Raw genomic sequence first — 57,671 nt, 5'->3', positions numbered from 1 at the left:
CCCGGCAGCCGGCCGCTTGGCGTCGGATTCGCGGCGGGCGGCTGGGTGGACCGGGACTCGGGCACCGTCGTGGAGCATCCGCTGCTGGGCTGGCGCGAGGTGCCGGTGCGGGAGGTGCTCGGCGCGCGCACCGGTCTGCCGGTCCATGTGGACGGACACGCACGGTCGTTGGTCAACGCGGAGCGGCTGTTCGGGCAGGCACGGGGCAGTCGCAGCCTGCTGCACCTGTTCGCGGGCAACGTGGTCGACGCGGCGTTCAGCACCAACGACGTGGTGCACCACGGGCCGCGCTCCCAGGCCGGGGCCATCGCCCATCTGCCGGTGCCGGGCGGCACGGAACCCTGCGACTGCGGCCGCGTCGGCTGCCTCCAGGCCGAGTTGAGCGAGCTGACCCTGTGCCGGCGGGCCCGCGAGGCGGGGATCACCGACGGGACGAACCCGATGCACGTGGTCGGTGCCGCCGCGGCCGGTGACCCGGTCGCGGTACGGCTGCTGCGGGAGCGGTCGCGCCGGGTGGGGCGTGCGGTGGGGCTGCTGCTCGACGTGCTCAACCCCGAGCAGGTGGTCGTGACGGAGGTCGGAATCAGGCACCGCGCGGACTGTCTGGCCGCGCTGCGGGAAGAGGTCGGGCCGGGCCGCGCGGAGACCGTCTCACCGATCAGTTTCCCGGATTCCGTACTGGCCGTAGCGGCGGGTTCGGTGGCACTGGACGTTGTCTATCGGGATCCACTGGCCGCGTCACCTGAGGCGATTTAATTCAGAAACTCGGAATGTTGACAGGTCGGGCAGCCGGCCAGGAACATCCTGTTCATGAGCCCGCTCACGAGCTGTCGCACCCTCTGTTGCTGACCCGTTGACGCGCCCCCGGCGCCCCGGTCACGGAGCGCTTTCTCCTTCCTTTGTGAAATTCGCGTGAATTCCCTGCCCGGCTTTCTCCGGGCCGGAATTCCGTGTGCTGTGCCCTCTTCCATACCCAGGGAGTCCTCCCATGCCCTCGCCCCCCGTTTCCGGTTTCGACCGGCGTCTGTTCCTGACCTCACTGCTCGGCGTGACGGCCGCGGCAGCCGGGCTGAGCGGCTGCGCGGACAGCAGCGCCGCGGCCGGCGAGACGGCCTCCGACGCCCCCCTGGCCACCAAGGTGCCCGCCGGTACGAGCCTGAAGATCGCCTCGTACCAGGGCGCGCAGGAACTCCAGTTCAAGCTGGCCGGCTTCCGCGACCTGCCGTTCAAGGTGTCCAACTGGCTGAACATCGGCGCGGGCCCCGATGTCATCAACGCCTTCCGCGCCAAGTCGCTGGAGGTCGCCAACAACGCGGGCATCCCGCCGATCCAGGCGTACTACCAGGGCTTCGACGCGAAGATCGTCGCGATCAACATCACCCGCAAGCCCAACTACCTCTTCGCCACCAAGCCCGGCAGCGACATCCGCGCGGTCGCCGACTTCAAGGGCAGGCGGCTGGCCTTCTCCCAGGGCCAGGCCCAGGGCGTCGTCCTGCTCCGGGCCCTGAAGAAGGCCGGGCTGGCCTACGACGACGTGGAGCTGGTGCCGCTGACCAGCAACCAGTTCCTCACCGCCCTGCAGTCCGGGCAGGTGGACATCGCGCCGCTCGCCAACACCCAGGCACCCGCCTACCTGACGAAGTACCAGTCCGCCCGCACCATCAGGACGGACGTGGTGGACCTGCTCAACCTGCTGTGGGCGCCGGTCTCGGTGCTGAACGACGAGGCGAAGGCCGCCGCCGTCGCCGCGTACATCCCGTACTGGGCGAAGAGCCAGGTGTGGACGTACGAGCACCCCGACGAGTGGAACGAGCGGTTCTACGTCGGGACGCAGAACCTGACCCTCGCCCAGGCGAAGGCGGTCACCGCGCTGGCCAACAAGCCGCTGTTCCCGCCGCGCTGGGACGAGGCGATCGAGTGGGAGCAGGAGACCGCCGATCTGCTCGCGGAGGGCGGCTTCGTGAAGAAGTTCGACGTGTCCGAGCTCTTCGACCACCGATTCGAGTCCCTCGCGGCGAAGGCCGTACCAGCGGAGTACCGGAGGTGACCGCCGTGACCACGACCACGACCACCACCGCGAACACGACCCCCGCCGCACCCCTCGCACCGGTGGAGGAGGCACCTCAGGTGCGCAGGCGCCGGCGGCTGGCCCCCGGCCGGCGGCTGCCCGCCACCCGGCTCATCGGGCCCGCCGTCGTCCTCGCGCTGTGGGTCGTCGCCTCCGCCGCCGGACTGCTCGACACGGGCGCGATCCCGGCCCCCTGGACGGTGCTGGAGACGGGCACCCGCCTGTGGACCGAGGGCACGCTGCCGGACGACATCCTGACCTCGTTGCAGCGTGCGGCCGGCGGCTTCGCGATCGGCCTGACCGTGGGCATCCTGCTGGCGCTGGCGTCCGGGCTCACCCGGACCGGCGAGGCGCTGATCGACGGGACGGTCAACCTCAACCGGGCCATCCCCACCCTGGGTCTGATCCCGCTGTTCATCCTCTGGCTGGGCATCGGCGAGACCTTCAAGATCGCCATCATCGCGATCGTCGTCTACATCCCGGTCTACCTCAACACGCACGCCGCGCTGTCCGGCATCGACAGCCGTTTCGTCGAACTGGCCGAGGTGCAGGGACTGTCGAAGTTCCGGTTCATCCGGCAGGTCGTCGTCCCCGGTGCCCTGCCCGGCTTCTTCGTCGGGCTGCGGCTCGGCGTGACCGGGTCCTGGCTGGGCCTGGTGGTGCTGGAGCAGATCAACGCCACCAGCGGGCTCGGCTACATGATGTTCCAGGCGCAGAACTACGGCCAGACGGACGTCATCCTCGTCGGCCTGGTCGTCTACGGCATCTTCGGCCTGATCTCCGACAGCACGGTCCGTCTGATCGAACGGAGGGTGCTGTCATGGCGCCGCACACTGAGCAGCTGACCCGCCCCGCCGTCCAGCTGCGAGGCCTGACCCGGTCGTTCGAGGGGCGCACGGTCCTCGACGGCATCGACCTCGACCTGCCCGCCGGGCAGCTCACGGCCCTGCTCGGGCACAGCGGCTCCGGCAAGAGCACGCTGCTGCGGGCCATCGCCGGACTCGACCACGGCGTGAGCGGCAGCGGGCAGCTCTCCGCGCCCGAGCGGGTGTCGGTGGTCTTCCAGGACTCCCGGCTGCTGCCCTGGCGGCGGGTGCTCGACAACGTGCTCCTCGGCGCGGAGGGCAAGGACGCCGGACGCAAGGGCCGTGAGGCGCTCGAGGAGGTGGGGCTGAAGGGCCGTGAGCGGGCCTGGCCGGGCCAGCTGTCCGGCGGGGAGGCCCAGCGCGCCGCCCTGGCCCGGTCCCTCGTACAGGAGCCGGAACTGCTGCTCGCCGACGAGCCGTTCGGGGCGCTGGACGCGCTCACCCGGATCCGGATGCACGGCCTGCTGCGGGAGCTGTGGGAGCGCCACCGGCCCTCGGTGCTGCTGGTCACCCACGACGTGGACGAGGCGATCGTGCTCGCCGACCGGGTGCTCGTCCTCGACCAGGGCCGGATCGGCCTCGACCTCACCATCGACCGCGCGCACCCGCGGTCGTACCGCGACCCCCTGCTCGGCGAGTACCGGGAGCGGCTGCTGGCCGCGCTCGGTGTCACGGAGGACCATCGATGACCCGCGGACAGCTGCATCTCAACGCGTTCCTGATGAACACCGGCCACCACGAGGCATCCTGGCGGCTGCCGGAGAGCGACCCCTACGCGCACGTGGACCTGGCGCACTACGTGCGGCTCGCGCGGATCGCCGAGCGCGGCACCTTCGACTCGCTGTTCCTCGCCGACGGCCCGCAGCTGTGGAGCAGTGTGGCGCAGCGGCCCGCCGGGGCGCTGGAACCGATCACGCTGCTGACCGCGCTGGCGACGGCCACCGAGCACATCGGCCTGATCGCCACGGCCTCCACCTCGTACAACTCGCCGTACAACCTGGCCCGCAAGTTCGCCACGCTGGACCACATCAGCGGTGGCCGGGCGGGCTGGAACATCGTCACCACCGCCGGTGCCGAGGCCGCCCGCAACTTCGGTCTGGACGCGGAGCCGGCGCACGCCGAACGGTACGCGCGGGCCGCCGAGTTCCTCGACGTGGCGCTGAAGCTGTGGGACAGCTGGGAGGACGACACGATCGTCGCCGACAAGGCGGCGGGCGTGTGGGGCGACGACGCGAAGATCCACCCGCCGCGGCACCGGGGGCGTTTCTTCAGCGTCGAAGGGGCGCTCAACGTGCCCCGTACACCACAGGGTTACCCCCTGCTGGTGCAGGCGGGCTCCTCGGAGGACGGCAAGCGGTTCGCCGCCCGGTACGCGGAGGCGGTGTTCACGGCCCAGCAGACCGTCGAGGACGCGCGGGCCTTCTACGCCGACCTCAAGTCCCGGACGGTCGCCGCCGGCCGCGACGCCGACCACATCAAGGTACTGCCCGGCATCGTCCCGGTGATCGGCTCGACCGAGGCCGAGGCGCTCGCGAACGAGCGGGTCCTGGAGGAACACATCGTGCACACGCACGGCGTGGACCGCCTGGAGCGGCTCCTGCAGCTCGCCCCCGGCAGCCTGGACCTGGACGGCCCGCTCCCCTCCGACCTGCCGCCGGAGAGCGCCATCGAGGGCGCCAAGAGCCGCTACACGCTCGTCGTCGAGCTGGCCCGGCGCGAGCGGCTCACCGTGCGGCAGCTCATCGGGCGGCTCGGCGGCGGGCGCGGGCACCTCACCTTCGCCGGGACGCCCGAGCAGGTCGCCGACACGATCCAGCTCTGGTTCGAGTCGGGCGCCGCCGACGGCTTCAACATCATGCCCGCGGTGCTGCCCTCCGGCCTGGAGGCCTTCGTCGACCACGTCGTCCCGGTCCTGCGCGCCCGCGGCCTGCTCCGCACCGAGTACGGCGGTCCCCGCCGCACCCTGCGGGAGCGGTACGGCCTCCCCCGCCCCGCCAACCAGCACGTCATCGCCCCCGCGCTCGTCTGATCCGGAAGGAACCCCGCCATGACCATCGAGATCCACAAGATCACCGCGAACATCGGCGCCCGCGTCGAGGGCGTCGACATCACCCGGCCCCTCGACGAGGAGACCTACGCCGCCCTGCGGGAGGCGCTCAACGCCCACAAGGCCCTCGTCTTCGACGCGGCGGGCCTGGACGACGCGGGTCAGCAGGCCTTCGTCCGCCACTTCGGCGACATCACGACCGCCCACCCCACGGTGTCCGCCGTCGACGGCGCCCCGAACGTGCTGCCCGTCGACAGCGAGGGCGGCCGGGCCGCCAACCACTGGCACACCGACGTCACCTTCGTCCTCAACCCGCCGCAGGCCACCAGCCTGCGCAGCATCACGGTCCCGCCCTACGGCGGCGAGACGCTGATCGCCAGCTCGGCCGCCGCCTACCGGAACCTGCCCGACTCGCTGCGGAATCTCGCCGACACGCTGTGGGCCGAGCACACCAATGACTACGACTACGCCGTTCCGGAGGAGGCCGTCGACGAGGAACAGGCCGCCCGGCGCGCCCAGTTCACGTCGATCAAGTACCGCACGGTCCACCCGGTGGTCCGCGTCCACCCGCTGACCGAAGAACGCGGGCTGTTCATCGGCGGCTTCGCCCAGCGGATCGTGGGCCTGTCGGCGGGCGAGTCCCGCAAGGTCCTCGACCTGCTCCAGGCGTACGTCACCCGGCCGGAGAACGTCCTGCGCCACCGCTGGTCGCCGAACCAGCTCGTGCTGTTCGACAACCGCATCACCCAGCACTACGCCGTCGACAACTACGACGGCCGGCCGCGCCGCCTGCACCGGGTCACGGTCGCCGGGGACATCCCCGTCGGGATCGAGGGCAAGGAGAGCTACGTCATCGAGGGCGACGCCTCGCACTACACACCGGTCGCCGCGTAGCCACACAGAGCGACGCGAGCGTCCGGATGCTGGGATGCCTCGCCGCCGCGGCAGGGAGGCATCCCACACTGGCGGCGTTTTTGCCCTCGCACACCCTCACGCATTTGGACGAGCCGCGCCCATGCCCAGCAGCACCACCACGGAGACGCCGACCGGCACGGACGGCGTCTCCCTCTCCCATGGCCTGAAGCAGCGCCATCTGTCGATGATCGCCCTCGGCGGCGTGATCGGTGCCGGTCTGTTCGTCGGCTCCGGTGCCGGCATCGCCGCCGCCGGCCCGTCGATCGTGGTCGCCTACGCCCTCTCCGGTCTCCTCGTGATGCTGGTGATGCGGATGCTCGGCGAGATGTCCGCCGCGTATCCGTCGTCGGGTTCGTTCTCGGCGCACGCCGAGCGGGCGATCGGCCCCTGGGCCGGCTTCACCGCCGGCTGGGCCTTCTGGGTCCTGCTCTGCACGGCCGTCGGCCTGGAGGGCATCGGCGCCGCGGAGATCGTCAGCGACTGGCTGCCGGGCACCCCGGAGTGGCTGTGGGTGGCGTTGTTCATGGTCGTGTTCTGCGGCACGAACCTCGCGGCCGTGAAGAACTTCGGCGAGTTCGAGTTCTGGTTCGCGGCCCTGAAGGTCGGCGCGATCACCCTGTTCCTGGTGCTCGGCGTCCTGGCGATCCTCGGGATCCTGCCGGGCACGGATTCCCCCGGCGCCTCGCACCTCACCGACTTCCTCCCCAACGGCGGCGAGGGCCTGGTCATCGGCCTGCTCGCGTCGGTCTTCGCCTACGGCGGCCTGGAGACGGTCACCATCGCGGCGGCCGAGTCGGAGAACCCGGTCAAGGGCGTGGCGAGCGCGGTCCGTACGGCGATGTGGCGCATCGCGCTGTTCTACGTCGGCTCGATGGCGGTCATCGTCACGCTGGTGCCGTGGGACTCCAAGGAGGTCGTCGAGAAGGGTCCGTACGTCGCCGCCCTGGACGAGCTCGGCATCCCGGGTGCCGGCCAGCTGATGAACGTGGTCGTGCTGGTGGCGCTGCTGTCCGCGATGAACGCCAACATCTACGGCGCCTCCCGGATCGCCTACTCGCTGGTGGAGCGCGGCCAGGGCCCGAAGGGGCTGGGCCGGATCTCGGGCGGGGTGCCGCGGATCGCCGTCCTGGCGTCCTCGGTGTTCGGGTTCCTGTGCGTGCTGCTGAGCTACTGGCGGCCGAACGACGTCTTCGCCTGGCTGCTGAACATGATCGGCGCGGTGATCCTGGTCGTCTGGATCTTCATCGCCGTCTCGCAGCTGCGGCTGCGGCGTCGGCTGGAGCGTGAGGCGCCGGAGAAGCTGGTCGTGCGGATGTGGCTGTTCCCGTGGCTGACGTGGGTCGCGCTGGCCGGCATGGCCGCCGTCTTCGTCCTGATGGCCCGGGAGCCGGACACCCGGGTGCAGTTGTACTCGACCGGTGGGATGACCGTGTTCCTGGCCCTGGTGGGGTACGGGTGGCAGCGGGTGCGGGCGCCCCGGGGCTGATCAGTCACCGGCTTCGGCCTGCCAGTCGGCGAGCCAGACACGGTCCTCGATGACGAACGGGTGCTCGGCTCCGAGCACCCGTTCGCTTCGCTCGATGACGTCCTTGAGGATCGCGACGGCTTCGGCGATCCGCCCCGACCCCTTGGCGATCAGGGCTTGGAGGGTCAGGGCGGACAGCGCCTGGGGGTGGTCGGCGCCTTGGACGGTGATCCGGTCGGCCAGTACGCGCCGGGCGAGCGGCGCCGCTTCCTCGTACCGGCCCAAGTGGTACAGGCCGAAGGCGTAGTTGTGCCGAGCGGTCAGCGTCGTGAGGTCGTCGGGCGGCAGGGCGCGCTCGCAGACGCCGAGGAGGGCTTCGGCCTCCGTCTCGAGCTCCTGCCCCCTGCCCATGCGGGCCAGCAGCTCCAGCAAGTCCGCCCAGGTCGCCAGCGTTTCCGGGGAGTCCTCCCCCAGCACTCGCCGCTGCCCGTCGAGGGCCCTGCGGAGGAAGGGCTCGGCCTCCTCCTCCCTGCCCAGGAGCAGAAGGGGGGAGTGCAGGCGGTGGCAGCTGCGGAGCGTGTCCGGGTGATCGGGGCCCAGGACGCGTTCGCGCCGTCCGAGGACCAGGCGGCACAGGGCCTCGGACTCGGCATAGCGCCCGTTGCGCCACAGCGCGCCGGCCTCCGCGTCCCTGGCCTCCAGGGCCGCCGGATGCTCCACGCCCAGAAGTGCCTCGATCCGCTCGACGACCGCGGGAGCGGACTCCAGCGTGCCCGCGAACTCGGCGGAGTCGAACAGTCGCCGCAACACACCCGCGGCCAGTGCGGCGGTCCGTTCGCCGGGTGCCGCGGCGAGAAGCGCCGAGGCGTGCGGTGTGAGCAGGGCGAGCCGGCGCCGCCGGTCCAGCGGATTGACTCCCTGCCCGGGCAGTGCGGCCTCCAGCAGGGTGGCCGCCACCGCCGCGTGAGCGGAGCGCTGCGCCGGCGTCATACCCGCGGCGACACTGTCGAGCAGGACCCCGTGCGCCCGCACACACCGCACTCCGTCGGTCTCCACCAGCTCGGCCAGCGAGTGATCGAGGAGTCCTCGGAGCGCGGGCTCCAACTGCCCGGCGCGCACGGCCGGTTCGAGCCCCTCTGCCGCGGTGTCCCGCAGAGCCGCCGGCACACTCAACGGCACCGGATCCGCCGCCAGCAGCGACAGCAGCCGCAGTAGCGTGGCCGCTTCGGGCAGCCCCTGCTCCGCCAACGCGTCAAGGGACAACTGCCATGTGCGGCCGACCAGTTGGCGTGACTGACCGCTGCCGTGCCCCGACGCCCCCCGGTCGACGATGGCCGTCGACTCCTCGGCGAGCCTGTTGTCGTACTCCTCCATGGTCCACGACTCCAGCAGCTGATGGGCGAGATGGGAACCGGCCAGGGTGAGGGCGAGCGGCAGGCGGCCCAGGCGGTGGGCCACCTTGCGTGCCGAGTCGAGGTCCCCCGCGTCGGGGGCCAGATCGCACAGCAGCTGAGCGGCGTCGTCCAGTGGCAGGAGGCCGAGGGCGTACCCGGTCACTCCCGGGCCGCGCCACAACGGTGACGTGGCGTGCCGGGTGGTGACCAGGACGGTGCCCCGCCCACTCGTGCGCAGCCACGCCCCGCCCTCCAGGACCGTCGGGTCGTCGGCGTTGTCGAGGACCAGCAGCCAGGGTTCGGTCGAGTGGTCGAGGTAGTCCCAGACCAGGTCGGCCGCGGCGCGCTGGCCCGCGGCGGCCGCGGCGAGTTCGCCGGCCGTCGCGCCCCGGTCACCGGCGACCGCCAGCATTCCGGCGCGCAGGGACATCCGCTCGGAGGCGTTGACCCAGAAGCCGACGCGTCCGTGTTCGCGTACCGCCTCGTTGAACAGCCAGTACGCCAGCGCGGTCTTGCCGCAGCCACCCATGCCGTGCACGACGTGGACCGCGCCGCCAGGTCCGGCGACGGCAGCGCCGAGCACCTCGCGGAGTTCTTCGCGGTTGCGCAGGATGCCCGGCGGTCGGCCGACCAGCGGCATCCGCACGGAGTCGGGAGCGGTCGGCCCGGCCCCCGCCGGGGGCACGACGTGGCGTCCGAAGAGCGGTCCGCCGGCACCGGCGTCGTAGTGATGGTGGTGTTCCTCTATGTACTGGTCACCGGAGGTCTGGAAGATCCGGCCCTGGCCCGAGGCCCGGGCGCCGAGTTCGCTCATCGTTCGGTGATGTGCTGGTCGCGTCCGGCCTGGTAGACCCGGCCGCTGCCGGAGACCTCGGCGCACAGCCGGACGTCCACCACCGAGTTCGCTTCGGGCAGCTCGGGACGCAACTCGGCGAGGATCCGGCGCAGTTCGTCGGCCACCTCGGGCCGGGCGAGCAGGAGCCGGCGCACCCTCGCCTGCCATTCGGCGGTGAGTTCGGCCTCGGTGTCGGTGTCTCCCGCCTCGCGGGCGAGCAGCAGGTCCTCGCGAGTTGCCTCGAGTTCGCCCCCCACGGTGTCGGCCCGGTCGGGCTGGAAGCGCCGCCAGAGGGCGACCACTCCCTCGCGGGTGGACTCCCAGGCCTGAGTGGCCATCAGCGTCACCATCGTCGTACCCGCCGTTCTGGCGAGCTCGGCCATCTCCGGTCCCACGGCATCCCCCTGTCGCGTACACACCGATGGTAGGCCGCGATCCCGGCGCCGCCGAACGCATTCACGCAACGCTTGCGACCCTCCCACCTCAGCCGCCTTGATGCTGTTAGCCTGCACTTGCAAGTTAATTGCAATAAGAGGTCCGAAGGGGTCCTGTCATGCCGGTCTACACGCTGCCCGAGCTCCCGTACGACTACTCCGCGCTCGCCCCCGTGATCAGCCCCGAGATCATCGAGCTGCACCACGACAAGCACCACGCGGCCTATGTGAAAGGTGCCAACGACACGCTGGAGCAGCTCGCGGAGGCGCGGGACAAGGAGTCGTGGGGGTCGATCAACGGGCTGGAGAAGAACCTGGCCTTCCACCTCTCCGGGCACATCCTGCACAGCATCTACTGGCAGAACATGACCGGTCCGAAGGACGGCGGCGGTGAGCCGCTGGCACAGGACGGCGTGGGCGAGCTGGCGGACGCGATCGCCGAGTCGTTCGGGTCGTTCGCGAACTTCAAGGCGCAGCTTTCCAAGGCGTCCGCCACCACGCAGGGTTCGGGCTGGGGCGTGCTCGCCCACGAGCCGCTGAGCGGGCGGCTGATCGTGGAGCAGGTCTACGACCACCAGGGCAACGTGGGGCAGGGCGCCACCCCGATCCTGGTCTTCGACGCCTGGGAGCACGCCTTCTACCTGCAGTACCGCAACCAGAAGGTGGACTTCATCGAGGCGATGTGGCAGGTCGTCAACTGGCAGGACGTCGCGCGGCGTTACGAGGCCGCCAAGTCCCGCGCGGACGTGCTGCTGCTGGCGCCCTGAGGCCGGCCCCGTGAAGCGTCCTGCCTCGTGATCGTCTTCTCACCCTTCACGGCGGCAGGCGGAAAGAAGAAGGCCCCCGCGAGTGGGGGTCCCCCCTGCTCGAAGAGCTTGGGGGAGTGACTCGCGGGGGCCTTCCGCAGGTGCGCTACGGCTTGCGGCCGAGGCCGCCGTGCTGGCCGATCGGTTCCGTCGGTCCGCCCGGCTCGGGGTGCCACAGCGGGACCGACACCACACCCGGCTCCACCAGCTCCAGGCCCTCGAAGAACGCCTCGATCTGCTCCACCGGCCGCAGGATGTACGGGACGGCGCCCGTCTCGTTGTAGGCGTCCTGCGCCTGCTCGTAGGCCGGGTCGGTGCCACGGGAGCCCTCGTTGAGGGAGAGGTAGCTGCCCGAGGGCAGGCCCGCCATCAGGCGGCGGACCAGGTCGCGGGCCTGCTCGTAGTCGGCCACGTGGCCCAGGATGCCGCTGAGGATCAGGGCGGTGGGGCGGCTGAGGTCGAGTGTCCCGCCGGCGGCCGCGAGGATCTTCTCGGGCTCGTGGAGGCTGATGGGCTCGTACGCCGTCGCGCCCTCGGGGGTGGAGGTGAGCAGGGCGCGGGCGTGCGCGAGGACCAGCGGGTCGTTGTCGACGTAGACGATCCGCGACTCGGGGGCCAGGCGCTGGGCCACTTCGTGGGTGTTGTCGACGGTGGGCAGGCCGGTGCCGACGTCGAGGAACTGCCGTACGCCCGCCTCCCGGACCAGGTGGCGGATGCTGCGGCCGAGGAAGGCGCGGCTGCTGCGGGCGATGGTGACGATGCCGGGGAAGACGGCGGTGTAGGCGTCGCCTGCCGCCTCGTCCACCGGGTAGTTGTCCTTGCCGCCCAGCCAGTAGTTCCAGATCCGGGCCGAGTGCGGCACCGAGGTGTCGATGTCCGTCATGGCGCCCATGGTGCTACGTCCCGTCCGCCTCGCAGGGCACATTGAGTGAGAGAAGTGCGGCTGAACCGTCGGAATTCATGCGCAGTTCGCTGATCGCCGCGTTCCGCAACCGTGGGAGCACTCTGCGGTACTCCCGGGCCGGGATCGACAGCAGGGTGCACAGCACGAGGCGCAGCAGGGTGTTGTGGGCGACGACCAGGACACGTCCGCCGGGGTGGGCGGCGGCGATGTCCCGCAGGGCGCGGACGCCCCGGGCCGCTGCGGCCGTGGGGTCCTCGGCGCCGGGGAAGGCGTTGGCCACCGGGTCGGCACGAAAGGCCGCGGCCCACTCCGGGTCCTCGGTCTCGAACTCGGCGAGTGTGCGGCCCTCGACCACGCCGAAGTCGCATTCGCGCAGGCCCGGTTCGCGCTGCGGGGTGAGGCCCAGGGCGCGGCAGGCGGGCTCGGCGGTGGCGGCGGCCCGGGACAGCGGGGACGTCCAGATCGCGTCGACGGGATGGGCGGCGGCCCATCGTCCGAGTGCCTCGGCCTGGGCGCGGCCGGTGTCGGTGAGGGCGATGTCGCTGACGCCGGCGTAGCGGTTCTCGGCGTGCCAGACGGTCTGCCCGTGGCGGGCCAGCAGGAGGGTGGTGGTCATGGGCCGGTCCGTTCGCGTGCGGTCGGGCGGTCGGTGCGGGGCCGTACCAGGGTCCTGGTCATGATCCCCCGGTGTCCAGGTGCAGCCGGGTCCGGCCGTGTTCCGCGACGGGGGCGGGCAGCCAGCCGCGGTCCCGCAGGGCGTCGAGGAGGAGGGCGTACGGCTCGGCGAAGGCCGCCGTGCGGCCGGGGCGGGGTTGGAGGACGGTCCGCAGGCGGACCATGCGCTCGGCGGCGCCCGCCAGGTCCTCGGCGCCCGACACTCCGTGGGCGGCCAGCGCGGCCATGCCCAGGGCGGGTTCGGTCTGTTCGGGGACGCGGGCCGGGCGGCCGAGGATGTCGGCGCGCAGCTGGTTCCAGTAGGGGCTGCGCGCCCCGCCGCCCGTGAAGGTGAGCGGGCCGTCGAGGGGCGCGCCGAGGTGGTGGAGGTAGTCCAGGCACAGGCGTTCCGCGAAGCCGACGCCCTGGAGCAGCGCGGCCCACCGGTCGGCGTCGTCGGCGGGGTCGCCGAGGATGAGGGGTGTGGCCTCCGGGGCCCGGAACGGGAACCGCTCCCCCGGTGAGACGAGGGGGTAGGCGACCGCGCTCGACGGCTCGAACGCCCGGGCCCGCTCGTCCATCGCGGCGGGGTCGGCGTCCGGGAAGTGCGCCGCGAGCGCCCCGGCGCCGACGCTGGAGGCTCCGCCGGGCAGCCAGGTGCCGTCGGGGGCACGGTGGTTGTAGACCACGCCGGTGGGGTCCCGGACCGGGTCGCGGGCCGCTCCCTTCAGCACGAGCGTGGTGCCGAGCACCGAGTTCCAGGAGCCGGGCCGCAGGGCGCCCGAGGCGATCTGGGCCGCGCAGCCGTCCGTCATCCCGGCGAGCACCGGGGTGCCGGCGGGGATGCCGGTGGCGTCGGCGGCGGCCGGGCAGACCTCGCCCAGGCGGGTCCCCGGGCGTACGACATCGGGCAGCAGGCCTTCGGGAACGCCCAGTTGGACGAGGGCGGTCTCCGGCCAGGTGCCGTGCTCCAGGTCGTAGCCCGTCTTGAGGGCGTGGCTGGAGTCGGCGGGGCACGGGGCGCCGGTGAGGCGGGTGACGATCAGGTCGGGCTGGTGGCAGAGCCGGAGGCCAGGGCAGTACTCCCCGACCAGCCACAGCGCCTTCGGCAGCGCCCAGGTGTCCTGGACCGCGATGCCCGCCTCCCGCACCCGCGCGGCCTCGGCCGCCGCGCGGCCGTCGTCGTACATCAGGGCGGGGCTCACCGGGCGGCCCGAGCCGTCCGTCAGCAGCACCGTGCCGGAGGTGCCGCACACCGCGAGTCCGCCGACCGGCACGCCCGGTGCCGCGGCGAGCGCCGCCCTGGACGCCGTGCACAGCGCCGCCCACCAGCGCAGCGGATCCTGCTCGTGCCGCACCCCGTCCCGCCGCCCGGTCAGGGGTGCCGAGCCGCTGCCGAGGACCTGGCCGTCGGCGGTGACGAGCAGCACGCGGACACTCTGCGTGCCCAGGTCGATGCCCAGCCAGCCCGCACCCTCGTCCACCATCCGGAACCTCCCACGCCGTCGCAGCCGGATCTGTGAACTTCTCACTGTGCCCCGATATTTTCCCGTGCGCGAGGGATTGACGCCCAACTTCAGCCGTTCCACCCTCTGTTGACGAGTCGACTCGACGTGTTGAACCAGCGCCCCCACGTGGAGGTACGGATGGACACGCACGTGCACGACCGCCGGCGCTTCCTCGCGCTCGCCGCCGGGGCCGCCGCGGCGCCGCTGCTCACGGCCTGCGGTGCCGGGTTCGGCGGGGACGACAGCAAGAGCGACGGCTCCGCGGCGGACGACGTCACCGGCTCCTTCGACTGGAAGCGGGAGAAGGGCACCACCGTCAAGGCGCTGCTCAACAAGCACCCCTACACGGACGCCCTCGTCGCCGACCTGAAGTCCTTCACCGAGAAGACCGGCATCAAGGTCGAGTACGACGTCTTCCCCGAGGACAACTACTTCGACAAGCTCACCGTGGACCTGTCCAGCGGGCGTGCCTCCTACGACGTCTTCATGCTCGGCGCGTACATGGTGTGGCAGTACGGGCCGCCGGGCTGGCTGGAGGACCTCGGGCCCTGGATGCGCAACTCCTCGGCGACCGGCGCCGAATGGGACCAGGCGGACTTCTTCCCGAACCTGCTCCAGGCCGACCAGTGGTCGCTGAAGGCCGGCGCGCCGCTGGGCCAGGGCGGGCAGTACGCGCTGCCGTGGGGCTGGGAGACGAACGTCGTCGCCTACAACACCGAGGTGTTCCGCAAGCTCGGCCTGAAACCGGCCGAGAGCTTCGACGAGCTGACCGAACTCGCCGGGACCATCAAGCGGAAGGCGTCGGGCGCGGGCTTCGACGGGATGTACGGGATCGCCGTACGCGGCTCGCGCAGCTGGGCCACCATCCACCCCGGCTTCATGACGATGTACGCCCGCAACGGGCTGAAGGACTTCACGGTCGACAGTGAGAAGCTCACACCGTCGATGAACAGCCCGGAGGCCGTCGCGTTCACCGAGGACTGGGCGCGCATGGTCAAGCGGGGCGGGCCGCCGTCCTGGACGTCGTACACCTGGTACCAGTGCTCCAGCGACCTCGGCGCGAAGAAGGCCGGGATGCTGTTCGACGCCGACACGGCGGCCTACTTCCAGGCGGTGAAGGGCGCCAGCCCCGCCTCCGGGACGATCGCCTTCCACCCGGGGCCGAAGGGACCGGACGGCTCCCTCGCCACCAACATGTGGATCTGGTCGCTCGGCATGAACGCCAAGAGCAAGAAGAAGAGCGCCGGTTGGCTGTTCCTGCAGTGGGCGACCGGCAAGGAGCACCTGCGCAGGAGCGCGATCACGCACAACCACATCGACCCGGTGCGCAAGTCGGTCGCCGACGACGCCGCCTACAAGGACAAGATGCGCCATCTGCCGGGTTTCCTGGAGACCTTCGAGACGGTCGTCGACCAGACGAAGATCCAGTTCACCCCGCAGGCCCAGTTCTTCGACGCGACGACCAGCTGGGCGGCTGCCCTGCAGGAGATCTACGGCGGCAAGGGCGCCAAGTCCGTCCTCGACGGGCTGGCCGACGACCTCGCCGGCAAGGTGGGCTAGCCATGCGGCTCGCGCTGCGCCCGTACCTCCTGATCGTCCCGGCGCTGCTGCTGACCTGCGGGATCCTCTACCCGTTCGGGCTCGGGCTGTACTACACGCTGTTCGACTTCTCGGCGAGCAAACCGCAGCCGGACATGGTGCGGTTCGAGAACTACCGAGCCGTCTTCACGCAGGAGGCCTTCTGGAACTCGGCGTGGGTGACCGTGCTGTACGCGGTCGGGGCGGCGCTCGTCGAGACCGTGCTCGGGGTGGCCGTCGCCCTGCTGCTGCACCGGTCGACGATCGTCGGCAGGGTCCTGGAGAAGATCCTGATCCTGCCGCTGATGATCGCCCCGGTGATCGCGGCGATCATCTGGAAGCTGATGCTCCAGCCGTCGGTCGGGGTGGTCAACCACCTGCTCAGGCCCTTCGGCCTGGGCGGGGTGCAGTGGACGGACACCCCGACGGGCGCCCTGTTGTCGTCGATCACCGTGGACGTCTGGGTGTACACGCCGTTCGTGGCGATCCTCGCCCTGGCCGGTCTGCGGTCGCTGCCCACCTCCCCGTTCGAGGCGGCGGCCGTGGACGGGGCGGGCTGGTGGTACACGTTCCGGCGGCTGACGCTGCCGATGCTGTGGCCGTACGTGCTGGTCGCGGTGATCTTCCGGTTCATGGACTCGCTGAAGGTGTTCGACATCATCTACGCCCTGACCGAGGGCGGGCCGGGCGACTCGACCGTCGTGCTGCAGATCCGGGCGTATCTGGAGGCGATCCGCTTCCAGCGCTACTCCTTCGGGATCAGCTACACGATCGTGCTGTGGGCCGTGGTGTACCTGGCCGCGATGGTGCTGGTGAAGCACCTGGGGAAGATCCAGCGGAAGGCCGCGGAGGTCACCACGTGAAGAAACGTCTGCTGGGGTGGCTCGCGGACGCCGCCCTCGTCCTCTACTTCCTCTTCGCGCTGTTCCCGATCGCCTGGATGGTGATCCTCTCCCTGAAGCCCACCGACCAGCTGTTCAGCACGTACTTCTCCTTCTCCCCCACCCTCGACGGCTACCGCACGGTCCTCGGCGACAGCGAGGGCATCCCGTTCGTGCGGTTCTTCGTCAACAGCCTGGTGGTGTCGGTGGGGGCGGTCGCCCTGTCGCTCGTGGTCGGGCTGCCGGCGGCGTACGCCTCGGCGCGGTGGCGGTTCAAGGGCTCGGAGAACCTGATGTTCACGCTGCTGTCGTTCCGGTTCGCACCCGAACTCACCGTGATCATCCCGCTGTTCGTGCTGTACCAGAAACTCGGGCTGTTCGACACGTACGTCGGCATGGTGTGGGTGCTTCAGCTCGTCACCCTGCCGCTCATCGTGTGGATCATGCGGTCCTACTTCGCCGACCTCACCCCCGAGCTGGAACAGGCGGCCCTGCTCGACGGCTACACCCGCAAACAGGCGTTCTTCCGCGTCGCCCTCCCTCTCGTCAAGCCGGGCATCGCGGCCGTGTCGCTGCTGGCCTTCATCTTCGCCTGGAACAACTTCGTCTTCCCGCTGATCCTCACCTCCAACGAGGCCCAGACCGTGACCGTCGGGGCGCTGTCCTTCCTCGGTGGCGACCGGCCCAAGTACAACCTGACGGCCGCCGCCGCACTCGTGTCCGTCGTACCGCCGCTGCTGCTGGCGCTGACGATCCAGCGGTATCTGGTGCGGGGCCTGTCGTTCGGGGCGGTGAAGTCGTGATCACGCTGAGCGGGATCCGGAAGGCGTACGGGAGGACCGTCGCGCTCGACGGGCTCGAACTGGAGGTGCGGGAAGGCGAGTTCTTCTGTCTGCTCGGGCCGTCCGGCGCGGGCAAGACCACCACCTTGAAGACCGTCGCCGGGCTGGAACAGCCCGACTCCGGCACGGTCGTGCTCGACGGCACGGACATGCGGGGCGTGGAACCGTACGACCGGGGCGTGGCGATGTGCTTCGAGAGCTACGCCCTCTATCCGCACCGCTCGGCCTACGACAACCTCGCCTCCCCCCTGCGCTCGCCCCGGCACCGGCTGCCCGCCGCAGAGGCCCGGCAGCGGATCGGCGCGGTCGCCGAACTCCTGGGCATCTCCGGGCTGCTGGACCGGCCCGTGGGCCAGTTGTCCAACGGGCAGCGGCAGCGGGTGGCGCTCGGGCGGGTGCTGGTGCGGCCGGCGCGGGCGTTCCTGCTCGACGAGCCGCTCTCCCACCTGGACGCCAAGCTGCGCCAGCAGATGCGGGCCGAGCTGAAGGCCATCGGGGAGGTGCGGCACACCACCACCCTGTACGTCACCCACGACTCCGTCGAGGCGCTGGCGCTCGGTGACCGGATCGGGGTGATCCGCCAGGGGCGGATCGTGCAGACGGGCACGCGGGAGGAGATCTGGTACCGGCCCTGCGACACGGAGGTCGCGCGGGCCTTCGGGCGGCCCCGGATCAACCTGCTGCCGGGGGTGGTGACGCAGAGCGGCGTGCGGTCGGACGGCGGGATGGAACTGCCCGTGCGGGCGCAGGCCCCCGAGGGCGCCGAGGTCCTGGTCGGTCTGCGTCCCCGGGACATCGCCCTGCACGGGGAGGGCCACGAGCTCACCGGGACCGTGTACGTCACCGAGGTGCTCGGGCGGTCCGTCGAGGTCACCGTCCGGCTCGGGGCCGGGGGCCGGCGGGTGTCGCTGGTGGCGCCCAGGGCGGACGCGGCACGCCTTCGTCCGGACGATCCGGTACGGCTCACGGTCCGGCCTGAGAACCTGCTGCTGTTCGAGGCCGACCGGCCGGAGCGACCGGGACGACGGATAGAGACACGACCATGAGCAGCAGCAGTGGTGGACAGCAGGGGCCCGCGGCACGGCAGGCCGCCATGGCCGAGCAGGTGCTGGCCGACGGTTCGGCGACCGCGGCGGAACTCGCCGAGCGGTTCGGGGTGAGCCTGATGACCATCCACCGGGACCTCGACGAGCTCGAACGTCAGGGCATCGTGAGGAAGTTCCGGGGCGGGGTGACGGCGCAGCCGTCGGGGGTCTTCGAGTCGAACGTGCAGTACCGGCTGAAGACGATGCGGGCCGAGAAGGCCGCCGTGGCCGAACGGGCGCTGCGGATGGTGGAGCCCGGCATGGCGATCCTGCTGGACGACTCCACCTCCACCCTGGAGATAGCCCGGCGGCTGCGCACGGGCGAGGTCACGCCGCTGACGGTCGTCACCAACTTCCTGGAGGCGATCAACCTGCTGGCCGACCAGCGGGGCATCCATCTGATGGCGCTCGGCGGCGACTACGACCGGCTGCACTCCTCGTTCCTGGGGGTGTCGTGCGTGGAGGCGGTCGAGCAGCTCCGGGTGGACGTGTGCTTCGCGTCGACGTCGGCGGTCCAAGGGGGTTACGCCTACCACCAGGAACAGCACATCGTGTCCGTGAAGCGGGCGATGCTCGACGCGGCCGCGCGGAACGTCCTGTTGATCGACCACACCAAGCTCGGCCGGGTCGCCCTGCACCGGGTCGTCCCGCTGTCCCGCTTCGACCTGCTCCTCGTGGACGACGGGGCGTCGCCGGAGGCACTGCGGGACCTGGACGAGCACAAGGTCCGTTACGAGGTTTGCGCGACGAAGGGCGGCCATGACGAGCGGAACGGGACTGGAGCTACGTGAGCTGCGTAAGACCTATCGGTCGAGAGGGCGGCCCTCCGTGGACGCCGTCCGCGGGATCGATCTGAGCCTCCGGTCAGGGGAGCTGCTCGGGCTGCTCGGGCCCTCCGGCTGCGGCAAGTCGACGACGCTGCGGATGATCGCCGGGCTGGAATCGGTCACCGGCGGGGACATCCTGGTCGGCGGGGCGTCGGTCACCGAGCGGCCGGCGCAGCAGCGGAACATCGGGGTCGCGTTCGAGAACTACGCGCTGTATCCGCCGCTGTCGGTCGCGGAGAACCTGGCGTTCGGACTCAAGGCCCGCCGTAAGGCAGCCAGGGGTGACGTCGACCGCAAGGTGAGGGAGATCGCCGAGCGGGTCGGCCTGACCGGCCTCCTCGACGCCCGCCCGGCGGGCCTCTCCAGCGGCCAGAAGCAGCGCGTCTGTCTCGCCCGGGCCCTGATCCGCGAACCCGACGTGCTGCTCCTCGACGAGCCTCTCTCCCACCTGGACGCGGCCCAGCGCGACACCACCCGCCGTGAACTCAAGCGCATCCAGAAGGACCTGGGCCACACCACGATCCTGGTCACCCACGACCAGGAGGAGGCCCTCTCCCTCGCCGACCGGATCGCCGTGATGAAGGACGGCGTCATCCAGCAGCTCGGCACCCCCTACGAGATCTACGACAGCCCGGCCAACGTCTTCGTCGCGGACTTCGTCGGCGAGCCCGCGATCACCCTGCTGCCCGGTATCGCCACCGGCGACGGTCACGCCCGCCTCTCCGACTCGGTGCGGATCGCCCTGCCCGTGCCGGTGGAGCAGGGCCGGGAGGTGGTGGTCGGGGTCCGCCCCGAGGACGTCCGGCTCACCGCCGAAGGCGACCTGCCCGCCCGGGTCGTCGCGCACGAACCCCTGCTGGAGTCGGGCCTGGCGACCCTCGCCCTCGACGGGGTCGAACGGCACCTGGTCGTCCTCACCGGCCCCGAGGTGCGGCTGGCCCACGACGACCGGGTCCGGGTCGCCGCCGACCGCCGGCACACCCATGTCTTCGACGCCGAGACAGGAGATGCTCTGCGATGACTGGAAACAGCGTGCGTGTGGTGGCCGCCGGTGACCACTTCGTGCTGCCGTCGCTGATCACGCGGGCGGTGCGGCGCGAGGTGGAGCAGGCGCGGGTCGGTGAACTGACACTCGGGTGGCCGCTGGAGCCGTTCGGGCCGGTCGCCGAGGTGCAGGAGGCCAGTGACGCCGAGGACGAGATGATCGAGGCGCTGGCCGGGGCCGAGGTGCTGGTCACGCAGATGGGGCCGGTCACCGAGAAGGTCCTCGCCGCCTGCCCGGACCTCAGGCTGGTCGTGGTCTGCCGGGGCGGGCCCGTCAACGTCAACCTGGACGCGGCCAAACGGCGGGACGTGCGGGTGTGCTTCGCGCCCGGCCGCAACGCCGCCGCCACCGCCGAGTTCACCCTCGGCCTGATGCTGTCGGCCCTGCGCCGCATCCCCCAGGCCCACGGTCCGCTGGCCCGGCAGGGCAGCTGGGAGGGGGCGACGTACTACACGTACGAGCAGAGCGGTCTGGAGCTGGAGGACCTGCCCGTCGGGCTCGTCGGCTACGGGGCCGTCGGCAGCCGCGTCGCCCGGGTGCTGTGCGCGTTCGGCGCGCGGGTGATGGTGTACGACCCGTATGTGCACGGCGAGATCCACGGCCTGCGCGTGACCTCGCTCGACGAACTCCTGCGCCGCTCACAGGTGATCACCTTGCACGCCCGGCTCACTCCCGAGACCCGGGGACTGATCGGAGCCCGGGAGCTGGGGCTGCTGCCGTCCGGCGCGGTGGTGGTGAACGTGGCGCGCGGCCCGCTGCTGGACGAGGGCGCGCTGTGCGACGCGCTGGAGAGCGGTCAGGTGTCGGCGGCGGCGCTCGACACGTACGAGCGGGAGCCGCTGCCGGCCGGTTCCCGGCTGCTGGGGCTCGGTGACCGCGTCGTGCTGACGCCGCACCTGGGCGGCGCCTCGCGGGCGGTCGCGGAGAAGGCGGCCCGGATCGCCGCCGAAGAGGTGGGCCGCTGGGTGCGCGGGGAGCCGCTCGCGCACTGTCTGACCTGAGGACCCGGAGGAGAGCCGCATGTACGTCGGTATCGATGTGGGGACGTCCCTGGTCAAGGCGGCGGCCTTCGACGCCACGGGCCTCCAGCTGGCCGTGTCCTCCCGCCCGGTGGGGCTGAAGCCGCACGGCGGAGTCGTGGAGCAGGACATGGAGGAGGTGTACGGGGCGGTCGTCGCGGTGCTCGGCGAGGTCACGGAGCGCGTCCCGGAGCCGGTGGAGCTCGCGGGTCTCACCGGGCAGGGCGACGGGGTGTGGCTGGTGGACGGCGAGGGGCGGCCCGTGCGCTCGGCCGCCTCCTGGATGGACGGACGGGCGCACGAACTGGTCGACCGCTGGCTGGCGGACGGCACGTTCGAGACGGTGTTCCGGCGGACCGGGAGCGCGATGTTCCCGGGCTGCCCGGGGCCGCTGCTGGCCTGGCTGGACAGCAACGAACCGAAGACGCTGGATGCCGCGCGGGCCGCCCTGTACTGCAAGGACATGGTGTTCCAGCGGCTGACGGGCGCCGGCCCCGCGACCGACGTGTCGGACGCCTCGATGCCCTTCCTCGACCCGCGTACCCGGACGTACGACGACGAGGTCGTGGAGCTGCTCGGCCTCACGCACCGGCGCGGGCTGCTCGCCCCGGTCAGCGACCCGCTCGCGACGGCCGGGGCCCGGGGCGAGGGACTGCCGTCCGGCACCCGGATCGCCAACGGCCCGTACGACCTGCCGGCCTGCGCGCTGGGCGCCGGGGTGACGGCCCCGGGCGACGGACTGCTGATCGTCGGCACCTGCCTGGCCGGCCTGGTCGCCACGACCGAGCTCGATCTGACCGGCGAACCGGCCGGCCTGTACATCTCCACGGACCGGCCCGGGCACTGGCTGCGCGCCATGCCCGCGATGGTCGGCACGGCGGCGCTGGACTGGGTGCTGTCGACGACGGGTGTGCGGCACGACGAGGTCGACGGCCTGCTCTCCGAGACCCCGCCGGGCGCGAACGGTGTCCGCGTGCTGCCGTACTTCGCGCCCTCCGGGGAACGCGCCCCCTTCGTCGAGCCCCGGCTGCGCGCCGAACTCACCGGTGTCTCCCTGGAGTCGACCCGGGGCGATCTGGTCCGCGCCACCTGCGAGGGCATCGGGTACGCGGCCCGGCACTGCCTGGAGGCGGCCGGGCTGACCGGGGCACTGGCCGTGTGCGGCGGCGGCACCCGCAGCCCGGCCTGGATGCGGCTGCTGGCCGATGTGCTCGGCCGACCGCTGCGGGTCGTCGAGGGTGAGGTGGGCGCGCGGGGCGCGGTCCTGGCGGCGGCCGAGCGGTACGGGGTGCCGCTGGACGCGGCGGAGTGGACGCGGCCGACGCGGATCGTCGAGCCGGACCCGGGCCGAGCGGCCCTCTACACCGACGGGTACCAGGAGCACCTGGCCCGGCTGACGCAGGCGCGGGCCCGGGCGCGGACATGAACCTGCCTACGGCGAAAGGGAGTCACATGCGGCTCGGACGGAGATCTCTCCTGCTCGCGGCGGCGGGCGGCACGGTGGCCACGGCGGCTGCCCCGGCCGTCCCCGCGGCGGCCGGACCCGGCAAGGGCGGCCCGGTCGTCATCGGTCACCGGGGCGCCGCGGGCTGGCGCCCCGAGCACACGGCTGCCTCGTACACGTACGCCGTGCAGACGGGCGCCGACTGGATCGAACCGGACCTGGTGCCGACGAAGGACCACGTGCTGGTGGTCCGGCACGAGAACGAGATATCCCAGACGACCGACGTGGCCCGCCACCCGGAGTTCGCGGACCGCCGGACGACGAAGACGGTCGACGGCCGTCCGGTCACCGGCTGGTTCACGGAGGACTTCACGCTGGCCGAGCTGAAGACGCTGCGGGCGGTGGAAAGGCTGCCGCGGGTCCGCGACCGGAACACCGTCTTCGACGGGCGCGAGGAGGTCATGACCTTCCAGGAGGTCGTGGACCTGGCGCGGCGGCTGTCACGGACGTACGGCCGGACGATCGCCGTCTTCCCGGAGACCAAGCACCCGACGTACTTCCGGTCCCTCGGCCTGCCGCTGGAGCCGAAGCTGGCCGCCGCGATCCGCCGGAACCGGCTGGGCCGGCGCGAGTGCGTCGTGCAGTCCTTCGAGCCGACGAGCCTCAGGCGCATGACGGGCCTGGGCGTGCCGCTGTGGCAGGCGCTGGGGACGACGGGCGGGCCCCACGACCTGCCCTCGACGACATACCGGGACATGATGACCCCGGCCGGGCTGGCGGAGATCGCGCGGTACGCGGACTGGATCGGGCCGGACAAGTCGTCGGTCGCCGGCACGACCCTCGTCGCGGACGCGCACGCGGCGGGGCTGCGGATCGGCCCGTACACCTTCCGCGCGGAGAACCAGTTCCTCCCGGCCGGCTTCCGGCGGGGAAGCGGACCGAACGATTTCGGGGACGCGTTCGCGGAATACGCGCTGTACTACCGCATGGGGGTCGATGCGGTCGTAACCGACTTCCCGGACTTGGCGGTGATGGCCAGGAGGGGCTGATGTTCTTCAGAGACAAGCACTGCCCGACCTGTGGCGGCAGCGGCACGCAGGTGTTCAGGCCGCTCGAACCCGAGGAGAGAAAGGCGCTCGGAACGGAACGCACGGATTTGTGGCGCTGCACCGCTCCGGGCTGCCGGTGGTACCAGCCCTGGAGCCATCAGGCCGGCGGGGGCCGGCTCCCGGAGGACCTTGAGAACCCGGAAGCCGCCCCCGCCGGGTGAGCCCTACAGGTTGGAGAAGTCCGGGCCCTTGGTGCGGGTGCGCTTGATCTCGTAGAAGCCGGGGACCGAGGCCACGGCGAGGGTGCCGTCCCAGAGGCGGGCGGCCTCCTCGCCCTGCGGGGCCGGGGTGACGACGGGGCCGAAGAAGGCGATCTGCTCGCCGTCGGTGCCGGGCACGGCGATGACCGGGGTGCCGACCTCCTGGCCGACCTTGTCGATGCCCTCCTTGTGGGAGGCGCGGAGCTCGGGCTCGTAGCGAGTGCCGTCCCAGTGCTCCATGAGCGACTCGGGCAGGCCGACGTCCTTCAGGGCGGCGGCGACCGTCTCCTTGCCGGGCCCCTCGCCCTGGTTGTGGATGCGGGTGCCGAGCGCGGTGTAGAGGTCGCCCAGCACCTCGGCGCCGTGCTCCTGCTGTGCCGCGATGACGACCCGGACGGGACCCCACGCCTTGGTCTCCAGCAGTTCGCGGTACTCCTCGGGCAGCTCGTCCAGCTTGTCCTCGTTGAGGACGGCGAGGCTCATGAGGTGCCAGCGGACCTTGATGTCCCTGACCTTCTCCACCTCCAGCACCCAGCGAGAGGTCATCCACGCCCAGGGGCACAGCGGGTCGAACCAGAAGTCGACGGGGGTCTTGTCCGACATGTCTCTCCTCGTGAGTAAGCCGTTTCCCCGGGGAAACGCCGCTGCTCGCCCCGGTCATTCCCGGCCGCCCCGGGTCAGGGGCACGTGGCAGGATCGTGCTGATCCGCCGTATCCGACGAGGTTCGAGGAGTACTGCCCGTGCCCGGTGAGAATCTGTCCCGCGACGAGGCCCGTGAGCGGGCCGCCCTGATCGGCGTCGACGGGTACGAGGTGTCCCTCGACCTGCGGTCCGCGGTCGGCGCGGACGACACCGGCGGTCCCCGCACGTTCCGGTCCGTCACGACCGTCCGGTTCCGCTGCAACGAGCCGGGCGCGAGCAGCTTCGCCGACCTGATCGCGCCGAGCGTGACGTCCGTCTCGCTCAACGGCCGTGATCTGGACCCCGGCGAGGTCTTCGACGGCTCCCGGATCACGCTGGAGGACCTGGCTGCCGACAACGAGCTGATCGTCGACGCCCAGTGCGCCTACTCGCGCACCGGCGAGGGCCTGCACCGCTTCGTCGACCCCGAGGACGGCGAGGTGTACCTGTACACCCAGTACGAACCGGCCGACTCCCGCCGGGTCTTCGCGAACTTCGAGCAGCCCGACCTCAAGGCCCCGTACCGCTTCGAGGTGCGGGCACCCGAGGGCTGGACGGTGTGGAGCAACGGGACCGGGGAGAAGGCCGACGGGGTCTGGCGGTTCGCCGAGACCAAGCCGATCTCCACGTACATCACCTGTGTGGTGGCGGGCCCGTACCACTACGTGACGGACTCGTACTCCCGTACGTTCGCGGACGGCACGACCCTGGAGATCCCGCTCGGTGCCCTGTGCCGCAAGGGGCTCGCGCCCCACTTCGACGCCGAGGACGTCTTCCTCGTCACCAAGCAGGGCCTGGACTTCTTCCACGACCGCTTCGACTACCCGTACCCGTTCGGGAAGTACGACCAGGCGTTCGTGCCCGAGTACAACCTGGGCGCGATGGAGAACCCGGGTCTGGTGACGTTCCGGGAGGAGTTCATCTTCCGCGGGAAGGTGACGCAGGCGTCCTATGAGGGCCGGGCCAACGTCGTGCTGCACGAGATGGCGCACATGTGGTTCGGCGACCTGGTCACCATGGAGTGGTGGGACGACCTGTGGCTGAAGGAGTCGTTCGCCGACTTCATGGGCGCGTTCTCGCTGGTCGGCGCGACCCGTTTCGAGAACGGCTGGATCACCTTCGCCAACCGCCGCAAGGCCTGGGCCTACCGGGCCGACCAGCTGCCCTCCACGCACCCGGTCACGGCGGACATCCGCGACCTGCAGGACGCCAAGCTGAACTTCGACGGCATCACATACGCCAAGGGCGCGTCGGTGCTGAAGCAGCTCGTGGCCTACGTCGGCGAGGACGCGTTCCTGGAGGGTGCCCGGCGCTACTTCAAGCGGCACGCGTACGGCAACACGCGCCTCGGTGACCTGCTGTCGGTGCTGGAGGAGACCAGCGGCCGGGACATGAGCGGGTGGGCCCGCTCCTGGCTCCAGACGGCCGGGGTGAACTCGCTGACGCCGCAGGTGCTGCTCGGCGCGGACGGCCGGGTCGAGGAGCTGGCGGTGGTGCAGGATGCGGCCGAGTCGCATCCCGAACTGCGCCCGCACCGGGTCGCGGTGGGCCTGTACCGGGTGACGGACGCGGGGGCGCTCGAGCGGTACGCGCGCGTCGAGACCGACGTCGAGGGAGCACGGACGGTCGTGACGGACCTCGCAGGCGCCGGCGCTCCCGACCTCGTCCTGGTCAACGACGACGACCTGACGTACTGCAAGATCCGCTTCGACGAGACCTCGCTGGCGACCCTGCGCGAGCACCTGGGGTCGGTCACGGATCCCCTCGCCCGCGCCCTGTGCTGGTCGGCGCTGTGGAACATGACCCGGGACGCGCTGCTCCCGGCCCGGCACTTCGTGGACCTGGTGCTGCGGTTCGCGGGGCGCGAGTCCGAGATCGGCGTGCTCCAGATGCTGCACGCGTGGGCCGAGTCGGCCCTCACGCACTACGCGGCGGCCGACTGGCGTGAGGCCGGCGGCCGACTGCTCGCCGAGGGCGCGCGGCGCGAGCTGCGGCAGGCCGAGCCGGGCAGCGAGCAGCAGCTCGCCTGGGCGCGCTTCTTCGCCCGGACGGCCACCACCGAGCCCGACTTCGAGCTGCTGCGGGGCCTGCTGGAGGGCACGGCGACGGTCGAGGGGCTCGACCTGGACCAGGAGCTGCGCTGGGTGTTCCTGGAGCCGTTGGCCGCGCACGGGGCGGTGGACGAGAAGGCCCTGGCCGAGGAGCTGGCCAGGGACGACACGGCCTCGGGCAAGCGCCACCAGGTGCGGTGTCTGGCGGCCCGCCCGTCGGAGGCGGTCAAGGCCCAGGCCTGGGCGCAGGTCGTGGAGTCGGACGCGCTGTCCAACGCCATGGTCGAGGCGACGATCGCGGGGTTCACCCAGGGCTCGCAGCGGGAGTTGCTCGCCCCGTACGCGGACAAGTACTTCGCGGCGATCGAGCGCGTCTGGTCCGAGCGGTCGATCCAGATCGGCATGCACCTGGTGCAGGGCCTGTTCCCGTCGCTCCAGCAGTCCCGGGCGACCCTCGACGCCACCGACGCGTGGCTGGACTCCCACCGCGAGGCGGCCCCGGCCCTGCGCCGGCTGGTGCTGGAGGCACGGGACGATCTGGCGCGGGCACTGCGGGGGCAGGCCTGCGACGCGACCGCCGGCTAACAGCTTTGGCCTGAGATCCGCGGTTCCGTCACCGTTACGGAATTCAGGCAATCACAGCCGTAACCCCTGGCCCGCACCCGAACGGACCAGGGGTTTTCGGCACCCGAACATGCGTCCTTTAGTGCGCCCTTGTCCGCATTTGTCGACGGACGTGTAACAGCGGTTAAGCGGTGGATCGGACGCGGGAAATTCCCGGTCATGAACCACAACACCCCGCTCTCCCCCCGCCCCCTGCACGAGCTGTCCGGCCGAGCCCGGCTCCGGGTGATGACGGTCACTCAGCTCCGCACGCACGGTGTCCCGACCGCCCAGACGAACGAGCAGTGCCGCCCCGGCGGGCCCTGGCAGCAGCTCCTCCCGGGCGTCGTCCTGCTCCACCCCGGCCCGCCGACCAGCGAGGAGCGGCTGCACGCGGTGCTGATGTACGCGACGCGGGAGCGCGGCACCGGGGTCCCCACCCAGCCCGGCGCGGGCGGCTCCCACCCCCCGGCCCACCCCGAGGCGATGATCACGGGCCTGGCCGCCCTGACGCTGCACGGCTTCTCCGGCACTCCCCCGCTGCCGTCCCTGGAGGCGATCGACGTCCTGGTCCCCCGGATGCGCCGACTGCGCTCCACGGGCTGCGCACGCATCGTCCGAAGCTCCTCGCTGCCCACCCCCGAGCAGGTCACGGGCCTGCCGGTGGCCCCGGTGGCCCGCGCCCTGGCCGACGCGGTGGCCGGACTCCAGGACGCCGATGTCGTGCGCAGGCTGATGACGGAGGCGGTACGCGGCGCCCACTGCGAGGCCGCCGCGGTGGTGCGGGAACTGAACCAGGCGCGGCTGCTGAGCCGTCCGCACGTGGTGGACGCGGTGGAGTCCCTGCTCGCCGAGGGCCGGGCACGCGCGGAGGACCGCCTGTACCGGATGGTGCGCGAGTACGGCCTGCCCGACCCGGTGTGGAACGTGGACCTGCGGCTGCCCGGCGGCCCCTACCTCGGGGGTCTGGACGCCTACTGGCCCGAGCAGGCGGTGGCGCTGGAACTGGACACACGGGCGCCCCGGCAGGACGACGACACCATGTGGTCCGAGTACGCCCGCAAGCGCGAGCATCTGGAGCGGCTCGGCATCACGGTCGTCCACATCACGCCCAGGAAGCTCCGCGATTCACTGGAACAGCAGGCGACGGTGATCCGCACGGCCCTGATGGCGGCGGCCGGCCGCGATCCGGCCGCGTACGTCGTGGTCCTGCCCCGGTAGTGAGGGCCGGGGACGGAACCAGGAGGGGAGAGGAGGGGCCGCCGGGGGTGCCGGTGGCCCCTCCTCGTGTGGGGTGGGGGCGGCTCGCCCCGTTTCCCCCTGGCGACGTTTCAGCCCTTCTTCAGCACCAGCTCCGTGTTGCGGTCCTCCGGGTCGCCGCCGAGGTTCGGGTTCGCGCCGGGGGCGTTGAGGGAGAGCTCGCGGTAGAGGGCCGCGAGGCCGGTCTGGGAGAGGTCGGAGAAGTCCGTGTAGGACGGGGCCGAGGACTCCACCAGGGTGGTGAACAAGGAGATCGTGCCGTCCTTGTTGTCGGTCAGCTCGATGACCCGGGCGAGCTGGGGGTAGTCGACGTGGGAGGCCGTGGAGATCTCCCAGAAGGAGCCGCCGCCGGACAGGGAGTGCGGTGTGATGACGTTCTTGTGGATGTGGCCGTTCACCCAGGCGAGCACGTTGCGGTGGCCGCCGAGCAGGGCGAGGACCTCCTGGCCGGTGTGCCGGCGCTCGTCCGGGCGGGCCGGGTCGCGGCGGGTGTTCGTCATCGTCTTGCTGGTGTGATGGCTGAAGATCACCGCGTAGGAGTCCTTGTTCTTCCGCAGTGTCCTGTCGAGCCACTTCAACTGGGCCGTGCCGAGCGAGCCTTCGTAGTGGCCGCCCGCGTCGGTGGTGTCCAGGCTGATGCCGATGACGTCGTCGGAGACGCGGAAGGCGTAGTACTGGGTGCCCGTGTCGAGGTTGGCCGAGGAGTAGCCGTGGCCGACGGGGCCCACGCCGCGGTAGGCCGGGTTCAGGTGGGCCTTGAGGTACTCGGTGGGGGTGAAGGGGGCGCGGCTCTCGTCGGGAGTGACCGAACGGGCGTCACGGGCGTGGGACTTGAGGAAGTCGTGGTAGCTGACCCCCTCGGGATCCCGGGCCTTCTTGATGAGGGACTGGAGCCGCTGCGCCTCGGCCGCGGACACGTTCATCAGCTTCTTGCCGCCGACGGCGAGTTCAGTGAGGTAGGAGTCGCCGTGTGAGGCGTAGCAGCCCATCGGCATGGAGTCGTGGTTGCCGACCGTGGAGTACCAGGGCAGGTTGAGGCCGGGGCTGCGCACCTCGCGGATGGCGGCCTTCAGGAAGCCGTCGAGGTGCGGGAAGCCGACCTGCTTGTCGCTGTCGCGGACGGCGGCGTCGGGCTGCCAGTACTGCTTGAGGCCGCTGTTCTGGACGCCCTCGTACCGGCGCGGGTCGCCGGTGTTGGGTGTGATGCGCCCGCCGCTCATGACCTTCAGGAACCACTCCAGCTCGGACTTGGCGTTGTTGTCCGTGTTGTCGCCGGTGGTCATGGCGAAGTGCAGCGGCGAGCCGGTGACCGGGGCCCCGCGGAGGGCGTTGATCCGCTCCACGAGCCCGATGGCGCCCTGCACGGTCAGCGCCTCGTGCGGCCGCCAGGCGTGGATGTCCGCCGAGCGGAGGTACTCCAGGCGCAGTGGGTGCTGGGCGTCGATGATGTGGAGGTCGGTCAGCTGCACGAACGCGGCGAGCGCGGTACGGCGTGCGGTGCGGCCGGACTTGGGCGCGGCCAGGTCGCTGCGGACGACGCGCTGCCAGCCGGGGCCGTCGCCCAGGCGCCGGTAGCCGGTGCCGGAGCCGGTGCGCGGGGCGGAGACGGACGCCAGGGTGGTGCCCTTGGTGTAGGGGGCCAGCGGTGCGGCCGGTGCCTGGCGTGAGGAGGCCGCGACGGCCTCGGTGGTCTCCTTGGCCGTCGTGGCCGCTCGGCTGTCGCTGGGCCGCAGGGCGTAGCCGACGCCCGCGGAGAGGGCGACCGCTCCGGAGGCGGCGAGGACGGAACGGCGGTGGATGCCCTGGCCGGAGCCGGCGACTGAGCGTGTGCGCGACATGCGCTTCTCTCCCCGAGTGCGAACGCGTCGGCAGTGGTCGCGGGGCGTCCGCCACGCGAACGTCCCGCTCGTACTCGATCGTTGGCACCGGGAATGGCCTGCGCGTAAACGACGCGGCAACGGGCAGCGCCGATCACCGTACGTGGATCTTGGATGACCCTGTGCGTCGTCGGCCGCTCCTGGAACGGCCCGGAGTCGGTCACTCGGTGTTCATCTTCCGGGGTACTGCACCTATTCCGGCGCCTGTTCCTGCGCCTGTTCCACGTCCGCGGTGCCGATGAGCCGTCCGGTCACCGGCCGCTCCCGCCACAGGCGCAGGGCGATGTCGACCATCCGCACCCGGACCAGTCCGGGCACCGCGTCCAGGTCCTGCCAGGCGGCGAGGTCCGTGGAGCCGCCCACCTCGTTGCGTAGTTCGCCGCCGATGACGCGGCCCTCGTAGACGAGCCGGACGCCGTGATGGTCGACGGAGCGTCCGAAACGTTCACGGAAGGTGTGGCGGGAGGAGTCCACGCCGAGCAGTCCGGTGACCTCGATGCGGTAGCCGGTCTCCTCCTCGACTTCCCGGCGGACGGTGTCGTAAGGGTCCTCGCCGTGTTCCATGCCGCCGCCCGGCACGACCCACTCGGGGGTGCCTCCCCCAAGCTCTCGGCTGCGCTCGAGCAGGGGGGACCCCCATGCGGCGGGTGAGCGGGCGAGCAGGATCTGTCCGTCACGGACGCATATGGCGTAGGCCGCCACCCTCAACTTCTGTCGCACTCCGGGACGTTAACCGATTTCGCCGCCTTCTGGACCGATGCCCGCAAAACGCATCGGGGGTTTTCCCCATACATCCATTTCGGTTCGGTCAACCCTCCCCAAAGAACCTCACCTTGCGTAAAGCTGTGCGATCGTCCGGGTTCGCGTACCGGACCGTTGCGACCAGGACCGATCGATCCCGGTTGCTTCCCGCTCGTTCCTTTACCTGCAAGGGATGCCGATGACCAACAGCTCCCAGCGTGATCCGATATCGAGCCGGAGACGTGTGGCGCGCATCGCCGTGGCCGCCGGTCTCGTCGCCGCGCTCTCCGCGGCCGGGCCGGTCCCGCTGGCCTTCGCCGCCGACGAGCCGGGCGCGTCCGCCCCGGCCGACGCCGACGTCAAGTCCGCGCACGACAAGCTCGGTTCGGACGACGCGGACCTGCTCGCCGAGGCCAAGGCCGACGGTGACAAGACCGTCACCATGATGATCGCCACGGCGCCCGGGCAGACCGAGCAGGTCGCCGGGCAGCTCGACGCGGTCAAGGGCGGCCTGGTGGGCCGGGCCGACGACAAGCTGGGCTACGTCCGCGCCACCGTCCCGACCGCCAAGGCGGACTCGGCCATCGCCGCGGCGACCAAGCTCTCCTCCGTGCACGGCATCGACCTGCGCGAGGAGATCCCGCTGGACGACCCGACGCCGAGCGCGGACACCGCCAAGGGTGCCGAGGCGACGGGCACCTACCCGGCGCCGGGCAAGAAGACCCCGGCCGAGAACCCGTACAACCCGTCCTTCGAGACGGGCGCGGTCGACTTCGTGGAGGACCACCCGAAGGCCGACGGCCGCGGCATCACCATCGGCATCCTGGACTCCGGCGTGGACCTCGGCCACCCGGCGCTGCAGAAGACCACCACCGGCGAGCGGAAGATCGTCGACTGGGTGACGGCGACGGACCCGGTCGTCGACGGCGACAACACCTGGCGCCGGATGGACACCTCCGTCGCGGGTCCCACCTTCACGCACGACGGCTCGGCCTGGACGGCACCGGCCGGTTCCTACCGGATCAGCACCTTCAAGGAGTCGTACACCACCGGCGGTGACGCGGCGGGCGACGCCAACCGCGACGGCGACACCACCGACGACTGGGGCGTGCTGTACGACCCGGCGACGGGCACGGTCCGCGTCGACCTCAACGACAACCGCGACTTCGGCGACGACACCCCGATGAAGCCGTACAAGGACGGCTTCCAGATCGGGTACTTCGGCACCGACGACCCGAAGACGGACGTCGCCGAGCGGCAGCCGTTCGTGGTCGAGATCCGCAAGGACGTCGTCCTCAACGCGGCCGGCGCCAAGGCCGACTTCGTCAACATCGGCGTCATCGAGTCAGAGCACGGCACGCACGTCGCCGGCATCACCGCCGCCAACGGCCTGTTCGGCGGGAAGATGGACGGTGCCGCGCCCGGCGCCAAGCTGGTCTCCTCGCGCGCCTGCACCTGGTCCGGCGGCTGCACCAACGTGGCGCTGACCGAGGGCATGATCGACCTCGTCACCAAGCGCGGCGTCGACATCGTCAACATGTCGATCGGCGGCCTGCCGGCGCTGAACGACGGCAACAACGCGCGCGCCGAGCTGTACACGCGCCTCATCGACGAGTACGGCGTCCAGCTGGTGATCTCCGCGGGCAACTCCGGCCCCGGCGCCAACACCATCGGCGACCCGGCCCTGGCCGACAAGGTCATCTCGGTCGGCGCGTCCGTCTCCAAGGAGACCTGGGCCGCCAACTACGGCTCGGTCGTGGAGAAGAAGTACGCGATGATGCCGTTCTCCTCGCGCGGCCCGCGTGAGGACGGCGGCTTCACCCCGACCCTGGTCGCCCCGGGTGCCGCGATCAACACCATCCAGACGTGGCTGCCGGGCGCCCCGGTCGCCGAGGCGGGCTACTCCCTCCCTGCGGGCTACGGCATGCTGCAGGGCACCTCGATGGCCTCCCCGCAGGCCGCCGGCGCCGCCGCGCTGCTGCTGTCGGCCGCGAAGCAGAAGCGGATCGACCTCACCCCGGCGACCCTGCGCACGGCCCTCACCTCGACCGCCGACCACATCAAGGGTGTGCAGGCGTACGAAGAGGGCGCGGGCCTGATGAACATCGAGGACGCCTGGGACGCCATCCGCGACGGCGCCACCTCGCACGCGTACACGGTCAAGGCCCCGGTCGACACCGCGATCGACCAGTTCCTGAAGACCCCGGGCTTCGGCACGGGCCTCTACGACCGTGAGGGCGGCCTGAAGGCCGGTCAGAAGAAGACCTACGAGGTCACCATCACGCGTACGTCCGGCGCCGACAAGGCGATCCGGCACGAGCTGCACTTCGAGAACAACGCGGGCGGCACGTTCCGCATCGTCGGCTCCGACGAGGTGAAGCTGCCGCTGAACAAGCCGGTCACCGTCAAGGTCCAGGCCGCGCCGAAGTCCGCGGGCCTCAAGAGCGCGATCCTGGAGGTCGACGACCCGCGGACCGAGGGCATCGACAAGCAGGTCCTGCACACCGTGGTCGTCGCGCAGCCGCTGAAGTACAGCTTCTCGGCGGCGGGTTCGGTGCAGCGCAACAGCTCGCAGCACTACTTCGTCACGGTCCCCGAGGGCGCCAGGACCCTCGAGGTCGCGATGAGCGGGCTGAAGGACAAGAGCCAGACCCGGTTCATCTCCATCCACCCGTACGGCACCCCCGCCGACCCGACGTCGACGATCAACTGCTACCCGAACTACCCGAACCCGGCGAACACCTGCCGCCCGGACGTACGGTCCTACGCCGACCCGCAGCCCGGCGTGTGGGAGATCGAGGTCGAGTCGCGCCGTACGTCGCCGCTGCTGGACAACCCGTACAAGCTGGACGTCGCCGTCCTCGGCGCGGCCTTCGAGCCGGAGACCGTGACCGTGCCCGAGGCGAAGGTCGGCACCCCGGCCACCGCCTCCTGGAAGGTGACGAACCGCCTCGCGGCGATCGACGGCAAGCTGGCCGGCGGCCCGCTGGGCTCGGCCAAGACGGCCCGCCCGTCGATCAAGCAGGGTGAGGCGCAGACCACGACGGTCGAGGTCCCCGCGGGTGCGAAGTCCCTGGACGTCGCCATCGGCAACGTCTCGGACGCCGCCGCCGACCTGGACCTGGCGGTCTACGACGCGGCCGGCAAGCAGGTCGGCAGCTCCGCCGACGGCGACTCGGAGGAGTCGGTCTCCGTGCCCTCCCCGGCCGCCGGCACCTACACGATCGAGGTCGTCGGCTACGGCGTGCCGTCCGGCACCACCGCCTACGACTACCGGGACGTGTTCTTCTCCGCCTCGCTCGGCAGCGTGAGCGTCGACGGTTCCGCGGTGAAGCTCGGCACGGGCGACTCGGCGACGGTCTCGGGCAGCGTCACCGCCGCGGCGGCCGCTCCCGAGGGCCGCGAGTTCTTCGGCCAGGTCCAGCTGGTCAACGCGCGCGGCACCGTCGCGGGCCTGGGCAGCGTCAAGATCGAGAAGGTCGTGCCGTAACCGGCGACCACATGAGGTGAGGGCGGGCGTCCGTACGGGCGCCCGCCCTTCTTACTGGGCTCCCGGGCAGGCGACCGCGCGGGACTGCGGCAGGGCGGCGGTGATCCACGCCCGGTCGCGGGCGATCTCCTTCTCCCCCGTCGTCCACAGATCCGGCTCGGCCTGCCCGCGTGTGATGCCGACGAGGACGTGGTCGCCGGGGCGCGGTCGGGGGCCGGTGTCCTCGGCGAGGACGAAGACGACCTGGTCCTGCCCCTCGGCGGGCTTGTAGGAGCGGTTCACGTCGAGGGTGACGCGGTCCTGCCCGGTGCCGGGGGCCGGCTCGACCTCGGCGACGGTGCCCTCGACGACCAGCCGCGCGCAGGCGAGGTAGCCGGCGTGGCCGAGCTTGCCGCTCTCGGCGCCTCGCTGCGGCTTGGCCGCGCTGTCGGCGGCGGAGCTGCCCGCGTTGTCGCCTCCCGCCCCCGTACCGCTCTGCACGACGAGCCAGCCCATTCCCACGACGGCTGCGGCCGCCGCGGCGGCGGCCAGGCCGCGCAGGGCCATGGAGAGGCGAAGGGGACGGGGGCGACCGCGTCGCTCGGACAGTGAGGTCACGGCCGTGCCGGTAGCGGCGTCCGGCCGCACGGACGGCTCGGCGTCGCGCGCCAGCCGGTCACCGATCAGCCCCAGCTGTTCCCGCAGCAGCGCCACATCGGCCTCCGCCGCACTGTGGGCCGTCATGAAGCCGGCGTCCTGCCGGGCGCCCTCCGGCAGCGGGCCGCCGACGAGTACGGCCATCAGCGGGTCCATGCCGTCGTACTCACCGTCGTACTCGCCGTCGTATTCGCCGTCGTGCACCCCGTGGTACACGCCACCGGCGTCACAACGGTCGCCATCGTTCCGGGCGGTCACGTCACACCACCTCGTCCTCGTGCAGGCGGGCGCGCAGGGCCCGTACCGCCGTGTGCAGCCGGCTCTTGACCGTGCCCTCCGGGACGCCGAGCTGCTCGGCGATGGAGCGGACCGGCAGGTCGGCGTAGAAACGCAGGACGACGACCTGGCGCTGGGCGTCGGGCAGCTCGTCCAGACCCTGGGCGACGGCGACGGAGAGCACACTGGTGTCCTCGCCGGAGGGATGCGCCGACTGCCGCAGGGCGGCCAGCCGCTCCCCGAGGCGCTCCTGGCGGCGCTTGGCCCGGTGCCAGTCCATGGCGAGGTTGGAGGCCACGACCGCCGCCCACGCCGAGACGTCCCGGGGCGTCTCCCGCCCGCTCGCGGCCCGCTCCAGCAGCCGCAGTCGGACCTGCTGTACCCCGTCCGGCAGGTCCGACTGCGGCACACCGCCCAGCGCGAGCACCGCCCGCACCCGGCGCTCCTGCGCCGCGTCCAGCGGGTCGGCCCCGGCCGGCGCACGAGCCGCGTCGCGATCCACCGCGGCCGACGCATCAGCCGCGCCCCGCGGATCAGCCACGCCCGGCGGACCGTCGCCGGCACCGGCCCGCGGCGCCTCCCGCCCGCGCCGGGCCCTTCCGCGCAGCAGCACAAGCCACCCCCTCACCGTGTTTCTCCTACGACGCCGGCACCGCCCGGAACGTTCGGCGTTTTTCCGGCCGGTCTCCGGCGGAGCGACAGAGGTATACGTCACACTCCCGTGTGGCCGAGAGCAACAAGGGCAGGCGACCTTGCGGCCCATGCCCCCCGGGGAGCGAATTTCTCCAGCTCAGCGGGGGCGGACACCGGACGTCCGCAACCATGCGTCGAGACACGCCGTCCCACTCCCCGGGCAGACCGGGGAAAGAAGTGGACAGACCGGCTGTGGTCGGCCGCATGATGGAAAAGCCTCGGCCAAGCAACGAGCACGTGAAGAGACGCACGAGAGGGAGTCACCGTGAGGGTCGGAATCGTCGGAGCCACCGGACAGGTGGGCACGGTCATGCGCAGGATCCTCACGGAGCGGAACTTCCCGGTCACCGAGCTGCGCCTGTTCGCCTCGGCCCGCTCGGCGGGCACGGAGCTGGACGGCGTGACGGTGGAGGACGCGGCGACCGCCGACTACACCGGCCTGGACATCGTGCTGTTCTCCGCCGGCGGTGCCACGTCCAAGGCGCTGGCCGAGAAGGTCGCCTCGCAGGGCGCCGTGGTGATCGACAACTCCTCCGCGTGGCGCAAGCACCCGGAGGTCCCGCTGGTCGTCTCCGAGGTGAACCCGCACGCGATCAAGAACCGCCCCAAGGGCATCATCGCCAACCCGAACTGCACGACGATGGCCGCCATGCCGGTCCTGCGTCCCCTGCACGAGGAGGCGGGCCTGGAGGCCCTGGTCGTCGCCACCTACCAGGCGGTGTCCGGCTCCGGCCTCGCGGGCGTGGCCGAGCTGCACGGCCAGGCGCAGAAGGTCGTCGCCGACGCCGACAAGCTCACCCATGACGGCGAGGCCGTCGACTTCCCGGAGCCGGGCGTCTACAAGCGCCCCATCGCCTTCAACGTGCTGCCGCTCGCGGGCAGCATCGTCGACGACGGCCTGAACGAGACCGACGAGGAGCAGAAGCTCCGCAACGAGTCCCGCAAGATCCTGGAGATCCCCGAGCTGAAGGTCTCCGGTACCTGCGTGCGCGTCCCGGTCTTCTCCGGCCACTCCCTCCAGGTCAACGCCCGCTTCGCCCGCCCGATCTCCCCGGAGCGCGCGACGGAGCTGCTGGCCGACGCGCCGGGCGTCGTCGTCACCGACATCCCCACCCCCCTCCAGGCCGCCGGCAAGGACCCGTCCTACGTCGGCCGCATCCGCCGCGACGAGACGGTGGACAACGGCCTGGCGCTGTTCGTCTCCAACGACAACCTCCGCAAGGGCGCCGCGCTGAACGCGGTCCAGATCGCGGAGCTGGTGGCCGCTGAGCTGAAGGGCTGACCCCTACCCCCTGCGCACCTCGTAGAGGAAACAGCCGTACTCGACGGCCCGGACGTGGACGAGCGCCACGGCCGGGTCGTCGAACGCTTTTGTGAGGGCCGGTTCGAAGGCATCCGGTGTCCCGACCAGTTCGCCGCCCAGGATGCGGCCCTCGGCCGCGTAGCGGCGGAGCGTGCGGTGAGCGTTGGTGAAGGGGAGGGTGTCGCCGACCGGGCCCCCGCATTCCCCCGCGTGGATGAAGACCGGGCCCACCTCGTCGTAGGCGCCCGGTGCCGCGTCCGTCTCCGAGGCCCAGCGGCGCAGGGGCGCGTAGGAGACCAGGGCGACGCGTTCGCCCGGCTCGCTGCGGCGCAGGCAGCAGCGGAGGAGAGCACCGCCCTCGGTGTCGGTGAACGGGGCCATCGGGCGGCCGGCGTCGTCGGTCGTGCGCAGTTCCTCGAGGGCGCGCGGAGCGATGGGGTGGGTGGTGTAGGTCGTCATGTCCGTCAGGGTCACTCGCGCCGGCGCGCGTCACCGGCGGATTCCGGACGTCGCGGTCCCGCGCGGCACCGCCCGAGGGGTATCCCTAGGACGCTGCCAGGTCGTCGCCTGATGCCAGGCCGCCGTGGAAAGATGACGCAACCCACCCATACCGAGGAGATGACCGCGTGCCTGGCACAAACCTGACCCGCGAAGAGGCGCAGCAGCGGGCGAAGCTGCTCGCCGTTGACTCGTACGAGATCGAACTCGACCTCTCCGGCGCGCAGGAGGGCGGCACCTACCGGTCCGTGACCACGGTGCGCTTCGACGTGACGGCGGAGAACGGTGCGGAGACGTTCATCGACCTGGTGGCGCCGACCGTGCACGAGGTGACGCTGAACGGCGACTCGCTCGACCCCGCCGAGGTCTTCGCGGACTCCCGCATCGCCCTGCCCGGTCTGCTGGGGGGCCGCAACATCCTGCGGGTCGTCGCCGACTGCGCGTACACCAACACCGGTGAGGGCCTGCACCGTTTCGTCGACCCGGTCGACGAACAGGCCTACCTGTACACCCAGTTCGAGGTGCCGGACGCGCGCCGGGTGTTCGCGAGCTTCGAGCAGCCGGACCTGAAGGCGACCTTCCAGTTCACCGTGAGGGCGCCGGAGGGCTGGACCGTCGTCTCCAACTCGCCCACGCCGGAGCCCCAGGACAACGTCTGGGTCTTCGAGCCGACGCCGCGCATCTCGTCGTACATCACGGCGCTGATCGTCGGCCCGTACCACTCGGTGCACAGCGTGTACGAGAAGGACGGGCAGAGCGTGCCGCTGGGCATCTACTGCCGCCCCTCGCTCGCCGAGTACCTCGACTCGGACGCCATCTTCGAGGTGACCCGGCAGGGCTTCGACTGGTTCCAGCAGAAGTTCGACTACACGTACCCGTTCGCGAAGTACGACCAGCTGTTCGTGCCCGAGTTCAACGCGGGCGCGATGGAGAACGCGGGCGCGGTGACCATCCGCGACCAGTACGTGTTCCGGTCGAAGGTGACGGACGCGGCGTACGAGATGCGCGCGGAGACCATCCTGCACGAGCTGGCCCACATGTGGTTCGGCGACCTCGTGACCATGGAGTGGTGGAACGACCTGTGGCTGAACGAGTCGTTCGCCACGTACACCTCCATCGCCTGCCAGGCGCACGCGCCGGGGAGCCGGTGGCCGCACGCGTGGACCACGTTCGCCAACTCCATGAAGACGTGGGCGTACCGGCAGGACCAGCTGCCGTCCACCCACCCGATCATGGCGGAGATCCGGGACCTGGACGACGTCCTGGTCAACTTCGACGGCATCACCTACGCCAAGGGCGCCAGCGTCCTGAAGCAGCTCGTCGCCTACGTCGGCATGGACGAGTTCTTCCGGGGCGTGCAGGCCTACTTCAAGCGCCACGCCTACGGCAACACGCGCCTGTCCGACCTGCTGGGCGCACTGGAGGAGACCTCCGGCCGTGACCTGAAGACGTGGTCGGAGAAGTGGCTGCAGACGGCCGGTATCAACGTGCTGCGCCCGGAGATCGAGACGGACGCCGAGGGTGTCGTCACCTCCTTCGCGATCCGCCAGGAGGCCCCGGCCCTGCCCGCCGGCGCCAAGGGTGAGCCGACCCTGCGTCCGCACCGCATCGCCGTGGGCCTGTACGACCTCGACGGCGACAGCGGCAAGCTGGTGCGGAACGAGCGCGTCGAGCTGGACGTGGACGGCGAGCTGACCGCCGTACCGCAGCTCGTGGGCAAGCGCCGCCCGGCCGTGGTGCTGCTCAACGACGACGACCTGTCGTACGCCAAGGTCCGGCTGGACGAGCAGTCCCTGGCCTTCGTGACACAGCACCTCGGCGACTTCGAGTGGTCCCTGCCCCGCGCCCTGTGCTGGGCGTCCGCCTGGGACATGACGCGGGACGCGGAGCTCGCGGCCCGCGACTACCTGTCCCTGGTGCTGTCGGGTATCGGCAAGGAGTCCGACATCGGCGTCGTGCAGTCGTTGCAGCGTCAGGCGAAGCTGGCGATCGACCTGTACGCCGACCCGGCCGCCCGCGAGGCGCTGCTGGCCCGCTGGACCGACGCGACCCTGGCCCACCTGCGGGCGGCGGCGCCGGGCAGCGACCACCAGCTGGCGTGGGCGCGCGCGTTCGCCGCGACGGCCCGGACGCCCGAGCAGCTGGACCTGCTGGACGCGCTGCTGGACGGCTCGCAGACCATCGAGGGCCTGGTCGTCGACACGGAGCTGCGGTGGACGTTCGTGCAGCGGCTCGCGGCGGTCGGCCGGTTCGACGAGGCGGAGATCGCGGGCGAGTACGACCGTGACCGGACGGCCGCCGGTGAGCGCCACGCCGCCACGGCCCGGGCGGCCCGACCGACCCCGGAGGCCAAGGCGGAGGCGTGGGCCTCGGTCGTGGACTCCGACAAGCTGCCGAACGCGGTGCAGGAGGCGGTCATCGCCGGCTTCGTCCAGACCGACCAGCGTGAGCTGCTCGCCCCGTACGCGTACCGCTACTTCGAGGTGGTCAAGGACATCTGGGAGTCCCGCTCCCACGAGATGGCCCAGCAGATCGCCGTCGGCCTCTACCCGACCGTCCAGGTCTCCCAGGAGACCCTGGACATGACGGACTCCTGGCTGACCGCCGCCGAGCCGAACGCGGCCCTGCGGCGGCTGGTCTCGGAGTCCCGGGCCGGCGTGGAGCGCGCCCTGCGCGCCCAGCGGGCGGACGCGGCGGCGGCGTAACCGGCCGCAGGTGATCGTGGGGCGCCCGGTACTGCCGGGCGTCCACACGCTCTCGGGGGGGCCGGCGGTGCAGACAGTGGTCCTGTCCGCCCTCGACGCCGACCAGGCCGGTCTCCCGGCGGGCCTGCTGCGGAAGCTGCCGGCGGGGGCGGACCGGCCCTGACGACACCGAGGGCGCCGCCCCGGTCCCGTTCGTACGGTGACCGCGACGGCGCCCTCGGCGAGGAGCCCTGGGTCAGGCCTTGGCGTCGGCCTTCGCGCCCGCCTTGGTGGTGATGTTGGAGCTGGTCGGGTCCTTCTTCTTGTGCGACTTGTCGCCGATCATCACCAGGCCGTGGATGACCAGGTACAGCACGATCGGGGCCACGACGAAGAGGCCCAGCGTCTCGATGACGCTCAGGCCCGGACCGGGGTCGTCACCGTCGTCGCGGGTGAGCGCGGAGGCGGGCGACGACATGAGCAGCATCATCAGCGTCGTACCGGCTGCCAGGGCGCCGGCGCGCAGGGCGTTCTTCTTGTCCACGGTGTCAAAAGTATCCAACGCCGGTGGGGCACGCGCGGCCGGGGTGCCGTAAGAGGCCCCGGGGCATGTGCGCCGTCGTCCGGGGGCTGCCGCCGCCGGGCCCCGCCGCGGGGCCGTTCAGCCCCCGGCGACCTGAACGGCGGCGCGCTCAAGCACGGGACGGGCCGGGTGCTGCCGGACCGGGCGGCGCCTGGCCCTGCTCGTTCAGCACGGCCATCAGCGCGTGCAGCCGGGGCGAGGCCGCCAGGTCCTCCAGGGTCACCGGGCGGCCCTGCGCGTCAGCGATCGGCAGCCGCCAGTTCGGGTACTGGTCCCACGTGCCCGGGAGGTTCTGCGGGCGGCGGTCACCCACGCCGTCCGGGAGCCAGACGCCGACCAGGCGGGCCGGGGTGCGGAGCAGGAAGCGATGGACGGCCTGGATCTCGGCCTCCTCCGAGGAGGTGTCGCTGCCACCGGCGCCGTGCAGCAGGCCGAGGCCGGTCAGCAGGGCCAGCCACTCCCCCGTGTCGGCGGCGGCCTCGGCGCGCTCCTCCTCCAGCGGGCGGGTGAGCAGACCGAGGCTGTCGCGGAGCTCGACGTGCTCACCGGTGAGGCGGGCGGCCGTGGAGGGCAGGTCGTGGGTGGTGGCGGTGGCCAGGCAGTCGGAGCGCCAGCTCTCGGGGGGCAGGGGGCGGCCGTCGCCCTCCCAGTCGCGTTCGAACCACAGGACGGACGTGCCGAGCACGCCGCGCTCGCGCAGCGCCTCGCGGACGCCGGGCTCGACGGTGCCCAGGTCCTCGCCGATCACCAGCGCCCCGGCCCGGGAGGCCTCCAGGACCAGCACGGCGAGCATGGCCTCGGCGTCGTAGCGGACGTAGGTGCCCTCCGTGGGCGGGTGGCCCTGCGGCACCCACCACAGGCGGAACAGGCCCATGACGTGGTCGATGCGCAGGGCCCCGGCGTAACGGAAGAGGGCCCGGAGCAGTTCGCGGAACGGGGCGTAGCCCGACGCGGCCAGGCGGTCGGGGCGCCAGGGCGGCAGGCCCCAGTCCTGGCCGCGGGCGTTGAAGGCGTCCGGCGGCGCGCCCACCGACATCCCGGCGGCGAAGTACTCCCGCTGTGCCCAGGCGTCGGCGCCACCGGGGTGCACGCCGACCGCGAGGTCGTGCACGACGCCGACGGGCATGCCGGCCTCGCGTCCGGCGCGCTGCGCCGCGGTGAGCTGGGTGTCGGTGAGCCAGGCGAGCCGGGACCAGAAGTCGACCCGGTCCATGAGGCCTCTCCGCGCGCGGGCCGTGTCGGCCGAGCGGGGGTCGCGCAGGCCGGTCGGCCAGCGGTGCCAGTCCGAGCCGTGCACCTCGGCGAGCGCGCACCAGGTGGCGTGGTCCTCCAGGGCCTGGCCCTGTTCGGCGAGGAAGTCGCAGTAGGCGGCGCGCCTGCCGGGGCCGAGCGGCACGTCGCACAGCAGCTCGAGTGCCTCGCGCTTGAGCTCCCACACGGCGTCCCGATCGATCAGCGCGCCCTCCTCCAGCACCGCCGTGCGCAGCCGGCCGGACTTTTCCAGCAGGGCGTCGAGGCGCTCGCGGTCCTTGATGTAGGCGTACTCGGGGACGTCCTCGATCCGCAGGTGCACCGGGTCGGGGAAGCGGCGTGAGGAGGGGCGGTACGGGGAGGGGTCGGTGGGGGCGCCGGGCACGGCCGCGTGCAGCGGGTTGACCTGGACGAAGCCGGCGCCGAGCGCCCGCCCGGCCCAGCCGGCCAGTTCCGTGAGGTCGCCGAGGTCGCCCATGCCCCAGGAGCGGCGGGACAGCAGGGAGTAGAGCTGGACGAGGAGTCCGTGCGAGCGTGCGGCGGGGGTGGGCAGACGGGCCGGGGCGATGACCAGGTAAGCGGTGGCCGTGCGGCCGTCGGGGGCGGTGGCGGTCAGGCGGTGGACGCCCGGCGGGAGCTGCTCCGCCGAGGCGCGGGTCTCGCCCTGCTCGGTGTGGACGCGCAGCCGGGTGCCCTCGGGGAGCGTGGCCAGGGCGGCCGGCGTGCCGGTGCCCCAGCCGACCACCGTGGGCGGCAGGAGCCGGGCACCCAGTTCCCGCTCCCGGGCGGCGAGCGCGGCGCGGACGGCGCCGGGCGTGCTCGCCTCCACCCCGAGAGCGGCGAGGGTGCGGGTGACCGCGGTGGCCGAGGCCGCGACCGTACGGTCCGGGGACGGACTGTAAGAGGTGGCGACGCCGTGCAGGTCGGCGAGGCGGGACAGGTCCTCGGAGGGCGGGTCGGCCGGCCGCGGTGCGGTCATCTAGGCCCTCATGCAGTCCGGGACGAGAGTGGAGGGCTCGCTGGTCAGCGGGGCGGATTCGGCGAGGGGCGGTTCGCTGGTGAGGGGCTCGGCGTCGGGCAGCGGGGGCTCGCTGGTCAGCGGGGGCTCGGCGCAGGCGCTCTCGGCGCTGAAGACGCAGTAGTGCGGGTCGTCGTAGCGGGGGTCGTCATAGTGCGGGTCGAGGTCGGCGGACGTGTCCGCCACGGGTTTGGACGGGGCCGGGAGCGGAAGGAAAGTCATCGCAGCCACGGGGGCCTCCTTGTCTGGTTCGTCGTTCGACGGGTTGTGGCAGCCCTACCCAGTCGACGCGATGTCAGACGCCCCAGGCAGAACATCGTGCTCCTGGTCACATTTCGCGTGCCACCACTCCTTCCAGGTTCCGGCAATTCGGTCACAATGGCCACTCTCGTTGACACCCGCACCGGGCGGGTGGTGGGCTCGTTCTCCCGGTCGAACACATCAGGAGGGGGCCTGTGGGACTGAGGCGTGGGAAGCGGACAGCGGCTCTCGCGGTCGCCCTCGTCGCCGGAAGCCTCGGCATCCCGCCCACCGCGGTGGCTGCCCCGCCCGCCCCGGACACCACCGCGACACCCGCGCCCGACACCGCCGGGCCGCGGCTTTCCGTCTGGCCGCGACCGCAGTCCCTGCGCGGGAACGGCGCCCCGGTGGCGGTGCCGGACGAGGTCGCCCTGATCACCGACGCCGGAGCCGACCGGTACGCCGTCGAGGCGCTGCGCGAGGTGCTGCGGCAGGCCGGGGCCCGCCGGATCACCGACTCCGCCGAGGCACGGCCAGGGGCCCTGACCGTGCGCGCCCGGACCCAACCGGCCCGGCCCGGCGACCGCCATGCCCTCCCCACCGGGGGTTACGAACTCCTGGTCGCCGGGGACGGCATCTCCCTGACCGGCACCGGGGAGGACGGCCTCTTCCACGCCGTGCAGACGCTGCGGCAGCTCGTGCGCCCCGGCGGCACCATCGCCGCGGCTGTCGTGCGCGACTGGCCCGGCACCGCCGTCCGCGGCATCACCGAGGGCTTCTACGGCACCGCGTGGACGCACCGGCAGCGGCTCGGGCAGCTCGACTTCATGGGGCGCACCAAGCAGAACCGTTACCTGTACGCCCCCGGTGACGACCTCTACCGGCAGGCCCGCTGGCGGGAGCCGTACCCGGCGCGGCAGCGGGCCGAGTTCCGGGAGCTGGCCGAGCGGGCTCGCCGCAACCACGTCACCCTCGGGTGGGCGGTGGCTCCGGGCCAGGCGATGTGCTTCGCGTCGGACGCCGACGTGCGTGCGCTGGCCCGCAAGCTCGACGCGATGTGGGCGCTGGGCTTCCGGGCCTTCCAGCTCCAGTTCCAGGACGTCAGCTACAGCGAGTGGCACTGCGAGGCGGACGCCGACCGGTTCGGCTCCGGGCCGCGGGCCGCCGCACGGGCCCAGGCCCGGGTGGCGAACGCGGTGGCCCGGCACCTGGCGGACCGGCACCCCGGCGCCCCCGCGCTGTCGCTGATGCCCACCGAGTACTACGAGGACGGCACGACCGACTACCGGCGGGCTCTCGCGCACGCGCTGAACGCGGGCGTCGAGGTGGCCTGGACGGGCGTCGGGGTGGTGCCCCGCACCATCACGGGCGGTGAACTGGCCGACGCGCGGGAGGCGCTCCGGCACCCGCTGGTCACGATGGACAACTACCCGGTCAACGACTACGACCCCGGCCGCATCTTCCTCGGCCCCTACCAGGGCCGCGAACCGGCCGTGGCCACCGGCTCGGCCGCCCTGCTCGCCAACGCGATGCAACAGCCGGAGGCGTCCCGCATCCCGCTGTTCACCACCGCCGACTACGCCTGGAACCCCCGCGCCTACAACCCCGACGAGTCCTGGCGCGCCGCCGTCACCGACCTCGCGGACGGCGACCGGAGCCGCGAGGAGGCCCTGTCCGCGCTCGCCGGGAACGACGCGTCGTCGGTCCTCGGCGGCGAGGAGTCCGCGTATCTGAGGCCGTTGGTGGAGGCGTACTGGCGGTCTCGTGCGGCGAGTGGCGAGGGGACGGGCGGTGACGCCGCGCGGCGGTTGCGGGACGCGTTCGGGGTGCTGCGTGAGTTGCCCCGGCGGCTTTCGGGCACCGGCCTCGCCTCCGAGGTCGACCCCTGGGCGGAGCAGCTGGCGCGCTACGGCGAGGTCGGCACGGTCGCCCTCGACATGCTGGACGCGCAGCGCGCCGGTGACACGGCGGCGGCCTGGACGGCGTATCGCAGGCTCGGCACTCTGCGCGCCCGGCTGGAGCCGGCCCCGGTCGAGGTCGGCACGGACGTGCTGGCCCCCTTCCTGCGGCGGGCGCAGAAGGCGTACGCGGCCTGGTCGGGCATCGACCGCGAGCCGCCCCCGAACCCCGGCGACCCGGGCGGCCGCACCCTCCGCTTCCCGCGCCCCCGGGCCCTGAACGCCGTGACGGTCCTCGCCGACCCCGGCACCGAGGGCAGGGTGGAGCTGCACGTGCCGGGTCAGGGCTGGCGGGCGATCGGCGGGCTGTCCGCGTCGGGCGCGACCGAGGTGCGCGTAGCGGGTGAGACGCTCGGCCGGCAGCAGGCGGACGCCGTCCGGGTCACCGGCCCCGCGCCCTCCCGCGTACGCCACCTGGTCCCCTGGTTCACGGACTCCCCCGCCACCTCCCTGACGCTGACGCGCGACCTCCTGGACGCCGAGAACGGCAAGGCGGAGCGGCTGACGGCCGGCCTGGGCTCGCTGCGCCCCGCCGACGCCCGCGGCAGGCTCACCGTCGAGGCGCCCGAGGGCGTCCGGGTGCGGGTGCCCACGAGCGAGCTGACGGTGCCGCGCGGCACGACGGTGGAGGTCCCGGTCGAGGTGACCGTGGAGCGCGGTTCGCCGCGACGGTCGTACGACATCCGGCTGGGGTTCGCGGGAGCGACCCGCACGCTCACCGTCCGTGCTTTCCCGCCCACCGGCGGAGCCGACCTCGCCCGCACCGGCACGGCGCGCTCCTCGGGCGACGAGACGCCCGACTTCCCCGCGTCGGCGGCGAACGACGGCGACCCGGACACCCGCTGGTCGTCCCCGGTCGACGACGACGCCTGGTGGCAGGTGGAGCTGCCCCGCCCGGCCCGGCTCGGGCAGGTCGTGCTGCGCTGGCAGGACGCCCACCCCTCGGCGTACCGCGTCCAGGTCTCGCCGGACGGCCGCCGCTGGCGGACGGCGGCGTCGGTGCGGGACGGCCGGGGCGGTGCCGAGAGCGTCCGCATGGACGAGCGGGACGTGCGCTTCGTACGGGTGCAGGGCGAGAAGCGGGCCACGCCGTACGGGTATTCGCTGTGGTCGGTGGAGGCGTACGCCGTCACGGAGTGAGCTCCTCCCGGCTCCCGCCGGGAACGCTTCCCCCTTGGTCTCCTCTCCTCTCTCGTCCTCTCTCGGTGATCACTATGTACTCAGTACATGTACTCAGTGCATAATGAACGCCATGAGCACCCGCCACATTCTGCTGGGCCTGCTCGCCTCGGGGCCGAGCCATGGCTACGACCTCAAGCGACGCCACGACGAACGCTTCCCCCAGGCCCGGCCCCTGGCCTACGGGCAGGTCTACACGACACTCCAGCGCCTGGTCCGGGACGGCCTCGCCGAGGTCGAGGGCACCGACTCGGACGGCGGCCCGGAGCGGACGATGTACCGCGCGACCGGCGACGGAACGCACGAACTGTCCCGGTGGACCGCCGAGATCGCGCCGCCCGCGCCCTTCGTGGCGAACGAGATCTTCGCCAAGGTCGTGGTCGCGATCCTCTCGGACGGCGACCCGGCCGCGTATCTGAGCGCCCAGCGTGCCGCCCACATGGAGCGGATGCGGGAGCTCACGGCGGTCAAGGCCGCCAAGGGCGCGGACCTGGCGACCGTGCTCTCGGCGGACTACGCCCTCAACCACCTCGACGCCGACCTCCGCTGGATGAACACCACAGCGGCCCGGCTGACCACACTGACCGCGGAGGTCGACGCAGTATGAGCAAACCCGTGCCCCTTCTCTCGGCGAGCGGCCTCACCAAGGCGCACGGCAGGACGCCCGCACTGCGCGGCGCCTCCGTCGAGCTGCACGCGGGCGAGATCCTCGCGGTGACCGGCGCGAGCGGCAGCGGCAAGTCGACGCTGCTGCACTGTCTGGCCGGGATCGTCCGTCCGGACGAGGGTTCGGTGACGTACGACGGGCGGCGCCTCACGGACCTGCCCGAGAAGCGACTGAGCGAGCTGCGGCGTACCGAGTTCGGTGTGGTGTTCCAGTTCGGGCAGCTCATCCCCGAGCTGACGGCCCTGGACAACGTCGCCCTGCCGCTGCTGCTGGCCGGCACCGACCGCACCGCGGCCCGGGCCCGGGCCGCCGAGTGGCTGGAGCGGTTCGGCGTGCGCGGGCAGCAGGATCTGCGGCCGGGCGAGATGAGCGGCGGCCAGGCCCAGCGGGCCGCGCTGGCCCGGGCCCTGGCCACCGGACCGAGGGTGGTCTTCGCGGACGAGCCGACGGGGGCGCTGGACTCACTGTCCGGGGAGCAGGTCATGACGGCCCTGGTCCACACGGCCCGCGAGACGGGCACCGCGGTCCTGCTGATCACCCACGACGCCCAGGTGGCGGCGTACGCGGACCGCGAGGTCCAGCTCCGGGACGGTGCCGTGGCGCCGCTGGGGGTGACGGCATGAGCTCCCTGCGTTCCGATCTGCGCCTCGCCTGGGAACTCACCCGTGGCTCCGATCGCGGGGAGTGGTGGCGGATCACGCTGACGGCGACGGGCGCCGCACTGGCGACGGGGTTCGCGCTGGCAGCCGTCGCCCTGGCCTCCCTGCGGGGTGGCCACCAGGTGCCCGTCGCCGCGGGCCTGCTGGACGAGCCCGGCACGCGGTCCGGCGTGATCGTCGGCCTGCTGCTCCTGCTCGTGCCCGTGCTGGGGTTCCTCGGCCAGTGCACCCGGATCGGTGCTGTGCACCGGGACCGGCGGCTGGCCGGGCTGCGGCTGGCCGGGGCAACGCCCTGGCAGGTGCGTCGCATCGCGGCGCTGGAGACCGGGCTGGCCTGTCTGCTGGGCTCGGCGGTCGCCACCGTCCTCTCGGTGCTGCTCCTGCTGCGGCAGTGGGACCGGCCGACCGCCCTGGCCTGGGTGGGGATCGCCCTGGCCGCCTTCGCCGTACCGGTGCTGGGCGCGGCGGCGGGCGCCCTGGCGCTGCGCCGGGTCGTGACCTCCCCGCTCGGCTGGGTGCGCCGGGTCGGGGCACGGGGCGGACGAGGGCCCGGGCTGCTGTTCCTGGCCGGGGTGCTGCTCGTCGCAATACTGGCGCTGCTGACCGTGGTCACCACGTCCACGGCCGCCCCCAACCGGCCGAACGGCAGGGTGCCGCTGACGATGATGGGCGTGGTCCTCGCGGTCGGCGCGGGCGCGGTGTGGCTCTCCGGGGCCACCGCGAAGGCGACCGGGCGCATCCTCGCGGTCCGGGCCCGGTCGGCGGCGACGCTGATCGCGGCGGAACGGCTGCGCGACGACCCTTGGTCGGCCGCCCGCACGCATGCGGCGGTGCTGCTGGTGACAGTCGTGGGCACCAGCTTCCTGGGCATCCGGCAGGTGCTGAGCGACGTGCTGCACAGCACGCGGCACCTCGCCGAGCCCGCGTCCTACTACACCACCGGCCTCGACCTCACCGGCGCCGCCATCGTCGTCGCCTTCGCGATCACCCTGTCAAGCCTCGCAGTCGGCACCGCCGAGTCCCTGGCCACCCGCCGCCGGGGCCTGGCCGCGCAGACCGCCGCCGGGGGGCCGCGCACGGTGCTCGGCCGGGCCCTGTTGCTGGAGACCGCGCTGCCACTCGCCCCCGCCGTGCTGCTCTCGGGCCTGGGCGGGATGACCATAGGCACCGGGTACGCCCTGCTCTACGACCGGCCGGTGCCCTGGGCGATCGCCCTGGCGCCCGTCGCCGTCTACGCCGCCTGCCTGCTGGCCGCCGCCACCTCACTGCCCCTGCTGCGCCGCTCGGTACGCCCGGGCGAGCTGCGGTACGCGTAAGTGCCCTGTCGATGACGGGCCGGCCCGGGGGGAACGGGGGTTTCCCGGGCCGGTCGGCCGGCCGCGCACGCGGCAATGCGAAGGCCCGGATCCTCGTCAGGCGGAAATGCCGTCGATCCGGGCCAAGGCGTCATCCGCGCCGTACGGCTGCAAGTACGGCAGCCAGCGCGGATCCCTATGGCCGGTCCCGATGATGCGCCAGGCCAGACCGGTGGGCGGAGCGGGTTTGTGGCGCAGCCGCCAGCCGATCTCGACGAGGTGCCGGTCGGCCTTCACATGGTTGCAGCGGCGGCAGGACGCCACCACGTTGTCCCAGACGTGCTTGCCCCCGCGGCTGCGCGGGATGACGTGGTCGACGCTGGTTGCGACGCCACCGCAGTACATGCACCGGCCCCCGTCGCGGGCGAACAGCGCCCGGCGGGTCAGAGGAACGGGCCCCCGATAGGGAACCCGGACGAATCGCTTGAGCCGGACCACGCTGGGTGCGGGGACTGTGACGGTCGCGCTGTGCAGATAGGCGCCGGACTCCTCGAGGCATACGGCCTTGTTCTCGAGGACGAGGACGAGCGCGCGGCGGAGCGGTACGACACCTAGCGGCTCGTACGACGCGTTGAGGACCAGGACATGCGGCACGGATGCCTCCTTGGACGCCGGCGGCGCGTGGCTCGCGCCGGGACGATTCGTAGCCAGTCTCCCCTCATGCCTGGTGGAAGCGCCACCATGTCCCCGTAACGGGCTGGGAGTGTTTTCGACCACATCCGATTCATCCCCCGGATGGTGGCCGGTTCAAGCCCAGGTGAGCATGGTCTCTCCTTCACACATCCGGCAAGAGCACACACAATGCCCCGTTAGTGTGGTGGTTCTGCCCCTTCGGTGACCCATCCGTGACCTTGACCCCCGCAGGGCCACCGCACCGGGGCAGACCGCTGCACCTGGAGGTACCCGCCGTGTCCATGTCCCCTGCGGACGCCGTCCTGCTCGCCGCCGGTCCGTCGCCGTCGCCGTCGCCGACTCCCTCGGACACACAGACCCCGAGAGTCCCCTCGCTCCAGGACGCCCAGGAGAAGGCGACGAACGCCGCCGGCTGGGTCGAGCAGAACTGGTCGACATGGCTCGCGATCGGCCTGCGGGTCCTGCTCATCGTGGTGATAGCGGCCGTACTGAGGGTCGTCGTCCGGCGTGCGATCACCAAGCTGATAGACCGCATGAACCGGAACGTCCAGTCCGCGGACGGCAGCGCGCTCGGGGGGCTGCTGGTCAACTACGAACGCCGTCGTCAGCGCTCGCAGGCCATCGGCTCGGTGCTGCGCTCGGTGGCGTCGTTCCTGATCATGGGCACGGCCGCGCTGATGATCCTGGGCACCTTCCAGATCAATCTGGCCCCGTTGCTCGCCTCGGCCGGTGTCGCCGGTGTGGCGATCGGTTTCGGCGCCCGCAACCTGGTCACGGACTTCCTCTCCGGCGTTTTCATGATCCTGGAGGACCAGTACGGCGTCGGCGACACGATCGACGCGGGCGTCGCCTCCGGCGAGGTGATCGAGGTCGGCCTGCGCGTGACCAAGCTGCGCGGCGACAACGGCGAGATCTGGTACGTCCGCAATGGCGAGGTCAAACGCATCGGCAACCTCTCCCAGGGCTGGGCCACCGCCAACGTCGACGTCACGGTCCACTCCGGCGAGGACCTGGACAGGGTGAAGGCCACGCTCGACGAGGTCGCCGGGAAGATGAGCGCCGAGGAGCCCTGGAACGAGCTGCTGTGGGGCCCGATCGAGGTCCTCGGCCTGGACAGCGTGCTGCTGGACTCCATGGTCGTGCGCGTCTCGGCCAAGACGATGCCCGGCAAGTCCCTGACCGTCGAGCGCGAGCTGCGCTGGCGCATCAAGCGGGCGTTCGACGCGGCGGACATCCGGATCGTGGGCGGCGCCACGGCCCCGGTCGAGGAGCAGCCCGCCGACCCGACGGCGGGGATGGCGCCCCCGTCGGCGTACGCGAACGCGACGTCACCGCAGTCGGCGGCCGCGTCCCCGCTCGCTCCGCCCGCGCCGACGAGCACCACGAAGTAGCCGACGAGCACCACGAAGTAACGGCCCTGCGGAGGGCGGCATCCGGTCTGCCGGGTGCCGCCCTTTCCCATGCGTACTCGCCCTCCCCACACCCTCTGTGGCGCACCCGCCGGCATTGATGCGCTTATCGCATGGACAGATCTCGGTTTGCCGCTGGACGCCGATCCGCCGATGCTCCGAAACTCTCGCGTAACACCTCGGCCCGCACCCGCCCAGCTCCCGCCCGCCGCCGAGGCCGTCCCCGAGGACGCGAGCACCGCCATGCTCCGCAGGGGTCCGTCCCTCCCTCCGCCTGAAGGCGGGGGTATCCACGGAGGAATACCGATGAAAGCGATCAGCAGACGCACGGCGCTCACCGTCACCGCGGGTGCGCTCGCGGCGCCGGCTCTGACCACGGCACCCGCCGCTGCCGCCGGCACCACGGCAGGCACATCCGAAGGACGCCGAGCGGCCTTCGCACGCAACCCGGTCCTGCGAACGGACCTGGTCACCCGGGTCACACCGAGGAACAACTGGCTGGTGACAGCCGTGGCCCTCCAGTACGCACACCGCATCGACTTACCCGGCGGAGTGGTCCCGCCCTCCGCCTTCCAGGTGAAGGCCACCGTGGGCGGGCAGACAGCGGCTCGAACGGTGACCCGGGTGTACTCCAGCACCACGGCCGAAGTGGACGACCGCTCTCGCCCCGGACGGCCCGGAGACCGGCTGATCATCGAACTCGACCCGAACGACTCCAACGCGCGGGCCGCCGGCACCGACCCCCTTCCGCTCGACCGCGCCTACTCCGTCACACAGCTCGCGGACGTGCACGCCCCGAACGGTGAACCGGTGCTCGTGGCCGGCCCGTTCGCGAGCCGGAACGACGACGTCATCACCCCCGTGGCCGACGACTTCACCGCCGGTTCCTTCACCGACTCCACGGGCTTCGCTCTGAACTTCCGGCTCTACCGGCCCGCGGGCTTCGTACGGAACCCGCGGACCCGCACGCGATACCCGCTCGTCGTCACCCTGCACGGCGGTGGCGAGGTCGCGGACAACAACATGACCCAGCTCACCTCCAACCGGATCGCTGTCACCTTCGCCAAGCCGGAACGACAGCGCCGCGACCCCGCGTTCGTCCTCGCCCCGCAGATCCCCCTGCCCCGTCCCATGGACGGACCCGACGGCACGGACTGGACCGACGCCAGGGTCCAGGGCGCGCTGATCGAACTCATCGACACCTTCGTACGCGAGCACACCCGGAACGTGGACACGGACCGGCTCTACCTCGTCGGACTGTCCTCCGGCGGACGCGGCATCTACAGCCTGCTGGCGAAGCGGCCCGCCCAGTTCGCGGCCGCCCTGCCCACGGCAGGCTGGGGCGACCCGGCCGCGATGGAAAAGATCACGCACATCCCGATCTGGGCCGACCACTCCGTCGACGACCCGATCGTCCCCTACCGGGAGGGCCGGTTCGGCAAGCCCGGCACCTGGACCCTGATGAACGCGCTGGAAGCCGCCGGCGCACGGGTCAGCCGGGGGGAATGGGCCAACGACCTGCCGAAGGCACAGTTCGAGGCCCGGGCCCGGGCCCTGCTGAAGCAGGCCCGGGCCACGCGCAGCCACATCCTGTTCACGAGCTACACGCCCGGAACGACACCGGTGAACCCACACCTCTCCTGGGCCCAGACCTACGAGAACGACGTGGTCATCGACTGGCTCTTCGCCCAGTCCCGCTAGCCCTGCCGCCCTCACCTACGGGCGTACCTCGCTGTCCGGTCACCGCGCTCTCACCGCTACCCGGAGGTAAAGCAATGCGTCCATCCCGCCCCCCGACCGGCACGACCGCGCCGCCACGGACCCGGCCCCGTGCCGTGACGGCGCTGATCGCCCTGACGACCACCATCGGCCTGGCACTGACCCTGCTGACCGTCGCCGCCCCACCCGCGGCCGCCGCCGACTTACTGTCCCAAGGCCGGCCGGCGACCGCCTCGTCCACCGAGAAAGCGTCCACGCCCGCGTCGGCGGCCGTGGACGGCGACACCGGAACCCGCTGGTCGAGCACGTTCCGCGATCCGCAGTGGCTGACGGTCGACCTGGGCACCACCGCCACCATCAGCCGGGTCGTGCTGCGCTGGGAGGCCGCGTACGCCCGCGCCTTCCAGATCCAGACCTCCGACGACGGCACGGCCTGGACCACCATCCACTCGGCCACGGCCGGCACCGGCGGCGTGCAGACCCTCGACGTGAACGGCAACGGCCGGTACGTCCGCGTCCACGGCACCCAGCGCGGCACCGCCTTCGGCTACTCGCTGTGGGAGTTCCAGGTGTACGGCTCCCGCGGCACCCCTCCGGGCGATGGGATCCCCGACCCGTCGACGGCTTCCCTCGAGGCCGCGGCCGGGCCGCTGACCACCGCCACCTACACCGTCCCCGACCCGAGCGGATACGGCTCCGGCACGGTCACCTACCCGACGGCCGGCGGCCCGTACCCGGGTGTCGTCCTGATGCCGGGATACCAGGGCACCCAGCAGAACCTCCAGTGGCTCGCCCCCCGTCTCGCTTCCTGGGGCTTCGTCGTCCTCAACGTCGGAACCACCACGCTCACCGACGATCCCGCCTCACGCGGACGCCAGATCACGGCCGCCGGCACCCAGTTGCTCGCTCTGGGCAACGCCCCCGGCAACCCGGTCTCGGGGAAGGTCAACGGCACGCTGGGCGCGGTCGGGCACTCGATGGGCGGCGGTGGTGTCATGGCGGCCCTCCGGGACGACTCCCGATTCCGGGCGGGCGTGCCCACCGCCCCGTACTACCCGAGCGTGGACTTCTCCGGGGTCACCGACCCCACGTTCTTCCTGACCTGCCAGAGCGACCCCGTCGCCCACGGCAACAGCTACGCCGTGCCCTGGTACAACTCCATGGCGCAGGCCGAGAAGCTCTACATCGAGGTTCCGGGCGACCACCTGTGCCCGATGACGGGCTCCGGCAACAAGGCCAAGCAGGGCAAGTGGATCGTGTCGTTCCTCAGCTACTGGCTGCGAGCCGACACCCGCTTCACCCCGTTCCTGTGCGGCCCCGCACGTGAGGCCGACAAGAACGACACGTCCCTGGTCACCCGCTGGATGGACACCTGCCCGCTCTGACCGGCTCGCCGGGAGCGCCCCGTACGGCAGTACCGTGCGGGGCGGCCCCCTCGCAGCCCGACCAACCCGGCGCCGCGAGGCCACTTGACTTCGCGGTCACCGCTTGCTGCCCGGACCTGCTGCCGCGCGGACTGCCTGCTGCGACTCCACCGCCCCGCCCGGCACCAAGACGGCGAGGGTGCTGCGTGCCGTCAACTCCCCCCGCCCCCGTCACCGTCCGGGAACCACCCTTCACGGTCACGGCGCTGGACGACGTCGAGTTGTTCGGCCAAGTCATCCAGGTCGTCGGCGTGCGGATCGAACCGGTCCGAGGATGCGGGAGGGTCGCCAACGGGGCGAGCGACATAGGCGGTGCGCATGCCGATGCCCTGCGCTCCGCGCAGATCCCAGGCGTGGGCAGCGACGGCTTGTAAGTCCGTGCTTCTTCGGCGGACAACGCCTGGTGCCAGCGCGGTCCGGCGTGGGCGTTGAGCCCGAGGAGCGCCATCCGGCCAGCGTTGGAGAGGCCGATCAGCGGGAACCGTTCGGCGAGTCGGGCGAGCCCCGACACGGTGTCAGGCCACGGCGGGAGCTGACGACCTGAAAGCGCCAGTGCCGCTACGGCGGTCGGGTCTTCGACTCCGGCGGCACCGGCTACGAGCCGAGCGGCCTCCAGGTCCAGGACGTCGCTGGTGAGGTAGGGCCGGACGCCGTTGAGGATGCCACGCTGCTCGCGGGATATGTGTTCGACACGTTGCTTCGGGCGGGAGTGAACGAGGAACGTCCCACCGATGCAGAGTGGTGGGCGAACAGCGCAGCTGGACACTGAGGCAGGCGGAAGATCCACTCTGAGAGTCGGGCTGACGCCGACTGGGTGACGATCAGGATCGGCCAGGAGTGCGGTATGGGCGAGGCGCAGCGAGGCGGTCAGTCCTGCGCTGAGGAGTAGGAGCGGAGCAAACCCTCGACCGGTGCCACCGAATGATCATCGCCGGCCCGCCCCTGGGCCGTGTGAGGGCGCCCGAGGTCGGCCGCCGACGCTGTGGCATGGGCGATAGGGCACGTGTCGGCCCGAGCACAACGCGCCGGGCCGACCACGAGACACGTCGTTCGTCGTCCACGGCTACCGTTCGGCGCACGTGCCGGTCCGTTCGTCGCATGGAGGTGTCCGTTCGGCATGCCCGGGGTTCCGGAGGGGGACACAGGCCGCCGCGATCGGTGTAGACACAAAGCACGAACCGAACTGAGCAGACCTCCATCTCGAAAACAGTTGGCGCAGAAACTCCTAGGCCGACCGCCGCTGCAGGGAAGGACCCCGTCATGTCCACCACCATCGCAGCCGAACCGGTGTCCTGGCCGTCCGCGCCGGCCGCCGCTGCCTGGGGCAAACAGTCGGTCCCCACCCGCGTCGGTCTCGCCCTGGCCGCCGATCCGGAACACATCTCTACTGCCCGTCGGCAGGTCGCGGCCCATCTACGGTGCTGGGACCTGGACCACCTGGTGGACGACGCCACTCTGATCACCTCCGAGCTGGTGACCAACGCCGTGCTCTACGGCCTCGCCGAAACGATCATGGTGCACCTCGCCAAGTGCGGTACCGCCACGGACCCGCAGTTGCTGATCACCGTCACCGACGAGTGCCCGGCCGAGGCGATGCCCGAGGTGGCGTCCCCCGCGTCCTCGGACGAACACGGCCGCGGCCTGTACATCCTCCAGTGCCTGGCCAGCCGCTGGGGCACCGCCACCGGCCACGGCGGAAAGCTCGTCTGGGCCACACTGGCCGTCGACGCTCCCGAGCACGAGCCCGAAACCGGCGCCGCCTAGCGGACACGCTGGTCGGGGACCGGTGGATCGTCACGGCCTCACTTCCAGCGTCCGCGGTCACGGGCCGCCGAGTCCCGGCGGGGCAGCACCAGCCCCTCGGGCGCGTGGAGGCGGACGAGGATACGGGCGGTGCCGCGAGGGATGCTGCGCCGGGTCAGCAGGGAGGTCCCGATCATCACCGCGAAGGCGAGCGGCACACTCCAGGCCGCAGGGCGGCTCAGCAGGGCCCCCGGCCAGCCGCCGAACGGGTGGCCGACGATGGTGAGGGCCACCGCACCGATCGTGGCGCCCCCACCGACCAGCAGCCCCGCCACCGCACCCTGCGGAGTCAGGCCACGCCACCAGATGCCGAGCAACAGCAGCGGCCAGAACGACGAGGCGGCCACCGCGAACGCCAGCACGACCACATCCGCCACCGGACGGTGGACCACGGCCAGCGAGAGCAGGCACGGCACACCCGCGGCAGCCACTCCGGCGAGCCGCAGGCGCAGAATGTCCCCGCGGCCCTCCGCCCGGAGCGTGCCCCTCGCGTTCCCCCGGCGCGGTCCGGCGACCAGCGTGCGCCGACGCGCAAGCCGGGCTCTGATGTGTGCCCGCACATGGTCCAGCTCCTGACCGAGGACACCGGCGACCGAGACGGTCAGGCCGGAGGCCGTCGACAGAAACGCCGCGAACGCGCCCGCGGTGACCAGCGTGCCCAGCAACGTGCCGACGGTCCCGCCGACGAGTTGGGTGGGCAGCAGCAGCACGGACGCGTCGGTGCGGCCGGTCATGAGCAGCTCAGGGGTGTACAGGCGGCCCAGTGCCCCGTAGACCGGGGGCATCACATAGAAGGCGCCGAGCAGCCACAGGACGACCCACGTGGTGCGGCGGGCGGCCGCCCCGTCGGGATTGGTGTAGAAGCGCACGATCACATGGGGCAGCCCCATGGTGCCCAGCAAGGTGGCGAGCAGCAGCGAATACGTCCCGTACACGGGATGGCTGATCGCCGACAGCGGCTGGGACCAGTCATTGCCCTCCAGCGGCTCCTGCCCCACGGTGTGCGGGACGTCGGCTCCGGCGGGGAACTCCACCTCCGTCTCTTCGCCGATC

Annotated in this window: 46 protein-coding genes and 1 pseudogene (2 of these 47 cut by a window edge); 30 read left to right on the top strand and 17 right to left on the bottom strand. The window is 71.9% G+C overall.

All coding sequences use genetic code 11. The features are described 5' to 3' along the window. The 7 genes from IE97_RS0113100 to IE97_RS0113070 form a co-directional block, all read left to right on the top strand. Positions 1-756 carry the 3' portion of an ROK family protein gene (locus IE97_RS0113100; RefSeq protein WP_030237278.1) on the top strand. It extends 444 nt beyond the left edge of the window, so the window shows 756 of its 1,200 coding nt (coding positions 445-1,200); its start codon lies off the left edge, out of view; its stop codon occupies positions 754-756. Positions 757-988: 232 nt separating this feature from the next. Continuing rightward, positions 989-2,047, top strand: coding sequence for an ABC transporter substrate-binding protein (locus IE97_RS0113095; protein ID WP_030237273.1), 1,059 nt, complete (start codon positions 989-991; stop codon positions 2,045-2,047). Further along, complete coding sequence (locus IE97_RS0113090) at positions 2,044-2,913, top strand: ABC transporter permease (RefSeq protein ID WP_030237269.1); 870 nt, start codon at positions 2,044-2,046, stop codon at positions 2,911-2,913. Before IE97_RS0113095 ends, IE97_RS0113090 begins: the two co-directional genes overlap by 4 nt. Continuing rightward, entirely contained in the window at positions 2,889-3,623 is a 735-nt protein-coding gene (locus IE97_RS0113085) for an ABC transporter ATP-binding protein (protein WP_030237265.1), read from the top strand. The genes IE97_RS0113090 and IE97_RS0113085 overlap by 25 nt, the downstream gene beginning before the upstream one ends. Beyond that, the gene (locus tag IE97_RS0113080; RefSeq protein ID WP_030237262.1) at positions 3,620-4,963 is read left to right on the top strand and encodes an LLM class flavin-dependent oxidoreductase; all 1,344 of its coding nucleotides are present in this window, start codon (positions 3,620-3,622) and stop codon (positions 4,961-4,963) included. The genes IE97_RS0113085 and IE97_RS0113080 overlap by 4 nt, the downstream gene beginning before the upstream one ends. An 18-nt stretch (positions 4,964-4,981) precedes the next feature. After that, positions 4,982-5,875 carry a TauD/TfdA dioxygenase family protein gene (locus IE97_RS0113075; protein ID WP_030237258.1) on the top strand — a complete coding sequence of 298 codons (894 nt, stop codon included), beginning with the start codon at positions 4,982-4,984 and terminating at the stop codon, positions 5,873-5,875. A 121-nt stretch (positions 5,876-5,996) separates the two neighbouring features. Continuing rightward, on the top strand, positions 5,997-7,382 hold the full coding sequence (locus IE97_RS0113070; protein WP_030237253.1) for an amino acid permease: 1,386 nt from the start codon (positions 5,997-5,999) through the stop codon (positions 7,380-7,382). Here the strand turns inward: IE97_RS0113070 and IE97_RS0113065 are convergent, their stop codons facing one another. Both IE97_RS0113065 and IE97_RS42900 read right to left on the bottom strand, forming a co-directional pair. Then, entirely contained in the window at positions 7,383-9,569 is a 2,187-nt protein-coding gene (locus IE97_RS0113065) for a tetratricopeptide repeat protein (RefSeq protein WP_037835065.1), read from the bottom strand. After that, the gene (locus IE97_RS42900) at positions 9,566-9,985 is read right to left on the bottom strand and encodes a hypothetical protein (RefSeq protein WP_030237246.1); all 420 of its coding nucleotides are present in this window, start codon (positions 9,983-9,985) and stop codon (positions 9,566-9,568) included. The genes IE97_RS0113065 and IE97_RS42900 overlap by 4 nt, the downstream gene beginning before the upstream one ends. 158 nt (positions 9,986-10,143) lie before the next feature. Here IE97_RS42900 and IE97_RS0113055 point away from each other — a divergent pair, with 158 nt between their 5' ends. Then, positions 10,144-10,791, top strand: a complete 648-nt coding sequence (locus tag IE97_RS0113055; protein ID WP_030237242.1) for a superoxide dismutase — start codon at positions 10,144-10,146, stop codon at positions 10,789-10,791. Positions 10,792-10,936: 145 nt separating this feature from the next. Here the strand turns inward: IE97_RS0113055 and IE97_RS0113050 are convergent, their stop codons facing one another. From IE97_RS0113050 to IE97_RS0113040, 3 genes are read right to left on the bottom strand one after another with little or no spacing between them, the layout of a single operon-like run. Further along, positions 10,937-11,713, bottom strand: coding sequence for an SAM-dependent methyltransferase (locus IE97_RS0113050; RefSeq protein ID WP_030237238.1), 777 nt, complete (start codon positions 11,711-11,713; stop codon positions 10,937-10,939). 13 nt (positions 11,714-11,726) lie between these two features. Beyond that, positions 11,727-12,350: a histidine phosphatase family protein gene (locus IE97_RS0113045; protein ID WP_030237235.1), complete on the bottom strand. Its 624-nt coding sequence runs from the start codon at positions 12,348-12,350 to the stop codon at positions 11,727-11,729. A gap of 58 nt (positions 12,351-12,408) precedes the next feature. Continuing rightward, positions 12,409-13,875 (bottom strand): FGGY-family carbohydrate kinase, encoded by a 1,467-nt coding sequence (locus IE97_RS0113040; RefSeq protein ID WP_030237231.1) that lies wholly within the window; start codon positions 13,873-13,875, stop codon positions 12,409-12,411. Positions 13,876-14,034: 159 nt separating this feature from the next. Between IE97_RS0113040 and IE97_RS0113035 the strand changes: the two genes are divergently transcribed. Genes IE97_RS0113035 through IE97_RS0112995 form a run of 9 tightly spaced genes read left to right on the top strand, consistent with a single transcriptional unit; the run spans position 14,035 to position 23,666 of the window. Next, on the top strand, positions 14,035-15,456 hold the full coding sequence (locus IE97_RS0113035; RefSeq protein WP_030237227.1) for an ABC transporter substrate-binding protein: 1,422 nt from the start codon (positions 14,035-14,037) through the stop codon (positions 15,454-15,456). Positions 15,457-15,458: 2 nt separating this feature from the next. Then, positions 15,459-16,337 (top strand): carbohydrate ABC transporter permease, encoded by an 879-nt coding sequence (locus IE97_RS0113030; protein WP_030237224.1) that lies wholly within the window; start codon positions 15,459-15,461, stop codon positions 16,335-16,337. After that, the gene (locus IE97_RS0113025) at positions 16,334-17,158 is read left to right on the top strand and encodes a carbohydrate ABC transporter permease (protein WP_051704942.1); all 825 of its coding nucleotides are present in this window, start codon (positions 16,334-16,336) and stop codon (positions 17,156-17,158) included. Before IE97_RS0113030 ends, IE97_RS0113025 begins: the two co-directional genes overlap by 4 nt. Continuing rightward, positions 17,155-18,243, top strand: coding sequence for an ABC transporter ATP-binding protein (locus IE97_RS0113020; RefSeq protein ID WP_030237217.1), 1,089 nt, complete (start codon positions 17,155-17,157; stop codon positions 18,241-18,243). Before IE97_RS0113025 ends, IE97_RS0113020 begins: the two co-directional genes overlap by 4 nt. Then, positions 18,240-19,073 (top strand): DeoR/GlpR family DNA-binding transcription regulator, encoded by an 834-nt coding sequence (locus IE97_RS0113015; RefSeq protein WP_030894922.1) that lies wholly within the window; start codon positions 18,240-18,242, stop codon positions 19,071-19,073. The genes IE97_RS0113020 and IE97_RS0113015 overlap by 4 nt, the downstream gene beginning before the upstream one ends. Further along, positions 19,042-20,130: an ABC transporter ATP-binding protein gene (locus tag IE97_RS0113010; RefSeq protein ID WP_030237209.1), complete on the top strand. Its 1,089-nt coding sequence runs from the start codon at positions 19,042-19,044 to the stop codon at positions 20,128-20,130. Before IE97_RS0113015 ends, IE97_RS0113010 begins: the two co-directional genes overlap by 32 nt. Then, the gene (locus IE97_RS0113005; RefSeq protein ID WP_030237205.1) at positions 20,127-21,155 is read left to right on the top strand and encodes a 2-hydroxyacid dehydrogenase; all 1,029 of its coding nucleotides are present in this window, start codon (positions 20,127-20,129) and stop codon (positions 21,153-21,155) included. Before IE97_RS0113010 ends, IE97_RS0113005 begins: the two co-directional genes overlap by 4 nt. A gap of 19 nt (positions 21,156-21,174) precedes the next feature. Beyond that, positions 21,175-22,599: an FGGY-family carbohydrate kinase gene (locus IE97_RS0113000; protein ID WP_030237202.1), complete on the top strand. Its 1,425-nt coding sequence runs from the start codon at positions 21,175-21,177 to the stop codon at positions 22,597-22,599. A 26-nt stretch (positions 22,600-22,625) separates the two neighbouring features. Then, a complete protein-coding gene (locus tag IE97_RS0112995; protein ID WP_030237197.1) occupies positions 22,626-23,666 on the top strand; it encodes a glycerophosphodiester phosphodiesterase family protein in 1,041 nt (346 codons plus the stop codon). 224 nt (positions 23,667-23,890) lie between these two features. Here IE97_RS0112995 and IE97_RS0112985 read toward each other — a convergent pair whose 3' ends face one another. Then, entirely contained in the window at positions 23,891-24,529 is a 639-nt protein-coding gene (locus IE97_RS0112985) for a DsbA family protein (protein ID WP_030237191.1), read from the bottom strand. A gap of 138 nt (positions 24,530-24,667) precedes the next feature. Here IE97_RS0112985 and pepN (IE97_RS0112980) point away from each other — a divergent pair, with 138 nt between their 5' ends. Next, positions 24,668-27,244, top strand: coding sequence for an aminopeptidase N (gene pepN, locus IE97_RS0112980; RefSeq protein ID WP_030237187.1), 2,577 nt, complete (start codon positions 24,668-24,670; stop codon positions 27,242-27,244). Between the two features lie 198 nt (positions 27,245-27,442). Beyond that, positions 27,443-28,483 (top strand): hypothetical protein, encoded by a 1,041-nt coding sequence (locus IE97_RS0112975; RefSeq protein ID WP_030237184.1) that lies wholly within the window; start codon positions 27,443-27,445, stop codon positions 28,481-28,483. A gap of 110 nt (positions 28,484-28,593) precedes the next feature. On the opposite strand, the gene IE97_RS0112970 is transcribed toward IE97_RS0112975, so the two are convergent. Next, complete coding sequence (locus IE97_RS0112970; RefSeq protein WP_030237180.1) at positions 28,594-30,360, bottom strand: TIGR03767 family metallophosphoesterase; 1,767 nt, start codon at positions 30,358-30,360, stop codon at positions 28,594-28,596. A gap of 231 nt (positions 30,361-30,591) precedes the next feature. Further along, positions 30,592-31,119, bottom strand: coding sequence for an NUDIX hydrolase (locus IE97_RS0112965; RefSeq protein ID WP_199809811.1), 528 nt, complete (start codon positions 31,117-31,119; stop codon positions 30,592-30,594). A 220-nt stretch (positions 31,120-31,339) separates the two neighbouring features. Between IE97_RS0112965 and IE97_RS0112960 the strand changes: the two genes are divergently transcribed. Continuing rightward, positions 31,340-34,630 carry a S8 family serine peptidase gene (locus tag IE97_RS0112960; RefSeq protein ID WP_030237172.1) on the top strand — a complete coding sequence of 1,097 codons (3,291 nt, stop codon included), beginning with the start codon at positions 31,340-31,342 and terminating at the stop codon, positions 34,628-34,630. Between the two features lie 51 nt (positions 34,631-34,681). On the opposite strand, the gene IE97_RS0112955 is transcribed toward IE97_RS0112960, so the two are convergent. Together IE97_RS0112955 and IE97_RS0112950 are read right to left on the bottom strand one after the other, a co-directional pair. Then, on the bottom strand, positions 34,682-35,524 hold the full coding sequence (locus IE97_RS0112955; RefSeq protein ID WP_234331808.1) for a hypothetical protein: 843 nt from the start codon (positions 35,522-35,524) through the stop codon (positions 34,682-34,684). A 1-nt stretch (position 35,525) separates the two neighbouring features. After that, on the bottom strand, positions 35,526-36,152 hold the full coding sequence (locus IE97_RS0112950) for an RNA polymerase sigma factor (RefSeq protein WP_420706081.1): 627 nt from the start codon (positions 36,150-36,152) through the stop codon (positions 35,526-35,528). Positions 36,153-36,500: 348 nt separating this feature from the next. Between IE97_RS0112950 and IE97_RS0112945 the strand changes: the two genes are divergently transcribed. Next, entirely contained in the window at positions 36,501-37,517 is a 1,017-nt protein-coding gene (locus IE97_RS0112945) for an aspartate-semialdehyde dehydrogenase (protein ID WP_030237158.1), read from the top strand. A 3-nt stretch (positions 37,518-37,520) separates the two neighbouring features. On the opposite strand, the gene IE97_RS0112940 is transcribed toward IE97_RS0112945, so the two are convergent. Next, the gene (locus tag IE97_RS0112940) at positions 37,521-37,997 is read right to left on the bottom strand and encodes a DUF1203 domain-containing protein (RefSeq protein ID WP_030237153.1); all 477 of its coding nucleotides are present in this window, start codon (positions 37,995-37,997) and stop codon (positions 37,521-37,523) included. Between the two features lie 167 nt (positions 37,998-38,164). On the opposite strand from IE97_RS0112940, the gene pepN (IE97_RS0112935) reads away from it, so the two are divergent. Then, positions 38,165-40,741: an aminopeptidase N gene (gene pepN, locus IE97_RS0112935; protein ID WP_030237150.1), complete on the top strand. Its 2,577-nt coding sequence runs from the start codon at positions 38,165-38,167 to the stop codon at positions 40,739-40,741. 235 nt (positions 40,742-40,976) lie between these two features. Here the strand turns inward: pepN (IE97_RS0112935) and IE97_RS0112925 are convergent, their stop codons facing one another. The 3 genes from IE97_RS0112925 to IE97_RS0112915 all read right to left on the bottom strand — a co-directional run bounded on the left by IE97_RS0112925 (position 40,977) and on the right by IE97_RS0112915 (position 43,803). Then, the gene (locus IE97_RS0112925; protein ID WP_030237147.1) at positions 40,977-41,264 is read right to left on the bottom strand and encodes a hypothetical protein; all 288 of its coding nucleotides are present in this window, start codon (positions 41,262-41,264) and stop codon (positions 40,977-40,979) included. Positions 41,265-41,412: 148 nt separating this feature from the next. Then, the gene (gene malQ, locus IE97_RS0112920) at positions 41,413-43,533 is read right to left on the bottom strand and encodes a 4-alpha-glucanotransferase (protein WP_030237144.1); all 2,121 of its coding nucleotides are present in this window, start codon (positions 43,531-43,533) and stop codon (positions 41,413-41,415) included. Next, positions 43,534-43,803, bottom strand: a complete 270-nt coding sequence (locus tag IE97_RS0112915; RefSeq protein ID WP_030237140.1) for a hypothetical protein — start codon at positions 43,801-43,803, stop codon at positions 43,534-43,536. 224 nt (positions 43,804-44,027) lie between these two features. Between IE97_RS0112915 and IE97_RS0112910 the strand changes: the two genes are divergently transcribed. The 4 genes from IE97_RS0112910 (at position 44,028) to IE97_RS0112895 (ending at position 49,591) form a co-directional block, all read left to right on the top strand. Then, a complete protein-coding gene (locus tag IE97_RS0112910) occupies positions 44,028-46,910 on the top strand; it encodes a beta-N-acetylglucosaminidase domain-containing protein (protein ID WP_030237137.1) in 2,883 nt (960 codons plus the stop codon). Between the two features lie 112 nt (positions 46,911-47,022). Beyond that, positions 47,023-47,556: a PadR family transcriptional regulator gene (locus IE97_RS0112905; protein ID WP_030237133.1), complete on the top strand. Its 534-nt coding sequence runs from the start codon at positions 47,023-47,025 to the stop codon at positions 47,554-47,556. Further along, the gene (locus IE97_RS0112900; RefSeq protein ID WP_030237130.1) at positions 47,553-48,239 is read left to right on the top strand and encodes an ABC transporter ATP-binding protein; all 687 of its coding nucleotides are present in this window, start codon (positions 47,553-47,555) and stop codon (positions 48,237-48,239) included. The genes IE97_RS0112905 and IE97_RS0112900 overlap by 4 nt, the downstream gene beginning before the upstream one ends. Further along, positions 48,236-49,591, top strand: a complete 1,356-nt coding sequence (locus IE97_RS0112895) for an FtsX-like permease family protein (protein ID WP_030237125.1) — start codon at positions 48,236-48,238, stop codon at positions 49,589-49,591. Before IE97_RS0112900 ends, IE97_RS0112895 begins: the two co-directional genes overlap by 4 nt. A gap of 96 nt (positions 49,592-49,687) precedes the next feature. Here IE97_RS0112895 and IE97_RS0112890 read toward each other — a convergent pair whose 3' ends face one another. Further along, positions 49,688-50,224 (bottom strand): HNH endonuclease, encoded by a 537-nt coding sequence (locus IE97_RS0112890; protein WP_030237121.1) that lies wholly within the window; start codon positions 50,222-50,224, stop codon positions 49,688-49,690. 320 nt (positions 50,225-50,544) lie between these two features. Between IE97_RS0112890 and IE97_RS0112885 the strand changes: the two genes are divergently transcribed. From IE97_RS0112885 to IE97_RS43610, 3 genes are all read left to right on the top strand, one after another. Then, complete coding sequence (locus tag IE97_RS0112885) at positions 50,545-51,654, top strand: mechanosensitive ion channel family protein (RefSeq protein ID WP_030237118.1); 1,110 nt, start codon at positions 50,545-50,547, stop codon at positions 51,652-51,654. Between the two features lie 324 nt (positions 51,655-51,978). Continuing rightward, positions 51,979-53,373 carry a prolyl oligopeptidase family serine peptidase gene (locus tag IE97_RS0112880; RefSeq protein ID WP_030237116.1) on the top strand — a complete coding sequence of 465 codons (1,395 nt, stop codon included), beginning with the start codon at positions 51,979-51,981 and terminating at the stop codon, positions 53,371-53,373. Between the two features lie 74 nt (positions 53,374-53,447). After that, positions 53,448-54,776: a discoidin domain-containing protein gene (locus IE97_RS43610; RefSeq protein ID WP_420706079.1), complete on the top strand. Its 1,329-nt coding sequence runs from the start codon at positions 53,448-53,450 to the stop codon at positions 54,774-54,776. 191 nt (positions 54,777-54,967) lie between these two features. On the opposite strand, the pseudogene IE97_RS42890 reads toward IE97_RS43610, so the two are convergent. Next, positions 54,968-55,602 (bottom strand): annotated as a pseudogene (locus IE97_RS42890) (haloacid dehalogenase type II). A 473-nt stretch (positions 55,603-56,075) separates the two neighbouring features. On the opposite strand from IE97_RS42890, the gene IE97_RS0112865 reads away from it, so the two are divergent. Next, on the top strand, positions 56,076-56,579 hold the full coding sequence (locus tag IE97_RS0112865; RefSeq protein WP_051704940.1) for an ATP-binding protein: 504 nt from the start codon (positions 56,076-56,078) through the stop codon (positions 56,577-56,579). Between the two features lie 38 nt (positions 56,580-56,617). Here the strand turns inward: IE97_RS0112865 and IE97_RS0112860 are convergent, their stop codons facing one another. Continuing rightward, positions 56,618-57,671, bottom strand: partial view of a cation acetate symporter gene (locus IE97_RS0112860; RefSeq protein WP_030237104.1) — the 3' portion only. 788 nt of this gene lie beyond the right edge of the window; the window shows 1,054 of its 1,842 coding nt (coding positions 789-1,842); its start codon lies off the right edge, out of view; its stop codon occupies positions 56,618-56,620.

The sequence above is a fragment of the Streptomyces sp. NRRL S-455 genome, assembly GCF_000717875.1.
Classification (GTDB): Bacteria; Actinomycetota; Actinomycetes; order Streptomycetales; family Streptomycetaceae; genus Streptomyces.
This window is presented reverse-complemented; position numbering and strand designations above follow the sequence as displayed.

What these genes read in the sequence shown, in the direction of transcription:
- IE97_RS0113015 (WP_030894922.1), top strand. Translation starts at nt 18,240, where the DNA reads ATGAGCAGCAGCAGTGGTGGACAGCAGGGGCCCGCGGCACGGCAGGCC.
- IE97_RS0112895 (WP_030237125.1), top strand. Translation starts at nt 48,236, where the DNA reads ATGAGCTCCCTGCGTTCCGATCTGCGCCTCGCCTGGGAACTCACCCGT.
- IE97_RS0112880 (WP_030237116.1), top strand. Translation starts at nt 51,979, where the DNA reads ATGAAAGCGATCAGCAGACGCACGGCGCTCACCGTCACCGCGGGTGCG.
- IE97_RS0113085 (WP_030237265.1), top strand. Translation starts at nt 2,889, where the DNA reads ATGGCGCCGCACACTGAGCAGCTGACCCGCCCCGCCGTCCAGCTGCGA.
- IE97_RS0113045 (WP_030237235.1), bottom strand. Translation starts at nt 12,350, where the DNA reads ATGACCACCACCCTCCTGCTGGCCCGCCACGGGCAGACCGTCTGGCAC.
- IE97_RS0112970 (WP_030237180.1), bottom strand. Translation starts at nt 30,360, where the DNA reads ATGTCGCGCACACGCTCAGTCGCCGGCTCCGGCCAGGGCATCCACCGC.
- IE97_RS0113050 (WP_030237238.1), bottom strand. Translation starts at nt 11,713, where the DNA reads ATGACGGACATCGACACCTCGGTGCCGCACTCGGCCCGGATCTGGAAC.
- IE97_RS0112900 (WP_030237130.1), top strand. Translation starts at nt 47,553, where the DNA reads ATGAGCAAACCCGTGCCCCTTCTCTCGGCGAGCGGCCTCACCAAGGCG.
- IE97_RS0113055 (WP_030237242.1), top strand. Translation starts at nt 10,144, where the DNA reads ATGCCGGTCTACACGCTGCCCGAGCTCCCGTACGACTACTCCGCGCTC.
- IE97_RS0113070 (WP_030237253.1), top strand. Translation starts at nt 5,997, where the DNA reads ATGCCCAGCAGCACCACCACGGAGACGCCGACCGGCACGGACGGCGTC.
- IE97_RS0113040 (WP_030237231.1), bottom strand. Translation starts at nt 13,875, where the DNA reads ATGGTGGACGAGGGTGCGGGCTGGCTGGGCATCGACCTGGGCACGCAG.
- IE97_RS0113065 (WP_037835065.1), bottom strand. Translation starts at nt 9,569, where the DNA reads ATGAGCGAACTCGGCGCCCGGGCCTCGGGCCAGGGCCGGATCTTCCAG.
- IE97_RS0112960 (WP_030237172.1), top strand. Translation starts at nt 31,340, where the DNA reads ATGACCAACAGCTCCCAGCGTGATCCGATATCGAGCCGGAGACGTGTG.
- IE97_RS0112995 (WP_030237197.1), top strand. Translation starts at nt 22,626, where the DNA reads ATGCGGCTCGGACGGAGATCTCTCCTGCTCGCGGCGGCGGGCGGCACG.
- IE97_RS0113035 (WP_030237227.1), top strand. Translation starts at nt 14,035, where the DNA reads ATGGACACGCACGTGCACGACCGCCGGCGCTTCCTCGCGCTCGCCGCC.
- IE97_RS0112905 (WP_030237133.1), top strand. Translation starts at nt 47,023, where the DNA reads ATGAGCACCCGCCACATTCTGCTGGGCCTGCTCGCCTCGGGGCCGAGC.
- IE97_RS43610 (WP_420706079.1), top strand. Translation starts at nt 53,448, where the DNA reads ATGCGTCCATCCCGCCCCCCGACCGGCACGACCGCGCCGCCACGGACC.
- IE97_RS0113005 (WP_030237205.1), top strand. Translation starts at nt 20,127, where the DNA reads ATGACTGGAAACAGCGTGCGTGTGGTGGCCGCCGGTGACCACTTCGTG.
- IE97_RS0113095 (WP_030237273.1), top strand. Translation starts at nt 989, where the DNA reads ATGCCCTCGCCCCCCGTTTCCGGTTTCGACCGGCGTCTGTTCCTGACC.
- IE97_RS0112940 (WP_030237153.1), bottom strand. Translation starts at nt 37,997, where the DNA reads ATGACGACCTACACCACCCACCCCATCGCTCCGCGCGCCCTCGAGGAA.
- IE97_RS0112985 (WP_030237191.1), bottom strand. Translation starts at nt 24,529, where the DNA reads ATGTCGGACAAGACCCCCGTCGACTTCTGGTTCGACCCGCTGTGCCCC.
- IE97_RS0113030 (WP_030237224.1), top strand. Translation starts at nt 15,459, where the DNA reads ATGCGGCTCGCGCTGCGCCCGTACCTCCTGATCGTCCCGGCGCTGCTG.
- IE97_RS0113075 (WP_030237258.1), top strand. Translation starts at nt 4,982, where the DNA reads ATGACCATCGAGATCCACAAGATCACCGCGAACATCGGCGCCCGCGTC.
- IE97_RS0113000 (WP_030237202.1), top strand. Translation starts at nt 21,175, where the DNA reads ATGTACGTCGGTATCGATGTGGGGACGTCCCTGGTCAAGGCGGCGGCC.
- IE97_RS0112975 (WP_030237184.1), top strand. Translation starts at nt 27,443, where the DNA reads ATGAACCACAACACCCCGCTCTCCCCCCGCCCCCTGCACGAGCTGTCC.
- IE97_RS0112885 (WP_030237118.1), top strand. Translation starts at nt 50,545, where the DNA reads ATGTCCCCTGCGGACGCCGTCCTGCTCGCCGCCGGTCCGTCGCCGTCG.
- IE97_RS0113080 (WP_030237262.1), top strand. Translation starts at nt 3,620, where the DNA reads ATGACCCGCGGACAGCTGCATCTCAACGCGTTCCTGATGAACACCGGC.
- IE97_RS0113010 (WP_030237209.1), top strand. Translation starts at nt 19,042, where the DNA reads ATGACGAGCGGAACGGGACTGGAGCTACGTGAGCTGCGTAAGACCTAT.
- malQ (WP_030237144.1), bottom strand. Translation starts at nt 43,533, where the DNA reads ATGACCGCACCGCGGCCGGCCGACCCGCCCTCCGAGGACCTGTCCCGC.
- IE97_RS0112865 (WP_051704940.1), top strand. Translation starts at nt 56,076, where the DNA reads ATGTCCACCACCATCGCAGCCGAACCGGTGTCCTGGCCGTCCGCGCCG.